Origin of the sequence: Streptomyces venezuelae, assembly GCF_008642315.1 — a bacterium.
In the GTDB taxonomy this organism is placed as follows: Bacteria; Actinomycetota; Actinomycetes; order Streptomycetales; family Streptomycetaceae; genus Streptomyces; species Streptomyces venezuelae_D.
This window is the reverse complement of sequence record NZ_CP029192.1, coordinates 2678552-2734557: the sequence shown is the minus strand read 5'-3', so window position 1 is coordinate 2734557 and position 56006 is coordinate 2678552. Positions and strand designations below refer to the sequence as shown.

The following is a 56006-nucleotide window of genomic DNA, read 5'->3' as shown; positions in this document are numbered from 1 at the left end:
CGCGACCGCGGCGACCCGCTTGCGCGTCGCCGAGTCCGCCAACGGCTCTTCCGCCGTACGCCGACGCAGCGCCGCCACCGCGTCGCGGGCCTCGGCCGGGGTGGCCGACGCGGGCAGCGGCGCGCCGACGGCGACACGGACCAGGGCGGGGCGGAGCCTGCCGTGCTTGGGCAGCAGGCGGTCGGTGCCGGCGATGGCCACGGGCACGACCGGTACGCCCGCGTGCTCGGCGAGGACGAGGGCACCGCGGTGGAACGCCCCCAGCTCGCCGTCCCGGCCACGCGTGCCCTCGGGGAAGAGGACCACGGCGCGGCCCGCGCGCAGTCCGTCGGCCTCGGCCAGGAGGTCGTCCATGCCGCCGCCCGTGCGGCGCACCGGGAAGCCCGCGGCGAGGCGGCTGCAGATCCGGCGCCGCCACGGCGAGGCGAACCAGTAGTCGGCGGCCGCGCCGATCGCGGGGGAGTGGCGGGCGTCCAGCGCGGCGAGGAGGGCGGCGGTGTCCGCGTGCGAGGAGTGGTTGGCGACGACCACGCAACCGCCGCGCGGCAGGCGCCCGCGGCGCTCGACGCCTCCCGTGAGGGTGAGCAGGGTCCACCACAGGGCGCGGCGGAGGAGTGCGGGGAGGGTCAGTTGGCGCGGGGTAACTGCCACTGACACCGGGCGAGTTCGAGAAGGTGTGCTCACAGCGTCACCACCATCGTCAGCGACAGCGCCACCAGCAGCGAGTCGATCCGGTCGAGCAGCCCGCCGAAGCCGGGCAGCCAGCTGCCCGCGTCCTTCACGCCCGCCTCGCGCTTGACCATCGACTCCATGAGGTCGCCGAGGACGCAGCCGACGAGGACGGCGGCCCAGAGGACGGGGGTGAACGCCCCGACCGCGGCCAGCGCGGCGGCGGTCGCCGCGGCGGCTCCCGCGACGCCGGCCCAGGTCTTGTGGGGGGAGAGCGGGGACAGCGCGCGGGCGAGCGGGCCGGTGCGGCCGAGCGCGGTGCCGCCGCACCACGCGCCCACGTCGCCGAAGGCCACGGCGACGCCGACGGCCACCGCGGTGTCGCCGAGCAGGACGAGACCGCTCAGCGGGAGCGGGATCCACAGGAGCCCGAACAGCGTGCGGCACGCGCGAGTGAAGCCCGCGTCCGCGTCCCCGGAGAACAGCGCCACCACGGCGGCGGCGATCAGGACCGCACAGACCGCCCGCAGGTCGAGGGCGTCCGGCGCGGCCCACGCGGCGCCGGGCACGGCCACCGCGGCCGCCCCGAGCACCGCCCGCTCACCGCGGGGCAGCGCGGCCATCCGCGCGTACTCGCCGACCGCGACCACCCCGAGCCCGGCCGCGAGCACGAACGCCCCCGCCCGCCCCACGAAGAACGCCCCGAGGAACAGCGGCGCGGCGAGCGCCCAGGTCCGCCACCGCTTGCGCAGCTCGGCCCGCATCCGCACCCGCGAGGGCAACGCGGCGACGGCGACCCCACCGGCCCCGAGCACCCCGGCCACCACAGGCACGGCCCGCCCCACCGCTTCGCCCGCGACTCCTCCCACGACGAGCGCCGCACTCATCGCGCACCGTCCAGCTCGCGCCACAGGCGGGCCAGGCGCAGGGCCGCCGTCAGCGCCGAGCCCGCCGCGACCACCGCGAGGACCGGCACCGTCCATCCGGACGCCGCCGCCACCACGACCAGCGCGCAGCGCTCCGTCTTGCCGACCGGGCCGCCGTTGAGGCGGTCCGCACCCGCCGCCGCACCCGCGAGGGACACCCAGGACGGGAGCGTCGCCGCGAGGGCCGCCGTCGCCACCAGCCACAGCGGGGCCAGCGGCAGGAAACCCGCCAGGACGACCAAGTCGGCCGCGCGGTCGCCCAGTTCGTTGAGGAGCGCGCCCCTGCGCGTCGTACGGCCCGTGTCACGGGCCAGCGCGCCGTCCAGGTTCGCGAAGGCCAGGCGCGCGGCGAGCAGCAGGGCCACCGGCGGTGCCGCGTACCCGAAGGGCAGGGCGACGAGCGCGACGGCGGCGCCCGCCGCGCACGCCACGCCCGCCAGCGTGAGGGTGTCCGGCGACACCTCGCGGCGGACGAGCGCCGCACGCACGCCGGACAACTTGTCCGCGTACCAGGGCTTGAGAGCGTAGAGGCCGTTCATGGCACCGACTCTGCCGCTGCCCGGGCGCGGGCAAATCGGGGTGCGTACTCAGATCCGGCCTGAGTACCGTAGGGGCGTGAACACCCTGCGCAGAGCCCACACCAGTGATCTGACGGCGGCCGAACTCCGGGACGCGCGCGCCCTGATGGACATCGCCTTCGACGGGGACTTCAGCGACCACGACTGGGAGCACGGACTCGGCGGCGTCCACGCACTCGTCCACGACGAGACGGGCGCGCTGCTCGCCCACGGTGCCGTGGTGCAGCGGCGGATCCTGCACGACGGGCGTTCCCTGCGGATCGGGTATGTAGAGGCGGTCGCCGTCCGGCCGGACCGGCAGCGGCAAGGTCTCGGCGGGCAGATCATGGGCGCCCTGGAACAGGTCATCGACGCGGCGTACGAACTCGGCGCGCTGTCCGCCTCCGACGACGGCGCGCGGCTCTACCTGTCGCGCGGCTGGCAGGAGTGGAAGGGCGCCGTCGGCACGCTCGGGCCGACGGGCGTCGTCCACATGCCCGAGGAGGAGCCCCCGCTGCTCTGGGGTGCGGACCTCGATCCGGCGCACGAGTTCCTCATCGACTGGCGTGACGGGGACGTGTACTAGGGCCTGTGCTCCTTTACTGGGGCCTGTGTTCCGTCGCGGTCGCCGCGCGGACGATCATCTTGCCGCGGTTCTCGCCGCGCAGCATGCCCAGGAACGCGGTCACGATCGCGTCGAACCCCTCCACCACCGTCTCGTCCAGGCCCACCCGTCCGCTCTGCAGATGCGGCACCACGAACTCGTACAGCTCCTCCTGCAGTTCGTAGTAGTCGCGCACGAGGAAGCCCTCCATGCGGAGGCTCTTCTCGACGATGTCGGGGAGGTTGCGCAGCGCGTAGGGCGCGCCCGTCGCGTTGTACTGGGCGATCGTGCCGACCCGGACGATCCGGCCGCGGTCGCGCAGCGAGGAGATGGCGGCCTCCAGGTGCTCGCCGCCCACGTTGTCGACGTACAGGTCGATGCCGTCGGGTGCCGCCTTCGCGAGGAGGTCGGCGGCCGGGCCCGCGTGGTAGTCGAAGACCTCGTCGTAGCCGACGTGCTCGGTGAGGTACGCCGCCTTCGCCGCCGTGCCCGCGCTGCCCACCATCCGTCCCGCGCCCATGAGCCGGGCCAGACGTCCGGTGGCGGTGCCGACCCCGCCCGCCGCCGCGGAGACGAACAGGTCCTGGCCCTCGCGGAGTTCGGCGATGCGGGTGAGGCCGACGTAGGCGGTGAGGCCCGTGCCGCCGAGGATGCCCAGGTGTGCGGAGAGGGGCACGCCGTCGAAGCGGGGGAGTCGGCGCACCTCGTCCGGGGTGACCACGGCGTGCGTGCGCCAGCCCTGGCGGTGGGCGACGAGGTCGCCCTCGGCGAGGGCGGGGTCGCGGGACTCGACGACGCGGCCGATGGTGCGGCCCTCCAGCGGGGCGTGGAGGGCGAAGTCACCGTCCATCATTTCGCGGTGGTACGGGTCGACGGACCAGTAGAGGCCTTCGACCAGGGCGGTGCCGGGGGTGGGGCGGGGGAGCGGGGACTCCACGAAGGCGAAGTGGTCCGGGGTGGGGAAGCCGTGGGGGCGGGACGTCTGGTGCACGGTGAGCGCGGTGTCGGTCATGTCCGTGACCGTAGGCAGGAATGCGCCCGCCGGGGAGCGGGTTGCGCTCATGGAACGGCCCGGACCATGAAGGGCCCTCATAGAAGCAGGTGAACCCCGGTGTCCCGGACGACCACGCCCGCCGATCTCGCGCCGCACGAGCTCCGCATCCTGGTCGCGGTCGACCGGGAGCGCGGGTTCTCGGCCGCCGCGCAGGCGCTCGGCCTGACCCAGTCCGCGGTCTCGCACTCCATCCGCGGCACGGAACGCAAGGTCGGTGCCGTGCTCTTCGAGCGCGGCAGGAAGGGAGCGACACCCACTCCGGCCGGGGCCGCCGCGGCCGCGCACGCCCGGCGTGTGCTGCGGCTCCTCGACACGCTGGTCGCGGAGGCGCGCGGGGCCGCGCGGGGTGACGGCGGTGCCGGGGGAGGTGCGACGGCGAGTGCGGTGGAGGGGACGCTGCGCATCGCGGCGTTCCGCAGTGCCGCGCTGCATCTGCTGCCGGCGGCCCTGGAGCGGCTCGCCGCGAGCCATCCCGGGATCAGGCCGGAGGTGCGGGTGGTGCGCGAGCTGGGCGCGGGTACGGCGGGCGAGGTCGCCGAGGGGCGCGCCGACGTGGGGATCGCGACGCTCGGAGGCACCTCGCCGGTGCCGGCCGGGCTCATCGGCGACGTACTCCTCGAAGAGCCCTACGCGCTGGTGCATCCGGCAGGTCACCCCGATCCGCGCTCGCTGCCGCTGGTGGACTGGCACGAGAACTGCGGCTCGTACACGCGGGAGTGGTGGCGCCGGCAGGACTGGATTCCCTCGGCGACCGTCCTGACCGAGGACGACGGAGCGGTGCTCTCGATGGTGAGCAGCGGTCACGGCATGGCGATCATGCCCGCGCTCTCCCTCACCGGAGCGCCGGACACCGTCGAGATCACCGATCTCGGAACAGCGCGCCCGACCCGATCCGTGGGCTACGTCACCACACCTGAGCTGGCCTTTTCGGTAGCCGTCCGCGCCCTGATCCGCGAGCTCAGAGCGGCACGCGCGTGAAGCCCGTCTCAGATAGTAGGAAGTCCGAGTAATCGTGGAGACAGACGCTCCGTCCTCCCTTAGCTTGGAAGAAGCCGAACGTCTCGCTCGATCAAGCGAATGGCGGTCGTGAGCCGGAGCCGCACGCAGGCGAACCCTGCCGCTCCGCCGCTCCCCGCCCCGGCGTCTCGAATGAACACACCCTTCCCTCAAGGAGTGGATCCCCCATGGCCGAGACGACCGCCCGCCGAGTCCGTCACACCTCCCGCACCAGCGACGCCGAGCGCAGGAACGCCGCCGCCGCCCTCCAGCGAGCCCTCGACCGCCGGGACAACGGCGGCGAGACGGGGCACTAGTCAGCGGTCCGCAGGGCGTGGGTCACCGAGACCCGCGTACGACCTCGAAGTGGTCGACGCGTTCGCCGTTCTCGGCGAGCGCGGAGACCGAGAGACCGGGACGCGCCCCGGCCGTGACCTCGACCGCGAGGAACGAGAAGCCGGTGTAGCGCACCCGGGACCACCCCACGGTCTCCGGATCGGGGCGGCGTGACTTCGTCCAGCGGAAGGTCGCGATGCTCTCGTGATCGTGGACGTTGCCCTCGTAGCTGTCCTTCACTCCGGGACCGAAGCCGTACAGGTCCTTGCCCGCGCCGCCCGCGGTGACATACACGATGCCGTCGCGCGTCGGATCGGTCGACGCGCCGACCGGCACGGGCTTGCCGACCTCGCCGCCCTTGATGGCGTCCGTGCGTTCGTAGACGTGGTTGTGGCCGTTGACGACCAGGTCCACCTGGTGCTCCACGAACAGTTCCAGCCACGCGTCGCGCACCCCGCCGTCGGAGGCGTGCGTCGACGTCGAGTACATGCAGTGGTGGAAGAAGACGACGATGAAGTCGACGGTGTCGTCCGCGCGCAGTGCGCGCAGGCGCCGGTCGAGCCAGGCGGTCTGCTTTCCGTCCGTGTAGCCCTTGTTGGCGGGGATCTCGTACGAGACGTCGTTGGCGTCCAGGGCGACGACGCCGACGTTCCCGTACCGGAAGGAGTAGACGCCCGGCGCCTCCTCGGGGTCGAAGCCGTTCTCGGGGAGCGACCAGCGGGCGCGCTGCCCGCCGTACCCGTTCGGGGAGTACCACGCCTCCATGTCGTGGTTGCCGGTGGTCACCATCCACGGCACCGACTTCGCGACGGACTCCGTCTGGGCGAGGAAGGTGTCCCACACGCGCGCGTCGTAGGTGTCCGACTCCTTGCCGTGCCCGGTCGTGTCCGCGTAGCAGATGTCGCCCGCGTGCAGATGGAACGACGGGTTCTGGCCCAGGATCACCTGGTCGTTGGCGAGCGCGTGATAGCTGACGCCCTGGTCGCCGAAGGCCGTGAAGACGAACTTCTCCGGGTGCGCGGGGGCGGTCCTGAACGAGCCGATCGTCGCCAGCCGCTCGGGCGAAGCGGGGTCGAAGCCGTCGTGGCCGACGCCGTAGTAGTACGTCGTGCCGGGGCGCAGGCCGTCGAGCGCCGCGTGCAGGTAGTACTGCTCGACCGGGGGCAGCTTCTTCGACAGTGCCGGGGTGTGCAGGTCGCGCACCTCCGCCTCGATCTTCCGGTCGAGCTCCCAGGGCTTCGTTCCCACGCGTACGTAAGGGGACTTGACGGCGAGCGGCACCTGCCAGGAGATCCGCATCTGCGTCTTCGGGTCGGCGCCGAAGGCGAGGTGCCGGCCGAAGGGGGCCACGTACTTGCCGTCGACGCGTACCGGTGCATTGCCGCTGGTGCCGATGACGGCGGCACCCGAGCCGTTCGTGCCGCCGGAACCGCCCGCGGTACCGGAACCGCCCGCGCAGCCGGCCAGCAGGCCCGCCCCGCCCACCGCCCCCGCCGTCGCGAACGAACTGGCGAGCACCTTGCGGCGGGAGAACCTCGCGCGCAGGTACGCGTGCTGCTCGGGCATGCTCAGCCGGGCCGCGAGCCGTTCCGGAATGCCGACATCGGGTGTGTGCATGGCAGGGAACTTCCCAGCGGGGCCCAACTCCCGCCCCACATCCGGGTGAACAGAAACCGTCCATGATGCGGCTGTCCGCATGCCGGACACGTCATGTCATCCCGTGGGACGAAGAGTACGGTGCTTGCATGTCGGCCAGTTCTCGCAGCATCAATCTCGCAGTCATCCCCGGAGACGGCATCGGCCAAGAGGTCGTGGCCCAGGGGCTCAAGGTCCTCAACGCCGTGCTTCCGCAGGATGTGAAGCTCGAGACGAGGGAATTCGACTTCGGTGCCAAGCGGTACCACGCGACCGGTGAGACCCTCACCGACGCCGACGTCGAAGAGCTCAAGCAGCACGACGCGATCCTGCTCGGCGCGATCGGCGACCCCTCGGTCCCGTCCGGCGTCCTGGAGCGCGGCTTCCTGCTGAAGCTCCGCTTCCTCTTCGACCACCACGTCAACCTGCGGCCCTCGAAGCTGCTCCCGGGCGTCTCGACCCCCCTCAAGGGTCAGCCCGAGATCGACTTCATCGTCGTGCGCGAGGGCACCGAAGGCCCGTACACGGGCAACGGCGGCTCGATCCGCACCGGCACGCCGCACGAGGTGGCAACCGAGGTCTCCGTCAACACCGCCTTCGGTGTGGAGCGCGTGGTCCGTGACGCCTTCGCCCGTGCGCAGGCCCGCCCGCGCAAGAAGCTGACGCTGGTCCACAAGAACAACGTCCTCGCGTACGCCGGTCACCTCTGGACCAACGTCTTCAACCAGGTGGCCAAGGAGTTCCCCGAGGTCACCACCGACTACATCCACGTCGACGCCGCGACGATCTACCTCGTCACCGACCCCGGCCGCTTCGACGTGATCGTCACCGACAACCTCTTCGGCGACATCATCACCGACCTCGCCGCGGCCGTCTCCGGCGGCATCGGCGTCGCCGCCTCCGGCAACATCAACCCGAGCCGCGAGTTCCCGTCCATGTTCGAGCCGGTGCACGGCTCGGCCCCGGACATCGCGGGCCAGGGCAAGGCGGACCCGTCCGCCACGGTCCTCTCCGTCGGCCTCCTCCTCCGCCACCTCGGGTACGAGGCCGAGGCCGCGCGCATCGAGGAGGCGGTCTCCGTCGACCTCGCCGAGCGCGGCGAGACGGTCCGTACCACCGAGCAGATCGGCGACGCGCTCGCGGTACGGGTGGCGCGCTGACCCGGTAGCGCAGAGATCACGCAGAAGCCGCCGGGCCACGCAGGACACCCCGGCGGCTTCTCGTATGCGGCCCCCGGGTGTCACCATCGACCCCCGGGCCGCAATCATGCCGTTTCTCCCTCGGGACCCCACGGGCGATAATCGAACGAGGGGCCGTGAAAGCAGCAGGGAAACTCGGACGTCCTAGTACTGGGCGTACGGATGTGAGCGCGGTCCGTCACCATCACACGTGAAGGACGAAGTACTCATGACGACGACGCCGAGCATCGAGCTCAAGCCCTCATCGACGCCGCTGGCCACCGCCGAGCGCGAGGCGATCCTGGCGAACCCCGGGTTCGGCCGCCACTTCACCGATCACATGGTGACGATCAAGTGGACGGAGGGCCGCGGCTGGCACGACGGTCAGCTCGTGCCGTACGGCCCGCTCTCCCTGGACCCGGCGACGAACGTCCTGCACTACGCCCAGGAGATCTTCGAGGGTCTGAAGGCCTACCGGCAGCCCGACGGCACGGTGGCCACGTTCCGTCCGGACGCCAACGCCCGGCGCTTCCAGTCCTCCGCGCGGCGCCTCGGCATGCCCGAGCTGCCCGTCGAGACGTTCATCGAGGCGTGCGACCTGCTGGTGAAGCAGGACATCGACTGGGTTCCGGGGCACGGCGGCGAGGAGTCCCTCTACCTGCGCCCCTTCATGATCGCGACGGAGGTCGGCCTGGGCGTGAAGCCCGCCAACGAGTACCTCTTCGTCGTCATCGCCTCGCCCGCCGGAGCGTACTTCCCCGGCGGCGTGAAGCCCGTCTCCATCTGGCTCTCAGAGGACCGCGTGCGGGCCGTGCCCGGCGGCATGGGCGACGCCAAGACCGGCGGCAACTACGCCGCGTCGCTGCTCGCGCAGGCGGAGGCGGCGGCGAAGGGCTGCGACCAGGTCGCCTACCTCGACGCCGTCGAGCACAAGTGGGTCGAGGAACTGGGCGGCATGAACCTGTACTTCGTGTACGGCAACAAGATCGTCACTCCCACCCTGACGGGCTCGCTGCTCGCGGGCGTCACCCGCGACTCCCTCCTGTCCGTCGCCCGTGACCTCGGCTACGAGTCGGAGGAGGCGCGCGTCTCCATCGACCAGTGGAAGACCGACTCCGAGAACGGCACCCTCACCGAGGTCTTCGCCTGCGGCACGGCGGCGGTCATCACGCCCGTCGGCACGGTCAAGTGCAACGCGGGGGAGTGGCAGCAGAGCGGGGGCGAGCCGGGGGCGGTCACGCTGAAGCTGCGTGAGGCGCTGCTGGACATTCAGCGGGGTACGGCGGCGGACCAGCACGGCTGGATGCACGGACTCGGCGCGTAACCGTCTTCGGCGGTCCCCCCCACCTGCCGCGCCCGCTTCCGCCTGCGGGCCCGTGGGGGGTTGCTCGCGCAGTTCCCCGCGCCCCTGGGTCGTCCCCCGCCCGGGTCACCTGAGTTGCGAGGCCGCTTCAGGGGCGCGGGGAACTGCGCGATCAGCCCCCGCCGGGCCGCAGGTAAAGGGGGTCAGGTCGCGGGGTCGGTCGCCGTCGTGGGGGTTCGGGCGGTGCGGGGCGTCAGGGCCAGGTAGCTCACGGCGCCCACCGCTCCCGAGAGCAGGAAGCTGCAGTCGACTCCCCCGGTCAGGGGGAGCAGTGGGCCCTCGTACGAGGGGAGGGCGACCGCCAGGACGCCGGTCGTCGCGCCGAGCGCCCACGCCACCGTCGCCCGCGCGTTCCAGCCGGAGCGGAACCAGTAGACGCCGCCCCGGGCGCGCCGGTTGAAGACCTGGAGGGCGTCCGCGTCGTACTGCCCGCGGCAGCGCGCGAAGCCGATGAGGGTGATCACGGCCCACGGCGTGCCGATCGCCGTGAGGAGCAGCACGAAGGACGTCATCGCGTCCTGCGCCTCCCACGCGTAGTGGCCCACGAAGACGCAGGCCGTGGCGACACCGGCGACCGTGTACGTGGCGCGGGCACGGGACGCGCGGGGCAGGATCGCGTCCAGGTCGAGGCCCATGGAGTAGAGCATCAGACCCGCGTTGCCCACCGATCCCGCGGACGCGGCGAGGAGGAGCGGGACCAGGTACCAGCCGGGGGACGCGTCGACGAGCCCGCCCGCGTAGTCGAGGGCCGCGCGCGCCGCGTATGCCGTGAACGTGCCGAAGAGCTGAGGGATCAGCAGCCCCGCGAGCAGGCCCGCCCAGGCCGCGCCCAGGACCGCGCGGGAGCTGTGCCGGGCCGGCGAGATGTAGCGGGTGTAGTCGCCGAGGAGGGTGATGAAGGCGATCGGGCCGGAGAGCCCCGCGGCGACCAGGGCGAGCAGCCATGTGGGCCAGAACGAGCCGAGCGCGTAGCCCCCGGCGCCGGGCAGCGCGGCGGTCGTGAAGTCGGGGGCGTAGGCGATGACGCCGAGGGCGAGCAGCGCCGTCATGCCGACGGCGAGGACGCGGGAGAGGCGCAGCAGGACGCGGTAGCCGTAGACCGCGCCGGTCACGGTGGCCGCCGCGAGCAGGGCGTAGACCAGGGAGTACGAGAGTCCGCCGGCCGGCAGGCCGAGCAGTCGGTGCAGCGTGCCGACCATCACGTCGCCGCCGATCCAGATGGTCAGCGCGGTGTAGCCGAGGGACAGGAGCAGGCCGACGACCGAGCCGACCAGGCGTCCGCGCACCCCGAACTGGGCGCCGGACGACGTGGAGAGGTTCGTGCCGGTGCGCAGCGAGACCAGGGCGAGCGGCGCGGTCAGCGCCGTGCCGAGCACCGTGCCGGCCACGACCGCGCTCACCGACTCCCACCAGCCGAGGCCGAACGACACCGGCAGCCAGCCGAAGACGATCACCCCGAGGCAGAGGTTCGAGCCGACGAGGATCGATACGAGATCGCGGGGGCCGCTGGTGCGCTCCCCGTCCGGGATGGTGTCGACTCCGCGCTGTTCTATCGGCATGAGGGTGCCCCTGACTGACGCTCGCTGGTCCCGATTGGCTGCCCACGCTTCCACGTTTGAGCAGCGCTCAATGTGACCCGTCCGACCCCTTGCCGTCAATCCTTCCTGTGTGCGGATTTCGCAGTTAGAGTGATGCTCTAAAGCATTGTCTCCCTCTGGTGAAGGTGTACGCCATGACCGCTGCCGCCGACGGCTTCCGCATGCCCGCCGAGTGGGCCCCGCACGAGCGCACCTGGATGGCGTGGCCGTGCCCCAACCCCACGTTCGACGACCCGGAGGGACTCGACGCGTCACGTCTCGCGTGGGCCAACGTCGCCCGTGCCGTACGCCGCTTCGAGCCCGTCACCGTCGTGTGCGGGCCCGCGCAGTCCACGTACGCGGCGGAGCTCCTCGGCCCGGACATCGAGGTGACCGAGCGCGAGCTCGACGACGCCTGGATGCGGGACATCGGGCCCACGTTCCTCACCGACGGCAAGGGCGGCCTCGCCGCCGTCGACTGGACGTTCAACGGCTGGGGCGCCCAGGAGTGGGCCCGCTGGGACCACGACTCCAAGGTCGGGGCGTACGTCGCCGACCTCGCCGGAGCGCGCACGTACGCCTCGAAGCTGGTCAACGAGGGCGGCGGCCTGCACGTCGACGGCGAGGGCACCGTGCTGCTCACCGAGACCGTGCAGCTCGGCCCCGAGCGCAACCCCGGCTGGACGAAGGAGCAGGTGGAGGCGGAGGTCCACGCCCACCTCGGCACCACCAAGGCGATCTGGCTGCCGCGCGGCCTCACCGCCGACTACCCGGGCCACGGCTTCGGCACCCTCGGCCACGTCGACATCGTCGCCGCCTTCGCCGCGCCCGGCGTCGTCGTCGTGCACTCCCAGCGCGACCCCGCCCACCCCGACTTCGAGGTCAGCAAGGAGGTCGTGGCGGCCCTGACCGGGCAGACGGACGCCCGCGGCCGCACCCTGCGGATCGTCGAGGTGCCCGCGCCGACCGTCCTGAAGGACGACGAGGGCTGGGTCGACTACTCGTACATCAACCACTACCTCTGCAACGGCGGCGTCGTCCTGTGCGCCTTCGGCGACCCGAACGACGAGATCGCGGCGGGCATCTTCCGCGCTCTCTTCCCCGACCGGACCGTGACGCTCGTCGACGCCCGTACGATCTTCGCGGGGGGCGGTGGCATCCACTGCATCACCCAGCAGCAGCCGAAGGTGTGATCAAGGAGTACGGGATGGCCGGTCAGGCCCGCGCGCGGAAGAACGCCCCGCCGCGTGAGGACGTGTTGGCGGCCGCCATGGAGATGATCGCCGAGCGCGGCCTGGAGAAGCTGACCATGGCCGCGCTCGGCCGTGCGGTCGGCATGAGCTCAGGCCATCTCCTCTACTACTTCCGCACCAAGGACGAACTGCTCCTGCGCACCCTGGAGTGGAGCGAGGGCCGCCTCGGGGCCGAGCGCGGCCGGCTCCTCGCGCGGCAGGGCACGGCGCGCGACCGCCTCGACGCGTACGTCGACCTGTACGTCCCCGACGCCGTCGGCGATCCGCACTGGACGCTCTGGCTGGAGGTCTGGAACCGCTCCCTCAACGCCGACGAGGAGGGCCGCGACCGGCAGGCCGCGATCGAGGGCGCCTGGCACCGCGACCTGGTGGCGCTGCTCGCCGAGGGGGTGTCGCGCGGCGAGTTCCGTGCGGTCGACCCCGACCGCTTCGCGTCCCGGCTGCGGGCACTGCTCGACGGGTTCTCCATCCATGTGGCGATCGGGCTGCGGGGGACGGGCCGGGACCAAGTGCTCGTACACGTAAGGGAGTTCCTGGACACCGGGCTCGCCCTGGACTCCTAGTCCCCCGTCAAGGTTGTACGTACTCCGGCTGATTGCCCGCCGCCCTTCCCGTGCGCTTCTATCCCGGTGGGTATCGCTCAACGGCGAGCGAAGGAAACACGGGGGACTCGATCATGTACTGCACCCAGCGCAAGCGCATCGTCCTGGCCGCCGCCGCGGGCGTCGTCGCGGCCACCGTCACCGCCCTGCCGGCCGCCTTCGCCGCCGACGCGGCCGTGGCGCCCCGCACCGAAGGCGTGAGCGTCACCGCGGGCGGCCGGGCCGCGAACGACCGGTCCGAAGGGGCCGTGCTCAGCCGCGACGGCAGGTACGCGGCCTTCGACTCCGAGGCGACCGACCTGGTGGCCGGCGACACGAACGGGGCGCGCGACATCTTCGTACGCGATCTGCGCGCGGGGCGGACGGAACGCATCTCCCTCGCCGGGCGCCAGGTCAGCGGCCCGTCCCTGAGCGCCGACGGCCGCTACGTCGCGTTCGTCTCCAGCCCCGCGGGCTCCTACTCGGACCGCGACGTGCGCATCCACGACCGCAGGACGGGGCGGACCGAGCGCCTCGACGTCGAGCTGCCCGACGGCTACCCGGGCGACAGCGCGGGCAGCGTCTCCCTCAGCGCGAACGCGCGCTACGCCGTCTTCGACACGGACGGGCCGCGGTTCGACGGCACGGCCGTCTTCCTGCGCGACCGGAGGACCGGCACCACCGAGAAGGTCAGCCACCCGTACACGGGCGGCGACGGCGAGCGCGACGCCCACTCGCCGACCGTCAGCGACGACGGACGGTACGTCGTCTACGCCAACTCCTTCGTCAACGGCCCGCGCGGCGACGACTGGAGCGACCTGTGGCTGCGCGACCGCGCGACGGGCGGCCTCACCCAGGTCGACCGCTCCCACGACGGCGCCGAGACCGAGAAGGAGTCCCTGACCCCGTCCATCAGCGGCGACGGCCGCACCGTCGTCTTCGAGTCACGGGACACCCACCTCGTGCCCGGCGACGACGACGTCTCCTGGAACGTGTTCGTGCACGACGTGGCCTCCGGCCGCAACCAGCGCGTCCACGGCACGCAGGGCGGCCCCGGCGAGGTGTACACCCGCTCGCCCGCGATCAGCGCCGACGGCCGGTATCTGACGTACATGTCGGAGCTCGACGAGCCGGGCAGCGAGTACGGCAAGGAGTGGCCGACCTACCTCCGGGACCTGAGGAAGGGCACCACCACGCTCGTCTCCCCGGACACCGGCGGCGGCGCCGCGACCGCGGACGTCCTGCCGGGCGGCATCGCGCGGAACGGTGCCCGCGTCACCTTCACGTCGTCGGACGCGACACTCCTTCCGGGTGACACGAACGAGGGGCCCGACGTCTTCGTGCGCCACCTGCGCTGACGGCCCCGCCGTGCGGGTCCGCGATGCGGGCGGTGCGTCCATGCTCCGCCCGCATCGTGAGACAGCAGCCCCGCGGCGCGGCGAAGCGTGGCAAGCTGCCTCCGTGCTCTCGTTCGCCATGATTATTGGCAGCAGGCGCGCCGGTCCGCAGTGACCGCCTCGTATCCATCACGTACGGGCGGACACCGTCGCCTCGACCCGCGCGCAGACCTCTCGCACCCGCGAGGGGTTTTTTCGTTTCCCGGCCCAACTGCAGCCGGACACGGAGCGCGAGGGATCATGGGGGGTGGTGGAGCCGGTCATTCCGGTAGACCGAGATCCGACACAGGAGCCAGATCAGCATGACGGAAACCAGCACACCCGACGATTCCTTCCACGTCTTCGACACGACGCTGCGCGACGGCGCGCAGCGCGAAGGCATCAACCTCACCGTCGCGGACAAGCTGACCATCGCTCGGCACCTGGACGACTTCGGCGTCGGCTTCATCGAGGGCGGCTGGCCGGGCGCCAACCCGCGCGACACCGAGTTCTTCGCGCGGGCCAAGGAAGAGATCACCTTCCGGCACGCCCAGCTCGTCGCCTTCGGCGCCACCCGCCGGGCGGGTGCCAAGGCCGCCGACGACCCGCAGGTCAACGCGCTCCTCGCGTCCGGTGCGCCCGTCATCACGCTCGTCGCCAAGGCCCACGACCGGCACGTCGAGCTCGCCCTGCGCACCACCCTCGACGAGAACGTGGAGATGGTCCGCGACACCGTCTCCTACCTCGTCTCGCAGGGCCGCAGGGTCTTCGTCGACTGCGAGCACTTCTTCGACGGCTACCGCGCCAACCCCGAGTACGCGAAGGCCGTCGTGCGCGCCGCGTCCGAGGCCGGCGCCGACGTCGTCATCCTGTGCGACACCAACGGCGGCATGCTGCCCGCCCAGGTCCAGGCCGTCGTCTCCACCGTCGTCGCGGACACCGGCGCCCGCCTCGGCATCCACGCCCAGGACGACACCGGCTGCGCCGTCGCCAACACCCTCGCCGCCGTCGACGCGGGCGCCACCCACGTCCAGTGCACCGCCAACGGCTACGGCGAGCGCGTCGGCAACGCCAACCTCTTCCCCGTCGTCGCCGCCCTGGAGCTCAAGTACGGCAAGCAGGTCCTGCCCGAGGGCTCGCTGCGCGAGATGACCCGCGTCTCGCACGCCATCGCCGAGGTCGTGAACCTGACCCCGTCGACCCACCAGCCCTACGTCGGCGTCTCCGCGTTCGCGCACAAGGCCGGACTGCACGCCTCCGCGATCAAGGTCGACCCGGACCTCTACCAGCACATCGACCCGGACCTCGTCGGCAACCGCATCCGCATGCTGGTATCCGACATGGCGGGCCGCGCCTCCATCGAGCTCAAGGGCAAGGAGCTCGGCGTCGACCTCGGCGACGACCGCGAGCTCATCGGCCGCGTCGTGGACCGCGTCAAGGAGCGCGAACTCCAGGGCTACACGTACGAGGCCGCCGACGCCTCTTTCGAACTGCTGCTCCGCGAGGAGGCCGAGGGCCGCGCCCGCCGCTACTTCCGCGTCGAGTCCTGGCGGGCCATCGTCGAGGACCGCCCCGACGGCACGCACGCCAACGAAGCCACCGTGAAGCTGTGGGCCAAGGGTGAGCGCATCGTCGCCACCGCGGAGGGCAACGGCCCGGTCAACGCCCTCGACCGGGCGCTGCGGGTCGGCCTCGAACGCATCTACCCGCAGCTCGCCAAGCTGGAGCTCGTCGACTACAAGGTCCGCATCCTGGAGGGCAAGCACGGCACGTCCTCCACCACGCGCGTCCTGATCTCCACCACGGACGGCGTCGGCGAGTGGTCGACCGTCGGCGTCGCCGAGAACGTCATCGCCGCGTCGTGGGGCGCGCTGGAGGACGCCTACACCTACGGACTGCTGCGTGCCGGGGTCGAGCCGGTGGAGTAGTCGCCGCTGGAGTGGTCCCCCACACCCGCTCCGGGGCTCGTCTGGGTTACGTTCGAAGTATGAGGAATCGGACGAAGCGGATCTCGGTGGGACTCTCCGGACTGCTGCTCGTCCTGGGTGCCGTGTCGGTCACGGCGGCGCCCGGGGCCCTGGCGGCATCCGGTACGCAGGACGCCTCCAGCGTGTCGGTGGTGGCGGACGCCTGGAAGAAGAGCCCGGTCTACGTCGATCCCGCGGCGTCGGACCAGCTCTCCGGCGAGCAGGCCGACGCCCTCGCCCAGAAGATCAAGAAGGCCGACAAACCGGTCTTCGTGGCCGTGCTGCCGGACGACTTCCCGCAGCAGGCCCTCTTCCGGCAGCTGCGCACGGAGACCGGCGTGACCGGCCTGTACGCGGTCCGGCTCGGCGAGGGCTTCGACGCGAAGGCCGACCGTTCGGTGCTGACCGGCAACGCCGTCGGCAACCTCGTCTCGCTGGTCCAGGGCGACAGTGCCCCCGAGCAGCTCGACCGCTTCGTCGGCCAGGCCCTCGTGCAGGCCAACGGCAAGGCCCCGGAGTCCTGGGGCGGCGGCACGGACAACGGTGTCTCGCCGGGCGCCCTCATCGGGGTCGGCGTGGTCGTCGTGGCGGGCGCCGGGGGCGCGTACGCGATCGTCCGGCGCAAGAAGCGCCGTCACGAGGAGATGCAGCGGGAGTCGCTGCGCAAACTGTCCGTCGTCGTCGACGAGGACATCACCGCGTTCGGCGAGGAGCTGGACCGGCTCGACTTCCACCCCGCGGAGGCCGGCGCGGACGACGCGATGCGCGCGGACTACGAGCGCGCGCTGGACTCGTACGAGAAGGCGAAGTCGTACATGGCGGCCGCGACGCGTCCCGAGGACGTGAAGGGCGTCACCCAGGCCCTGGAGGACGGCCGCTTCTCGCTGGCCCTGCTCGCCGCGCGACGCGAGGGGCGCGAGCTGCCCGAGCGGCGGGCTCCCTGTTTCTTCGACCCGCGGCACGGCCCCTCGGTCGAGGACGCGACGTGGGCGCCCGCGAACGGCGCGGAGCGTTCGGTGCCGGTGTGCGCGGCGGACGCGGCCCGCCTCGCTGACGGCGAGGACCCGATGGTGCGGACCGTGGCCACGGAGTCCGGGGAGCGGCGCCCCTACTGGGAGGCGGGACCCGCGTACGGGCCGTGGGCGGGCGGGTACTTCGGCGGCGGCATCCTGCCGGGGCTCCTCGTCGGCACGATGCTCGGCGGCATGATGTCGAGCCCCGCGTACGCGGCGGACCACGGCTCCGGATACGGGGACTTCGGCGGCGGCTACGAGGGCGGCGACTACTCGGGAGCGGACTTCGACGCCTCGGACTTCGGGGGCGGGGACTTCGGTGGCGGCGGGGGCGGGGACTTTGGTGGCGGTGGGGACTTCGGTGGCGGGGGCGGGTTCTGAGGCATGAGGTCCTGAGGTACGACGGTTGACGACCCGCTCTGCGAGACGATACGGTTCGTCTTGTTGTTGGTCGTGCATTGTTCGTCGTTCGAACGCGGGGAGGCCGTCATGAGTCAGGTCCATGAGCAGTACGTCGAGGTCGCGCCGGGGGTCCGGGTGTGGACCGAGCGGCGCGGCGCGCCCGACGCCCCCGCGCTGCTGCTGGTCATGGGCGCCCAGGCCTCCGCGCTCGGCTGGCCCGAGCCGCTCGTCGAGGCCCTGGCGGCGCACCATCACGTCATCCGCTACGACCACCGAGACACGGGCCGCTCCGACCGACCCTTCGACGAGAACCCGTATCCCGTCACCGACTTGGCGCGCGACGCGATCGCGGTCCTCGACGGCCTCGGCGTCGAGCGGGCCCACATCGTGGGGCTGTCGCTGGGCGGCATGCTCTGCCAGCTGGTGCTCGCCGACCACCCCGAGCGGGTGCTGAGCGCGACCCTGCTGGGAACGTGCGCGCTGAGCGAGACCCCGTACATGCGGCCGGACGGTGTCCGCGTCCCCGTCGCCGAGCTGCCCGGCATCGCGCCGGAGATCCTGGAGATGTGGTCGCGGCCCGTGGAGGACCACGGTCCGGAGGCCGAGCTGGACCGGCGGGTGGAGCACTGGCGTCTGCTGAGCGGTGACCAGCTGCCCTTCGACGCCGCCTACTTCAGGGAGCTGGAACGGGGCGTCATCGACCACGCGGGCGGATATCTGGAGTCGTCGGCGCACGCTCGCGCCGACAGTTCAGGCATGGTCCGCACCGCCGAACTCGCGGCGAACCGGGTGCCGGTGCTCGTCGTCTCCGCCACGGCGGAACCCGTTTTCCCGGTCCCGCACCCGCAGCACATCGCGCAGGTCGTCGCGGGGGCGCGGCTGGTGGAGATCCCGGGCATGGGCCACGCGCTGCCGCCCGCGGTGCACGGGCCGTTGGAGAAGGCGATCGTCGAGCACACGGTCGGGGCCATCCCCGAGACGGGCGCCCGATGACTCATCGCGTGTGCGGGCCGGCCGGGGGAGCGGTCACCGACCACTGCCCCGGATGGCCGGGCGGCAGCGCCAAGTCCCTTCGAACCGCCGCGTAGTAGGCCCCGCGTGCGGTCCGTTGCCGTTCGAGGAGCGTGGCCCACGCCTCGGGGTCGTGTGTGTCCTCCCGCAGGAACCGCTCCATCCGGATCACCAGGAGCACCCAGTCCCGGGCCGCGTCCACGACCTCCGGCGAGCCGAGCATCAGCAGCGACTCCCCGGCGGGATCCCGCGCCTCGGCGGCATGGGTGAAGTGGGGCACGGCCTCTTCGGGCGAAAGGGGGTGCGGGTGCGGGTCGTTGCCGAGGTGGGCGGCGACCCGGTAGGTGAGGCTGACGGTCAGCTTCAGGACCCTGGCGTACTCGGTGTAGACGGCGAGCCGCCGTTCCTCCCAGCGCGCGGCCTGCTCCCGCCGGAACCGGATCCGGTCCCCCCGCGTGATCGCGACGTAGGACCCGAGCGCGCCGATGATCACGCCGAGCAGTGCGGGCAGTTGCTGTATGAACTCGGGCACAGGCGGAACGGTAGCGCGCGCGGGTCGGCCGGGGGGCGGTCGGGGAGGCGGTGCGGGACCGCTTCGGGGACCGGTTCAGGAACCGGCCTTGATCGCCGAGATGTCGAAGCTCAGCTTGATCTTGTCGGAGACGAGCATGCCGCCGGTCTCCAGCGCGGCGTTCCAGGTGAGGCCCCACTCCGAACGCAGGATCTCCGCCTTGCCCTCGAAGCCGACGCGTTCGTTGCCGAACGGGTCCTTGGCCGAACCGTTGAACTCCAGGTCGATCGTGACCGGCTTCGTGGTGCCCAGGATCGTCAGGTCACCGGTGACGCGGTAGTCGTCGCCGCCCAGCGCCTCCGTCTTGGTGGAACGGAAGGTCATCTCGGGGAACTCGTCGGTCTTGAAGAAGTCCGCGCTCTTCAGGTGGCCGTCGCGGTCGGCGTTGCCCGTGTCGATGCTCTCCATCTTGATGTCGAGGGAGGCCGTCGAACGGGACGGTTCCGAGCCGTCCAGGTGCAGGGAGCCCGTGAAGTCGAGGAAGGAGCCCTTGACGTTCGTGACCATGGCGTGGCGGGCGACGAAACCGATCGTCGTGTGCGACGGGTCGATCGTGTACTCGCCGGTCAGCGCGGCGAGATCGGGGCTGACCGCGGCGGGGGCGGCGGCAGCGGGGGTGGTGACGGTGTCGGTGTCGTTCTTGCGGCCGAAGAGACCCATGACGTGCTCCTTGAGGACGAGCTCCGGTGGGGAGCTGCTGCTTGCTTGCGTAAGCTGCTGTTGAATGTTCAACGAGATCGAAGGTAGCGCGATTCTGTTCAACTTTCAACCTCTAGAACGGGCCGTTCTCGGTGTGGCGGGATGGTGGGGGTGTGGCTCTACGGGGGTGCGGTCTGGCGCCAAGGTGGCGCAGGGATGGCGTCACGCGCATGTGTGTCAGGGTTGACCTGCGCAAATGTGCTTTCGAGGGCATGGTCGGCGCGGCGGCAGCGCCAAAGGTGCTTGCAATGGCGCCACCATGGTGCCATGATGGCGTCATGAACCTCACGCAGTACGTCGATCAGCTCCGGCAGGAACTCGCCGTGGCCGCCGAAGCGGGCGGGGACGAGGCGCGGGCCCTGGCCGAGCGCCTCACCGCCCCGCTGGAGTCGGCCGCCCGGCTCACCCTGCTGAACGCGCTCTCCGCCGCCGCGGACGAGATCACCGTCGACCTCGCGCCCGGCTCGGTGGACGTACGACTGCGTGGCGTCGACCCGGAGTTCGTGGTGACGCCGCCGCCCGCGGGCGAGCCGTTCGACGCCCAGGCCGAGTACGCGGCGCTGATGGCGGCCCAGCCGGCGCCGGCCCCGCCGCCGGCGGCGTCCGACGCGGTGGACGACGGGGGCACCGCCCGGGTGAACCTCCGCCTTCCCGCCCACGTCAAGTCGCGTGTGGAGGAGGCGGCGAGCCGGGACGGCCTCTCGGTCAACGCGTGGCTCGTCCGCGCGGTGTCCGGCGCGTTGGACCAGCCCGACGGCCGGGGTGGCCGGGCGGGTGCGGGGGGCGGCCGCCGCGAATCGTGGAACTCCGGGACGGGGTTCACGGGCTGGGTGCGGTAGCGCGGACGCGCGTTCAGTACGCGCCGCCCGACCCGCCGATCCCCACGCCCCTCCGGGCACTGCCCATCCGTACTCGCTCCCGTACTCGTACTGGAACTCGCGCCAGTACTCGTACCAGAACTCCCCAACAGCCTTCGCCGACCGAGCCCTTGAGGCTCGGCGAGCCCTTAGGACGGGACAGCCATGCCTTCTTTCGACAGCCCGAAGCCCATCAGCGCCACCGTCACCCTCCGGGTCGGGACGCTCCGGATCACCGCAGGGGACCGTGAGGACACGGTCGTCGACGTACGGCCCAGCAGCGCGACGCAGGAAGCGGACGTCAAGGCGGCCGAGCGCACCCGCGTCGAGTTCGCCAACGGCAAGCTGCTGGTCAAGGGTCCCAAGGACCGCCCCATGTTCGGCAAGGGCCCGTCCGTCGACGTGGACATCGTGCTGCCGACGGGTTCCGGGGTGCACGCCACGACCGTCATGGCGCACGTCTCCGCCCAGGGCGGGCTCGGCGACTGCGAGGTCAAGGTCTCGGCGGGCGACATCCAGCTGGAGCGGACCGCGTCCGCGAAGCTGACCACGGGGTACGGCGACGTCTCCCTGGGCCGCGCGGACGGGCAGGTCGACGTCTCCACCTCCTCGGGTGAGGTCCGCGTCGGTGAGGTCAGGGGGACGGTCGACATCAAGAACTCCAACGGCATCACGGTGTTGGGCGACGTCGAGGGCAACATCAAGGTGAAGGCGTCCAACGGCTCCGTCACCGTCGACCGCGCGGCCGCCGACGTCAGCGTCAAGACGGCCAACGGGGCGGTGCGGTTGGGCGAGGTGGCCCGCGGCGAGACCGTCGTCGAGGCGGCCGCGGGCAAGATCGAGATCGGTATCCGCGAGGGCACGGCGGCGTGGCTCGACGTACGGACCAAGGCGGGAACGGTCAGCCAGGCGCTGGAGGAGTCGGGACCGTCGGCGCCCGACGAGCCGGCCGACACGGTAAAGGTCCACGCCCGCACGGGAATCGGCGACATCAAGATCCACCGAGCGTGACGCGCGCGGCAAGCCAAGGGGCCTGATCCGCCCTGCGGGCCCACGGGTGCGGCCAGGCCCTTCCGGCTGCTGCTGTGGCCCATGTGGCCCACCCGCCCCCTGCGCTGAACCCAGGCCTACTGCGCCCGACTCCGGCCCACCGGGACTGACCTCGGCCTGCCGATACTGACTTACTTGTCAGGGCGACTCCTGCTTACTGGGTCCTGCCCCGGCCCATCTGGTCCTGCCCCGCCCCCGGAGTGGACGTCCGCTCGCGACGCCCTCCGGTGCGAACCTCTCCGGCCCCTCGAGCCGCCTCTCCCCGCCTCGCCTCACGGCCCCGCGGATGCCCCGCGGCCCAGGCCGCGCCCCCGTCCCCGGACGAACCTCACCGGAAGCCTTCCGGGGCGCCGCCCTGCCTGAAAGACCCGTCGCCCCCCCCGCCATACCCAAAACCCGTGCGTCCCGGTGCCATCGGCCCGTGCCCGAGCGCACCCCACATCCGCCCATCGCATCCCCGCCCTCGCCCGAAAAGGACCGGACATGCCAACGCCCCGCGACACCCATCACCCCCATCACCCCCGTCACAACCACACCGGCACCGACACCCACACCTCCCGCCCCTCCGCCATCACCGCCACCAACCTCCACAAGGCCTACGGCCAGAAAACCGTGCTGGACGGCATCGACCTCGACATTCCGCAAGGCACGATCTTCTCCCTGCTCGGGCCCAACGGTGCGGGCAAGACGACCGCCGTGCAGATCCTCTCCACGCTCATCTCCGCCGACTCCGGCGAAGCCCGCGTCGCAGGGCACGACCTGGCGCGGGAACCCGACGCCGTGCGTGCCGCGATCGGTGTCACCGGACAGTTCTCCGCCGTCGACAACCTCCTCACCGGCGAGGAGAACCTGACGCTCATGGCGGACCTGTACGGCTTCGGCCGGCGGCAGGGACGGCACCTGGCCGCCGAACTCGTCGAGCGGTTCGACCTCGTCGAGGCCGCGCGGCGGCCCGCCGCGACGTACTCCGGCGGCATGCGGCGCCGGCTCGACATCGCGATGACCCTCGTCGGCAGCCCACGCGTGATCTTCCTGGACGAGCCGACCACCGGTCTCGACCCGCGCAGCCGCCACGGCATGTGGGAGATCGTCCGTCAGCTCGTGGCCGACGGCGTGACCATCTTCCTCACCACGCAGTACCTGGAGGAGGCCGACCAACTCGCCGACCGCATCGCCGTGTTGAGCGGCGGCAAGCTCGTCGCCGAGGGCACCCCCGGCGAGCTGAAGCGCCTCGTCCCCGGCGGGCACGTCCAGCTCCGCTTCGCCGATCCCGGCGGTCTCGACGACGCCGTGCGGCTGCTCGGTCTCGGCAGCCGGGGCGAGGACGACCTGACCCTGCACATTCCCAGCGACGGCAGCCTGAAGTCCGTCAAGGCGGTGCTCGACCGCGTCGACGCCACCGGCATCGAGGTCGAGGGGCTCACGATCGACACCCCCGACCTGGACGACGTCTTCTTCGCCGTGACCGGCCGCCCCGACCACGAGAAAGCGACGACCCGATGAGCACCGTCACCACCCCCGCCCCCAGGACCGCCTCGGCGGTCACGCGGACCCACGTCCCCGCCCCCACCTCCGCGCTGCAGAACTCCCTCACCATGCTGCGCCGCAACCTCCGGCACGCCCGCCGCTACCCGGCGATGACGATCAGCCTGGTCAGCATGCCCATCGCCATGCTGCTGCTGTTCAACTACGTCTTCGGCGGCACGATGTCCGCCGGCATGGGCGCCGAAGGCTCCGGTGACTACATCGACTACCTCGTCCCCGGCATCCTGCTCATGGCCGTCGGCTCCGGTGTCCTGCCCACCACGGTCGGCGTCTGCACCGACATGACCGAGGGCATCGTGGCCCGGTTCAGGACCATGCCGATCAACGGCTCGTCGATCCTCACGGGACGGGCCGTCGGCGCCGTCATCCAGACGATGATCACCATCGTCTTCGTCACCGGGGTCGCCCTCCTCATCGGCTTCCGCTCCGGCGCCGAGCCCGTCGAGTGGCTGGCGGCCGCCGCTCTGCTCACCCTCATGAGCACCGCCCTCACCTGGCTCGCCGTCGCACTCGGCCAGCTCGTCAAGGCACCGGAGGCAGCCAGCAGTGTCGCTCTGCCGTTCTCCTTCCTGCTGCCGTTCCTCAGCAGCGTGTTCGTGCCGCTCGACTCGATGCCGGGCTGGCTGCGCCACTTCGCCGAATGGCAGCCCTACACCGCCTTCACCGAGACCCTGCGCGGGCTGCTGACCGGTACCGAGATCGGCAAGTTCGGTCCGCTCGCGGTGGGTTGGGGCATCGCCATCGCCCTGCTCGGCTTCTTCTGGGCGCGCTCGCTGTTCAAGCGGGACGCGAAGCGATGAGCTGACCGACCCCACACCTCACACCCCACACCCCATAGACCCCGCGGAGCCACGGGGGTGTCTCGCGGGACGGGCCGCGCGACGGAGACGTCGCGCGGCCTTCCGCGGTGTGCGGCCATCTCTGCCAGAGGTATAGACAGCGCTTTCTGTACGCTGATACACCCCTGTCGCATGACGCCCACCCGCCGAACCTTCCTCGCCGCAACCGCTTTCAGTGCCGCAGCGGCAGCCACCTCAACGGCGACGACACCGTCCGCCGCCGCGACCTCCAGCGCCGCGATCTCCGCCGCCGATGACGAGTTCGCCGCCCTCCGCGCCCGCTGGCTGGAGATCTCCCTAGGCACCGGCTACGACCCCGCCACCGAGCCGTACGCCTCCCGCCTGAAGGAGACCGGCGACCTGGCCCGCACCTTCCGCGCCGCCATGGCCCCGGCCGCCAAGTCCCTCTGGCCCGACGCCCCGTTCGACCCACCCGCAGGCATCACCCTCAGCCACAGCAGGCTCTGGACGATGACCCAGGCGTACGTCTGTGAAGGCACGGGATCCACCGGCGACGCCGGGCTCCTCACCGACATCCTGCGTGGCCTCGACCACGTCGCCGCCACCGTCTACAACGCCTCCACCACCCGCTACGGCAACTGGTGGGAGTGGCAGATAGGCAGCCCCCGGCTGCTCATGGACATCGTGGCCGCGCTCCACGACGAACTCGGCGCCGCCCGCAGGGACAAGGCCTTCGCCGCCGTCGACCACTTCGTTCCCGACTCCGCGCTCGCCGACTACACCGGCACCTCCACCGGCGCCAACCGCGTCGACCTGTGCCGCTCCGTCGCCCTGCGCGGCATCCTCGGCGGGAACCCGGCCAAGGTCGCCCTCGCCCGCGACGCGCTCTCACCGGTCTTCCCCTACGTCACCAAGGGCGACGGCCTCTACGAGGACGGCTCGTTCGTGCAGCACACCTGGGTCGCCTACTCGGGTACGTACGGGCAGGTCATGCTCGACGGTCTCGGCCGGCTCTTCGCGCTGCTCGCCGGGTCGACCTGGGCCGTCACCGACCCCAAGAAGCAGATCATCCTGGACAGCGTCGAGCGGGCGTACGCACCCTTGATCTACGACGGGCTCATGATGGACAGCGTCAACGGGCGTGCCGTCAGCCGGGGTTACCTGAAGGGCGACGACCGGAAGATCATGCGGAGCGACCACTTCCATGGGCAGGGTCTGATCGCCGCCATGGCGATGCTCGCGGGCGGCGCGAGCGCCGCCGAGCGGGAGCGGTGGCACGCGCGGATCAAGGGGTGGATCGAGCGGGACACCGTCACCCCGCTGCTCACCGCCCGGCAACTGGGCGTCGCCGACCTCGCGCGGCTGCACGCCGTGGCGGACTCCGGTGTGCGGGCGGCGCCCGAACCGGTCGGGCACCGGCTGTTCCCGGCCATGGACCGTGCCGTGCACCGGCGCCCCGGGTTCGCGGTGAACCTCTCGATGGCGTCGGACCGGATCGCGTACTACGAATGCGGCAACGGCGAGCATCCGCGCGGCTGGCACACGGGCGCAGGGATGGTCTATTGGTGGGGCGCCGGGGCGCACGGCGACCAGTACACCGACTGGTTCTGGCCGACCGTCGACCCGTACCGGCTGCCCGGCACGACCGTGTCCGCCAAGCGCCTCCCCGACAGGGCCGGGGGCGAGTGGGGCGCCGCCAGGCCCGCGGTGAAGTGGGTGGGTGGCGCGACCGACGGTGAGTTCGCCGCCGTCGGCCAGCACCTGAAGGGGCTCGGCTCCACGCTCGACGCCCGCAAGTCGTGGTTCTGCGCCGCGGACGCCGTGATCTGCCTGGGCGCCGGGATCACCGCCACCGACGGCACCCCCGTCGAGACGGTCGTCGACAACCGCAACCTGGGCGAGTCCGGCACCGCCGCCCTCACCGTCGACGACCGTCCGCGCCCGCACTGGGCCCACCTCGACGGGCACGGCGGATGGCTCTTCCCCGACGGCACGTCCCGGCTCAGGACGCTCCGCGAGGACCGCACCGGAGCCTGGTCCGACATCAACACCGGCAGCTCCACCGAGCGGCGGACCAGGCGCTGGCAGACGCTCTGGCTGGACCACGGAACCGACCCCGCGGACGCTACGTACGCCTATGTCCTCATGCCCGGCGCCTCCCGCCGCACCCTGCGGGCCCGCGCGGCCGACCGCCGCTGGTTGTCGGTCCTCGCCAACTCGGCGAAGGCGCAGGCCGTGGCCGTGGACGCACTCGGTCTGACGGCCGCCAACTTCTGGCAGGCGGGCGAGGCGGGGCGGCTTGCCGTGACCGCACCGGCCAGTGTGCTGGTACGGCAGCGGGGGAGAGGCGCTACGGTGCATCTGAGCGAGCCGCCGCGCACCGGAGAATCCCTTGAATTCACCTGGAACCGGCCCGTGTCCCGGGTGGTCTCCAAGGACCCGTCGGTCGAGGTGCTCGCCACGGGCCGCTCGCTGCGGCTGCGGATCACGCCGGGCAAGGCCTGCGCGAGTCACCGATGTGAGGTGACTCTCAGCTGACGGAGGGCGTCGCCGAGCCGCGATCCGTGTGCTGCGTTGTGGAAACCCCACAACTCCAGAGGGTCTGAGCCGTCACTTCTTCATGGGCGCGGCCCGCTTCTGTCCGGGGGTGCCAGGAAAACGGCCCGGAGACTGTTCATAGTCGACGGTCCGTTTACCCGGGGGCCCTCCGTAAGGTCGCTACATGACCGTTTTGGACGAGACCGCTTCCTCTGGGGGCGAGCCCACCGACTCGCGCGGCCGCGTGGCCGAGCTGCACGAGATCCGTGCGGAGGCACTGCGCGGGCCCAGCGAGAAGGCGACCGAGGCCCAGCACGCCAAGGGCAAGCTGACCGCCCGCGAGCGGATCGAGCTGCTCCTCGACCCGGACTCGTTCAACGAGGTCGAGCAGCTGCGCCGGCACCGGGCCACGGGCTTCGGTCTGGAGGCCAAGAAGCCGTACACGGACGGTGTCATCACCGGCTGGGGCACGGTGGAGGGCCGCACGGTCTTCGTCTACGCCCACGACTTCCGCATCTTCGGCGGCGCGCTCGGCGAGGCGCACGCCACGAAGATCCACAAGATCATGGACATGGCCATCGCGGCCGGTGCCCCGCTGGTCTCGCTGAACGACGGCGCGGGCGCCCGTATCCAGGAGGGCGTCTCGGCGCTCGCCGGCTACGGCGGCATCTTCCAGCGCAACACCAAGGCCTCCGGCGTCATCCCGCAGATCAGCGTGATGCTCGGCCCGTGCGCCGGTGGCGCGGCGTACTCGCCCGCCCTCACCGACTTCGTCTTCATGGTCCGTGAGACCTCGCAGATGTTCATCACCGGGCCGGACGTCGTCCGCGCGGTGACCGGCGAGGAGATCACGCAGAACGGCCTCGGCGGCGCGGACGTGCACGCCGAGACCTCCGGCGTCTGCCACTTCGCGTACGACGACGAAGAGACCTGCCTGGCCGAGGTCCGCTACCTGATCTCGATGCTCCCCTCCAACAACCGGGAGAACCCGCCGGTCCACGAGTCGGAGGACCCGGTCGAGCGCCGCTCGGACGTCCTCCTCGACCTGGTCCCCGCGGACGGCAACCGGCCGTACGACATGGCGAAGGTCATCGAGGAGCTCGTCGACGACGGCGACTACCTGGAGGTCCACGAGCGCTGGGCGCGCAACATCATCTGTGCCCTGGCCCGCCTCGACGGCCAGGTCGTCGGCATCGTCGCCAACCAGCCGCAGGCCCTGGCCGGTGTCCTCGACATCGAGGCCTCGGAGAAGGCCGCGCGCTTCGTGCAGATGTGCGACGCCTTCAACATCCCGATCCTCACCCTGCTCGACGTCCCCGGCTTCCTGCCCGGCGTCGACCAGGAGCACGGCGGCATCATCCGCCACGGCGCCAAGCTCCTGTACGCGTACTGCAACGCCACCGTCCCGCGGATCTCGCTGATCCTGCGCAAGGCGTACGGCGGCGCGTACATCGTCATGGACAGCCAGTCGATCGGCGCCGACCTCACCTACGCCTGGCCGACCAACGAGATCGCGGTCATGGGCGCCGAGGGCGCCGCGAACGTGATCTTCCGGCGTCAGATCGCGGCCGCCGAGGACCCCGAGGCGATGCGCGCGCGCATGGTCAAGGAGTACAAGGCCGAGCTGATGCACCCCTACTACGCCGCGGAGCGCGGTCTGGTCGACGACGTCATCGACCCGGCCGAGACCCGCGAGGTCCTCATCAAGTCCCTCGCCATGCTCCGGAACAAGCACGCCGACCTGCCCTCGCGCAAGCACGGCAACCCCCCGCAGTAGCCCACAAGGAGAACGCTGCAGATGACTACCCCCGACATTCGCGTCGAGAAGGGCCACGCCGAGCCCGAGGAGGTCGCGGCCATCACCGCGATCCTGCTGGCCCGCGCCGCCGCCCAGCCCGCCGCTCCCGCCCGCCGCGGCCGCGACAAGGCCGGCTGGCGCCGCCTGGAGCGCACCCCGGGCTTCCGCGCCCCGCACAGCTGGCAGGGCTGACGCACACGGTTCGGTCGAGGCCCCTGCTCTCCCTCGGGAGGGCGGGGGCCTCGCCGCGTCGCAGGAGTGCCCCGTCAGGGGCGCGGGGAACCGCGCGACCAGCCCCCTACGGCCCGCAGGCGGATCACCAGACAGCTCACCGCCCCGCAGGGGCGCCCTCCGCCAGGAGCCCAACGGCGGACTCCGCCAACGCACGCACGGCGGGGTGCCAGGCCCGCCCCCGAGGCCCGCTCAGAACCAGCCGCCGCGCAGCCCGCGGCACCACCGGAACCAGCACCAGGTCCGGCGGGAGCAGCGGCCGTGACACCTCCGACAGGACCGTCACCCCGATGCCCGCCTGCACCATGCTGATGAGGGTCGCCAGGTCGCGGACCCGCTGCGCCGGGGCGAACCGCAACCCCGCCAGGTCGTGGAGCGCCCGCACGCGCTCCTCGCAGCCGCCCGGCGAGATGAGGAAGTCGTCGTCCTCCAGGTCGCGCACGTCGACGACCGGCTCGGCCGCGAGCGGGTGGTCGCGGGGGAGCAGGGCGCGGTAGCCGTCGACGGCGAGCCGGACGCCGGGGCCCGGCGGCGGGTCGACCAGGACGGCGGCGTCCGCCGTGCCGTTCTCCAGCCACCCCGCGATCTCGGCGCTGTCCCCCTCGAAGACCCGTACCGTGACGCGCGGACAGCTCTCCCGCCAGTGTGCCGTCAGGTCCGGCAGCAGGCCCTGGCAGACCGTGGGCGTCGCGGCGAGCCGCACCGTGCCGGTCAGGGTGCCCGCCGCGTCCGCCGCCACCTCCTCGACGCCCCGCACGGCCGACAGCGCACTACGGGCGTACGGCAGGACACGCTCCCCGAGCGCCGTCGTGCGGACCTGACCGGCGCGGACGAGCAGCGGCCCGGACAACTCCCGCTCCAGGGACGCCACCGCGTGCGAGACCGCCGACTGGCTCAGACCCAGCTCGTCGGCGGCCGCGCCGAAGCCGCCCGCGTCGACCACGGCGACGAAGGCCCTGAGCTGCGGGAAGTTCACGGTCATGAGGCGGCCTCATAGGGCGGTGAGCGGGCTGCGTTGGCCCCATCGTGCCAGGCAGGGCGAGGGTGGCCCGGTGCCGTCCCACCCGGCGGAACAGGCAGCGAACCCGAGGAGAGCCATGCCCCACATCAGAGCCACCGTCACCGGCCCCGACCTGCCCGCCGACGTCGCCCGCGGCCTCGCGGAAGGGCTGACGGGACTCGCCGTCACCGCGCTCGGCAAGTCCGCCGGACGCACCATCGTCCACCTCGACCCCGTCCCCGCCGACCGCTACTACGTGGCCGGAAAACCCCTGGCCGACGGCGCCCGCGACGTGCATCTGGAGGTCAGCATCACCGCGGGCACCAACAGCGCGGCGGAGAAGGCGGCCTTCGTCTCCGGAGCCGCCGCGTTCCTGTCGGAACTCCTCGGCCCGCTCGCCCGCGGCGGCGTCGCCCTCCACGAGCTCCACCCCGAGAGCTACGGCTACCAAGGGGTCACCCAGTTCGAGCACTACCGCCAGAACTGACAGGGGCCCGCACGCCGAAGCGTGCGGGCCCTCATCCGCGTACGGGAAAAGGTGGGACGGAGCGCTATCGGAGCCGCGCCATCAGCGCGTGCTCGACCAGCGTGATCAGCGCGCTCTTCGCGTCCGCGCGGTGTCGCGCGTCGGTCGTGATGATCGGGGTGTCCGGTCCGATCTGGAGTGCTTCGCGGACTTCGTCGGGGGTGTAGGGCTGGTGGCCGTCGAAGCCGTTGAGGGCGATGACGAAGGGGAGCCCGGAGTTCTCGAAGTAGTCGACCGCGGGGAAGCAGTCGGCGAGGCGGCGGGTGTCGACCAGGACGACCGCTCCGATCGCGCCACGGACGAGGTCGTCCCACATGAACCAGAAGCGGTCCTGTCCGGGCGTGCCGAAGAGGTACAGGATCAGGTCCTGGTCCAGGGTGATGCGGCCGAAGTCCATGGCCACCGTCGTGGTGGTCTTGTCTCCGGTGTGGGTCAGGTCGTCGATGCCCGCGGACGCGGACGTCATGACGGCCTCGGTGCGCAGCGGGTTGATCTCAGAGACCGCCCCGACGAACGTGGTCTTGCCCACGCCGAAGCCGCCCGCCACCACGATTTTCGCGCTGGTGGTGGAGCGGGCTGTTGCTCCGCCGCTAGAGCTTGCGAAGTCCACTGAGCACCCTTTCGAGCAGTGTCACGTCTGGCTGGCCGCCGGCGGTCTCGTCGCCGCCGGGCTGATGGATGGCGACGAGCCCGGCCTCCGCCAGGTCGGCTACGAGGATCCGGGCGACGCCGAGGGGGATGGAGAGCAGCGCCGAGATCTCGGCGACCGACTTGATCTCCCGGCACAGGTTGCAGATGCGCTGATGCTCGGGCAACTGGCCCTGCAACTGATGCGGTTGTGCCGTGGTGTGCACCAGTGCCTCGATGGCGAGCTGGTAACGGGGCCTGGTGCGGCCGCCCGTCATGGCGTACGGGCGCACCAGGGGGTTGTTCGCCGACCCCGCGGGCGCCGGTTCGGGGGCGCGCCGCTGGGGTTGTACGGGCTGGATACGGGGCGCACGCGCCGGGGTGCCCTGGTCGTACGGACGCGGCCCGGGCTGCTGGGGCTGCGCGTACGGCTGGCGGCGGTGGCTCGGAGCGGAGGGGAAGTTGTACCTGTTCGGGCCGCCGTCGTGCTGGCCGCCCTGGCCGTGGCCAGGGGACCAGTTCGCCGATGACGAACCGTCTGGGGGTGTTGCCACGTTGCTTCCTCCTCCAACTGTGCCGGGCACCATCACTGTGGAGCCGCGTCCCGAACCTTACGGCCACGAGGCGCGAAAACGCACCGTCTGTCTGTTAGTTGAGAAGGCTCCCCTGGAGCTCCGCGCGGAGGTCCGGAGTGAGTACCGTGCCCGCACGATCGACAAGAAGTGCCATTTCGTACCCAACGAGACCGATGTCCGCATCCGGGTGGGCGAGAACGGCGAGCGAGGAGCCGTCGGAGATGGACATGATGAAGAGAAATCCTCGCTCCATCTCCACAACGGTCTGGGTCACGGAGCCGCCCTCGAAGATCCGGGACGCCCCCGCGGTCAGCGAGGTCAGACCCGAGGCGACGGCCGCGAGCTGGTCCGCGCGGTCGCGGGGGAAGCCCTCGGACATCGCGAGGAGGAGTCCGTCGGCGGAGACCACCACCGTGTGGGACACCCCGGGGGTGTTGTCCACGAAGTTGGTGATCAACCAGTTGAGGTTCTGCGCCGCCTGGCTCATCGGGCTCACACTAACGCTCCTGGTTGTAGGTGCTATCAGGGCTGAAGCCCTGGCCATTCGTGTCACTTCCTGCGCTGCGGCCCCGCTGGACGCCGCGGCGTAGGTTGCTCAGCCTGCCCCGCACGTCCTCGGGGTCGCGGGAGACCTGGGGGCCGCCCTGTGGGGTCTGTTCCGCGGTGCCCTCGACCAGATTGGCCTTGGGCACCCGCCGCGGGAGCCCCGACGAGGTGACCCCGCCCGCCTTCGGCTCCTTGAGGCGCTCGGCTCGCTGCCAGCGCTCGTCGTTGGACGAGCGCCAGTCGTCCTGGCCCTCGCTCGCGGCGGGCGAACCGCCGTGGCCGCTTCCGTTGCCGTTCGCGCCGGAGGAACCCCTGCGGGGGAGGCCCGCGTCGGTCATGTCGTGGACGACGGACGGCGCCGGACCCGGCCGGTCGAAGCCTACGCGCTCGGCGTCGGCCGTGTGGTCCGCCTGCGCAGATTCCGCTTCCTGGCCGTACTCCGGCTGATAGCCGTCGGCGGAGGGCCAGTCGTCCTGACCGGAGCGCTCCGGATAGGCGATCTGCTGGTCCTGGTAGTACTGCTGATCCGCCGGGTACTGCTCGGTCCTGTACTGCTCCTCGCGGTAACCGTCCTCGGCGTACTGCGGGGCCGGGTACTGACCGGTGGCGTACTGCTCGTTGTCGTACCGCACGCCCTGGTCGTACGCGACCTGCTGCTGGTCGTCGTAGGCCGGGGCCTGCTGCTCGTAGCCGCTCTGCTGCGGCTCGACCTCGTCGCGGAAGAGCGGACGGTGAGCGCCGGGCTGCTGGGCCTGCGCCTCCAGGGCCGCGCGGCGCTCCTCACGCATGAGCGAGCGGCCGACCGGGTCCAGCTCGTGCTGCCCCTCGGAGCCGTCACCGTGGTAGCGGCTGTCGTCGAAGCCCAGCTCGGCGGCGGTGCGCATCGGCTCGGGCGCCAGCGCCTGCTGCTCCGGGATGATCGAGGAGACCGTGAACTCGGGGTCCTGCGAGGCGTGCTCGCCACCGCCACCGTGCGTGATCGCGTCCGGCAGCATGACCAGCGACGTCGTGCCCGCCTGCTCGCCCGAGGGGCGCAGCTGCACGCGGATGCCGTGCCGGTCGGAGAGGCGGCCGACCACGAACAGGCCCATGCGCTGCGAGATCGCGGCGTCCACGGTCGGCGGGTTGGCCAGCTTGTGGTTGATGTCCGCGAAGTCCTCGGCGGTGAGGCCGATGCCCTTGTCGTGGATCTCGACCATGACGCGGCCGTCGGGCAGCCGGGTCGCGGTGACCCGCACCTTGGTCTGCGGCGAGGAGAACGTCGTCGCGTTCTCCAGGAGCTCGGCGAGCAGGTGCACGAGGTCGGTCACGGCGAGGCCGTGGATCTCGGCCTCCGGCACGCCCTCCAGCTCGATGCGCTCGTACTGCTCCACCTCGGAGGAGGCGGCGCGCAACACGTCGACCAGCGGGACCGGCTGGTCCCAGCGGCGGCCCGGCTCCTCGCCGGAGAGGACGAGGAGGTTCTCGCCGTTGCGGCGCATACGGGTCGCCAGGTGGTCCAGGCGGAAGAGGTTCTCCAGCTGGTCCGGGTCGGCCTCGTTGTTCTCCAGGTCGGTGATGAGGGTCAGCTGGCCCTCGATCAGCGACTGGTTGCGGCGCGACAGGTTGGTGAAGATCGCGTTGATGTTGCCGCGGAGCAGCGCCTGCTCGGCGGCGAGCCGCACGGCCTCGCGGTGCACCTGGTCGAAGGCGCGGGCGACCTCGCCGATCTCGTCCGTGGAGTTGATCGGGATGGGCTGCACGCGGGTGTCGACGCGGCCCGGGTCGGTGCGCGACAGCTGGTCGACCAGCATCGGCAGACGCTGCTCGGCGATGCCGAAGGCGGCGGTGCGCAGCCGGCGCATCGACTTCGACATCTGGCGGGCCATGAGCCCGGCCAGGATGAACGCGGCGAGCAGCGCGAGGACGACGATGGCGCCGGTGATGTAGGCGTTGCGCTGGGCGTTGGCGGCGATGTCGGACGCCTCGTCCACGGCCTTGTCGGCGAGGTCCGACTCGATGGTGCGGTACGCGTCGAACTTGGCGGTGGTGGTGGCCCACCAGGCCTCACGCGTGATGCCCTTGCCGGCCAGCTCGACGCGGGCGCTCGGCTGGGTGCTCGGCATGGTGGCGATGGCCGCGACCATCTTGTCCTGCGAGAGGGCCGGGCCGCCCTGCTTCTTGGCGGCGGCCGCCAGCTCCTTCTTGGCCGCCTCCAGCTTGGCGACGTCCTCGGGGGTGCCGCCGCCGGTGTACTCCTCGATGGCGATGCGCTCCAGGTAGGCGTACGAGGAGAACGAGGTGCGCTGGAGCGTGAACGAACCGGTGCCGGGGCCCGGCTCCACCAGGAGGTGCGTGCCGATGGACCGCTGCAGGGAGAGCGCTGCCTTGGAGAGGGAGATCGCGTAGACGGTGCGGCCGTAGCTGGTGATGTTGCCGGTGCCCAGACCGAGCTCGTTGGCGAACTCCATCAGCGGGTGCTGGATGGCGACGTAGCCCTCTTCGGTCTTCACACCGGGAAGCTTGGTGGTGTACGCGGCCTGACGCAGCGGGCCGAGCTTCGGCTCGACCTTGTGGAAGGCGTCGAGACGACGGTTGAGGCCCTCCTTGTCCGGCATGCTCTCCGTCGCGGACTTGAACTCGGCGGCTGCCTTGTCGGTGGCCTTGCGCGCCTTGATGACCGTGGCGTCGTTGCGCTTGCCGCTCAGCAGCGGAGCGGCGGTGATGTCGCGCTCCTCGATGAGACGGTTGCCGTAGTTCAGCGACGCCCGCACGAGGCGGGCGGTGTTCTCGGCGTCCTGGGCCTCGCTCCAGGTGTCGATGGAGCCCTTGACCTGGAAACCGCCCATGACCAGGCCCACGAGCACGGGTATGAGCAGGATCGCGTTCAGGCGGGTCGGCACGCGCCAGTTGCGGGGGGACATCCGTCCGCCGGAAGACGCGGGGGGCTCGTTGCCCGGCCCTGCGGCCACGTCGACGGGGGACGCCGCTGTGCGCGGCGGCGGGGTGAAGTTGCCCCGCGTGTCCCCGGTGGGGGATGCCGCGGGGCTCGGCTTGCTTCGCCTCACTCGACCAACAACCTCTCGGCGGCGGCACTCACGTCGTGCCGCTGTCGTCTCCAAGGCCCGTGCTACTGGGCAGTTCAGCGCATTCCAGCACGTCAGGGGCTGCTCTTCCAAACAGTGGAAAGCGCGGCCCCCGAGTGGTGTAAGCCTCAGATAAAACGGTCATAAAGAGCGAGCCCCGCCAAAAGGCGGGGCTCTTGTGAGCACAGCGACACCAGGTGACCGCGACGCGTGTCTGTCACCGGGCAATTCTCTGTCGAAACGTTATGAACACCGTTACGGGCCGTGTCAAAGGACACAGATCGCTCCAGATGGACTACGGCAACTGCCGTATGGACCTGCCTACTTGAGACGTGCCATAAGTGCGTGCTCGACCAGCGTGATCAAGCCACTCTTTGCGTCCGCACGGTGTCGCGCGTCCGTCGTGATGATCGGCGTACCGGGTCCGATCTGGAGTGCTTCGCGGACTTCGTCGGGGGTGTAGGGCTGGTGGCCGTCGAAGCCGTTGAGGGCGATGACGAAGGGGAGCCCGGAGTTCTCGAAGTAGTCGACCGCGGGGAAGCAGTCGGCGAGGCGGCGCGTGTCCACGAGGACGACCGCTCCGATCGCGCCACGGACGAGGTCGTCCCACATGAACCAGAAGCGGTCCTGTCCGGGCGTGCCGAAGAGGTACAGGATCAGGTCCTGGTCCAGGGTGATGCGGCCGAAGTCCATGGCCACCGTCGTGGTGGTCTTGTCTCCGGTGTGGGTCAGGTCGTCGATGCCCGCGGACGCGGACGTCATGACGGCCTCGGTGCGCAGCGGGTTGATCTCGGAGACCGCCCCGACGAACGTGGTCTTGCCCACGCCGAAGCCGCCCGCCACCACGATCTTCGCGGAGGTGGTGGAACGGGCCGCGTCCGTGCCCGAACCGCTAGAGCTTGCGAAGTCCACTGAGCACCCTTTCGAGCAGTGTCACGTCAGGCTGGCCACCGGCGTTCTCGTCGCCGCCGGGCTGATGGATGGCGACGAGCCCGGCCTCGGCCAGGTCCGCCACGAGGATCCGGGCCACGCCGAGCGGCATCGCGAGCAGGGCCGAGACCTCGGCCACCGACTTGACCTCACGGCACAGGTGGCAGATCCGCTGGTGCTCGGGGAGCAGACCCATCAGCTGGGCCGGGTCGGCCGTGGTGCTCACCAGCGCCTCGATCGCGAGCTGGTAGCGGGGCCGTGTCCGGCCGCCGGTCATCGCGTAAGGACGCACCAGCGGCTGGTCGCCCTCCATTCCGTACGAGGCATCGCCGTACGGGTTGTGAGAGGCGGTGGGCGGGGTCATGGATCCTCCGGGCGGGACAGCAGGTCATCTGCGTGTGCCGTCTGACAGAGCCGGTGGGGGCAGTGTGGCGGCCGGACGGTTGGTCAGTACGTTCGGTCGGTGGGGCGGCCGAAGGGTGAGGCTTCGGAGCGTGCTCCGGGCTAGTGGAGCAGGCTGCCCTGCAGTTCGGCGCGGAGGTCCGGGGTGAGGACGGCACCCGCGCGGTCGACGAGGAGGGCCATCTCGTACCCGACGAGGCCGATGTCGCACTCGGGGTGCGCCAGCACGGCCAGGGACGAACCGTCCGAGACGGACATGATGAAGAGGAACCCCCGCTCCATCTCCACCACCGTCTGCGTGACGGTGCCGCCCTCGAAGATCCGGGAGGCGCCCGCGGTCAGCGAGGTCAGCCCCGAGGCGACCGCGGCGAGCTGGTCGGCGCGGTCACGCGGGAACCCCTCGGACATGGCCAGAAGGAGGCCGTCGGCGGAGACCACGACCGTGTGGGACACCCCGGGGGTGTTGTCCACGAAGTTGGTGATCAACCAGTTCAGATTCTGTGCCGCCTGGCTCATCGGACTCAACTAACGCTCCTGCTGGTGAGTGGGGCGAGGGAAACTACCGGTCTGGCCGGTGCCGGCCTGGCGACCCTGCTGGATGCCCCGACGGAGATTCGTCAGCCGGCCGCGTACTTCTTCGGGTGCACGCGAAACCTGCGGACCTGTGCTGTCCTGCTGCTGCTGTGCCGTGCCCGCGACCAGGTTGGCCCGCGGGACGCGACGCGGCAGTCCGGATGTGGTGACGCCGCCCGCGGAGGGCTGCCGGACGCGCTCGGCCTGCCGGCCCAGCTCGTCGTTGGGGGAGGAGCGCCAGCCGCTCGGCATGCCCGCGCCGTTGGTGCCGCCCGGCTCCGCGGGAGCGGCGGCCGGTTCCTGGCGCTGGGGGCGCGAGGGGAGCGGACGCTGCGGCGGCTCGGGGGCGTGGCGCGGACCGGCCTCGGGGGCCGGGGCACCCTGCTGCTGGTCCTGCCGCGCGGGCTGCCGGTTCTGCGGCTCCTGGCGCTCCTGCTGTGCGGGCTGCTGCTGCGCCGCGTGCTGGTTCTGCTGGTTCTGCTGGTTCTGCTGCTGGAACCAGTTGGTCTCCAGTGTGTCGAACAGCGGGGTACGACCGTCGTCGGGGCCGCCCGGCGGCAGCGGCAGCTGCGCGTTCAGCGGGTCCTGCTGCTGGTTCAGCGCGTCGTGCTGCTGGTTCAGCGGGTCCTGCTGCGGGTTCGGCTGGTGCTGCCGGTCCTGCTGCGGCGCCTGACCCATGCCCTGGCCCTGCTGCTGCGGGAAGCCCTGGTTGGGGTCGTGCTGGCCGCGGCGGGGGGCCGGCGGACGCGGCACGGTGTAGTCGGGGTTCTCCCGACCGCCCTGCTGCGCGAAGCCGTTGCCCGGGTTCTGCTGCTGGTTCTGCTGTTGCTGCTGGTTCTGGTTCTGGTTCTGCGGCGCGGCCGGACGGCCTGGCTGCTGGCCGCGCCGGGGCGCGCCCGTTCCGCCGAAGACGTCCGAGCGGACGAACTGGCCGGTCGAGCCCGCGTCCTGCGGCGCGGCGGTGCCGGGCGGCGGACCGTCGAAGTCCGGGCGGGCGAACTCCGCGGTGGAGCCGGGGCCCTGCCGGTCGTACGGCGCGGCCGTGGGCTGCGGGAACTGACCGCTGGTCTCGTGCTCCTCGTGTCCCCGGGGGGTGTCGAAGGGCTCGCGCGACACCTGCGGCTGCGCGTTCTCGTCGCTCCAGCTGGGCACGCGCGGCTGCGGGTTGCCCCCGGGCAGCTCGGCGCGCGGCCCGCCGCGGGGCGGCAGCTGGGGCCTGCGGCCCTGGTCACCGGCGTCCGACGGCGGGTTCATGGCGTTCGTACGCTGCTGGGGCACCGGAGGCTGCGGCGCGTTGCCGCCACGGCCGCCCTGGGGCTGACCGGGCTGACCGCCCTGCGACTGGTTGCCCTGTCCGCCCTGCCCGCGCACCGGCTGGTTGCCCTGCGGAGCCACCGGCTGACCGCTCTGCGGGCCACCGGCCTGGGGACCACCGGCCTGCGGACCACCGGGCTGACGCTGCTGACCGGTGTCACGAGAGGGCAGCGCGGCGCGCGGACCCGAGCCCGCGACCTGCTGGCGCGGCGCACCGGCACCGAGCAGTCCGGGACCGCCCTGGCCACCGCCGGGCCCGCCGCCGAGCGCGGGACCACCGCGGCCGGGGCCACCGCCCTGGCCGGGACCACCGTTGCCGCCGGGACCGACACCGCGTCGCGCGGCCGCGGCACCCGCGGCGGCCTGAGCCGCGGCGGGACCGCCGGTCGCACCGGGCGCACCGGGCTTGCCCGGCATCTTCTTGCCCTGGGCGACGTCGACGGGAAGCATGACCAGCGCGGTCGTGCCGCCGGAGTCGGACGGGCGGAGCTGGATGCGGATGCCGTGGCGCTGCGACAGACGGCCGACCACGAACAGACCCATGCGGCGCGAGACCGAGACGTCCACAGTGGGCGGCGACGCGAGCCGCTCGTTGATCGCCGCGAGGTCCTCGGGCGAGAGGCCGATGCCGGTGTCGTGGATCTCGATCAGCACGCGGCCGTCGGGCAGCGCGTGACCGGTGACCTTGACCTTGGTCTGCGGCGAGGAGAACGAGGTCGCGTTCTCGAGCAGCTCGGCGAGGAGGTGCACGAGGTCGTTGACGACGCGTCCGGCGACCTCGGTCGCGGGGACCGAGGAGAGTTCGATGCGCTCGTACTGCTCCACCTCGGACGCGGCGGCACGCAGCACGTCCACGAGCGGAACGGGTCGGGTCCACCGGCGGCCGGGCTCTTCACCGGCCAGAACCAGCAGGTTCTCACCGTTACGGCGCATGCGGGTCGCGAGGTGGTCGAGCTTGAAGAGCGAGGACAGCTGGTCCGGGTCGGCCTCGCGCGACTCCAGCTCGGAGATGAGCGAGAGCTGGCGCTGGATGAGGCCCTGCGAACGGCGCGAGAGGTTGGTGAACATCGCGTTGACGTTGCCCCGCAGGAGGGCCTGCTCGGCGGCGAGGCGGACGGCCTCGCGGTGCACGTCGTCGAAGGCCGCGGCCACCTGGCCGATCTCGTCGCGCGAGTGCACACCCACGGACTCCACCGACGTGTCCACGTCCTGCGGGTCCGACTCCGAGAGCTGCTTGACCAGCTCGGGCAGGCGGTCCTGGGCGACCTTGGTCGCGGTGTCCTGGAGGCGGCGCAGCGAGCGGATCATGGACCGGGCCACGACGAACGCGCCGATGAGCGAGACGCCGAGCACGAGCAGGATCAGCGCACCGTTGAGGATGGCCGACTGCTCCGACTCGTTGCGCAGCTCGCGAGCCTTCTGCTCCATCTCGCCGAGGAGCGTCAGCTCGATCTTCGCCATCGCGTCGATCTTGGTCGTGTCGTTGTCGATCCAGTCCTTGTAGGACCGCTTGTCCTGGAGCTTGATGCCGCCCTCCTGCTCGAGGACGCGCTTGGCGTACTCGTTGGCGGCCTTGACCGCGGGGTTGCCGCCGTCGATGGGCTTGGTCAGCTCACCGGCGTTGCCCGCGTAGATCTTGCTGAACGTCTGGAGCTCCGAGCGCTCCTTTTCGTTGGCGCTGAGGCCGAAGGTGCGGTCGGTCTCGGAGATCTTGCCGTAGTCGCTGTCGTTGGCCGGCAGGGCCGCGGCGATGATCGCGCGCTGGACGGACGCGTACTCCTTGGCGGAGGAGAACGCGGCCAGCGAACGCGTGCGCTGGATCATGTCCGGGTTGCTCGTCGCCTGCGCCATGTCCTGAGAGAGCTTCAGGAGCTGCTCGACGAGCTGGCTGTAGGCCTCGACGGTCTGCGAGGTGGACTTCTCGTCCTGGAAGGCCTTCTTGCGGACGTCGTTGATGCCCTGGAGCTGCTGGGTGATCTGGACCGCGCTGTGCCGGACGCCGAGGAGGCCCTTCTCGCCGTCGGTGTCGTTGAGGTCCTGGGTGCCCTGGAGGAAGTTGCGGTAGACGCGGTCGGTCTTGTCCCGCGCGCCCTTGACCGTGTAGTCCGAGGCGGTCGCGCCGTGCGCGAGGGGGCCCGCGGACTTGTCGCGCTCCTCCTGGAGCGCGGCGGCCAGCTCCGTGGCCTGCTTGGTCATCTCGGTGAGCAGCTTCATGTTGTCGAGCTGCTCGATCTCGTCCAGGGACGAGTTGATGCGGAGCGCGCCGAGCGAGGTCGCGGTGATCACGGGGAGCGCGAGCAGCGAGACCAGTCGGGTGGAGATGCGCCAGTTGCGCAGGGCTATTCGCGAGCCGGGGCCGGGGGGTGTCGCGGCTCCGGACGCGCTCTTGCCCTTGCTCTTGCCCTTGGCCGGGGCGGCCGTCGAGCCGCTGCCGACGGCACCTTGGCGCGCGGCGCCGGGGCCGCTGTCGCCGGGCGAGCCCGGGCCGGGGTTCTGGGCGTGCTGGGGCGAGGAGCCACGCTCCGGCTCCGCCGGAGCATCCCCTCGGCCGCGGTCGGCCTGGGGAGACCCCTTGCCATCCCTCTTGAAACGTCCCTGCACTAGCGTCGCAACCTCTGGACCAGGCGTCCTGCCGGGTAACGGCGGGACGGTGTCGGCGTCGTGGGGCGGCAGCGCCCCATGGGTGGTCGTGAGTGACCGGCGCTTGCTCCCCCTCCCCGCCGCCACTCGGCGCTGCGTTGCGCCCCTGCGCGCCGGTTCGATCCCGCGGCGGTCCCGGGAATTCCAGCACAGTGCAGGATCTCCAACAAGGCCCGTGTGTCGCGCCGCGAGCTACGTGACGCGTTGTGAGTGCGGAGTCACGAGACGTAGAAAGTGATCTAGTAAAAAACGGACTCATCCCCACAAAGCTTCTACGGGTGGGGGGTGTCCCAGTCTTCATGATCAGGAGCGGAATGGTGCCTTCAGTGGCGCAATGTCCGTTTCCAACTGGTCGACTCTGGGCCTGAATTGACCCTTTTGTCCGCTCCCTCGTGAGCAAACTCACACGAAGATCATGGCGTCTTCCGGACTTTGGCCGGGAATTGGATGTTTAGCCTGACGCTTTACAGGGATGGCGAATCCGACAAGCCGCGTCCGTTCGCGCGACGCACAACCGACAAGGTCCGAACAGCAGATGAAGACTGTGAAGTCGACGATGTTCCGCAACATAGCCAACCCGCGCCGCACCACTCTCGCGCACCTCACGGACGCGGACGAGGTCCAGGCCGCGGCCGAGCGCCCGGAGCACGCCGTCGAACTGCCGACGCAGACCGCCAACCCCAAGCGCACGATCCTGATGGACGCCCCGGAGCAGGCCACCCCCGTGGCGGGCTGAATCACGCGAGGTCGGCACCCCTTGCCGCGTTAGCCTGGAGCGTCAGACTCATCCATTCCAGCAAGGGGCCGAGGCACACGTGCGCATCGCCAGGTTCTCCATCGACGGCAACGTCGCCTTCGGCGCGGTCGAGGGCGAAAGCCCCCCGGGAACGACCGACGGTCTTGTCCTCGACATCATCAAGGGCATCCCGTTCGCGGACTTCGAGCTCTCCGGCACGAAGGTCCCGCTGAGCAAGGTCAGGCTGCTGCCGCCGGTGCTCCCCAACAAGGTCGTGGCCATCGGCCGCAACTACGCGGAGCACGCGGCGGAGCTCGGCAACGAGGTCCCCGACATCCCGGTCGCCTTCTTCAAGCCGTCCACCTCCGTGGCGGGCCCCGGCGACGCCATCGTGTATCCCTCCTTCTCGCAGGAGGTGCACCACGAGGCCGAGCTCGCCGTCGTCATCGGCCGCATGTGCCGCGAGGTCCCGCGCGAGCGCGCCCGTGACGTCATCCTCGGCTACACCTGCGCGAACGACGTCACCGCGCGTGACGTGCAGAAGCGCGAGAACCAGTGGGCCAGGGCCAAGGGCTTCGACACGTCCTGCCCGCTCGGCCCCTGGGTGGAGACCGACCTCGACCCCTCCGACCTCACCATCCAGTGCACGGTCAACGGCGAACAGCGCCAGCTGGGACGTACGACCGAGATGGTCCGCTCCGTCGAGGACCTGATCGTGCACATCTCCGAGGCCATGACGCTGCTCCCCGGCGACGTCATCCTCACGGGCACCCCGGCAGGGGTCGGCCCGCTCAACGTCGGCGACGAGGTCGCCGTCACCATCGAAGGCATCGGCACTCTCACCAACAGGGTGATCAAGCGTGGCTAACGCGACCCCCGTACGCGTACGGTTCTGTCCCTCGCCGACCGGCAACCCCCACGTGGGTCTGGTCCGCACCGCTCTCTTCAACTGGGCCTACGCCCGGCACAACGAGGGCACCCTGGTCTTCCGCATCGAGGACACCGACGCGGCCCGCGACTCCGAGGAGTCGTACGAGCAGCTGCTCGACTCGATGCGCTGGCTGGGCTTCGACTGGGACGAGGGCCCCGAGGTCGGCGGCCCGCACGCGCCGTACCGCCAGTCGCAGCGCATGGAGATCTACAAGGACGTCGCCGCCAAGCTGATCGACGGCGGGTACGCGTACCCCTGCTACTGCACCACCGAGGAGCTGGACGCCCGCCGCGAGGCCGCCCGCGCCGCCGGCAAGCCGTCCGGGTACGACGGCCACTGCCGCGACCTCACCGCCGAGCAGATCCAGGCGTACGAGGCCGAGGGCCGCAAGCACATCATCCGCTTCCGGATGCCCGACGAGGCCACCACCTTCACCGACCTGGTCCGCGGCGAGATCACCGTCCAGGCCGAGAACGTGACGGACTACGGCATCGTCCGGGCGAACGGCGCCCCGCTGTACACGCTGGTCAACCCGGTCGACGACGCGCTGATGGAGATCACCCACGTCCTGCGCGGCGAGGACCTCCTCTCCTCCACCCCCCGCCAGATCGCCCTCTACAAGGCGCTGATCGAGCTCGGCATCGCCAAGGCGATCCCCGAGTTCGGCCACCTCCCGTACGTCATGGGCGAGGGCAACAAGAAGCTGAGCAAGCGCGACCCCCAGGCGTCGCTCAACCTCTACCGCGAGCGCGGCTTCCTCCCCGAGGGCCTCCTGAACTACCTGTCCCTCCTGGGCTGGTCGTTCTCGGCGGACCAGGACGTCTTCTCGATCCCCGACATGGTCGCGAAGTTCGACCTCGCGGACGTGAACGCGAACCCGGCCCGCTTCGACCTGAAGAAGGCCGAGGCGATCAACGCCGACCACATCCGCATGCTGGACGTGAAGACCTTCGCCGAGGCGTGCGAGCCCTGGCTGAAGGCCCCGCACGCCAACTGGGCGCCCGAGGAGTTCGACGAGGCGGCCTGGCAGGCCATCGCGCCCCACGCGCAGACCCGCCTCAAGGTCCTCTCCGAGATCACGGACAACGTCGACTTCCTGTTCCGCGCGGAGCCGGTCTTCGACGAGCCGTCCTGGACGAAGGCGATGAAGGAGGGCTCCGACGCGCTCCTGCGTACGGCCCGCGCCAAGCTGGACGCGGCCGACTGGACCTCCCCCGAGTCCCTCAAGGAGGCCGTCCTGGCCGCCGGCGAGGAGCACGGCCTCAAGCTCGGCAAGGCGCAGGCCCCGGTCCGCGTCGCCGTCACCGGCCGCACCATCGGCCTGCCCCTCTTCGAGTCCCTGGAGATCCTGGGCAAGGAGAAGGCGCTCACCCGCATCGACGCGGCCCTGGCGAAGCTGACCGCGTAAGCGCGTAACCGCGCGAGCAGGGCGTACGTAAACGAAGGACCCGGAAGCCTCCACGGCTCCCGGGTCCTTCGTTTACGGTCAAGACATGCCGATCAAAGCCGTGGTCTGGGACATCGACACTGCATTCATCGGGGGATAACCCCCGAACCCCCAGCCGGGAGCCGTGCCTGCGGTTACCGTCGGAGACATGCCGATCAAAGCCGTGGTCTGGGACATCGATGACACGATCTTCGACTACGCGCGTGCCGACAGCACCGGTATGCACGCGCACCTCACGGCGGAGGGGCTCCTGGAGCGGTACGAGTCGGCGGAGCGTGCGCTCGACCGGTGGCGGGAGCTCACCGAGCGCCACTGGGCCCGCTTCGGCGCCGGGGGAGTGACCTTCCAGGAGCAGCGCCGCGACCGCGTGCGCGACTTCATGGACGCCCCGGCCCTCTCCGACGACGACGCCGACGCCTGGTTCGAGCGTTACGTCGGTCACTACGAATCAGCCTGGTCCCTCTTCCCCGACACCCTCCCCACCCTGGACGAGCTCGCCGGTGAGTACCGCCACGCGGTGCTCTCCAACTCCGCGCTGGTCGTCCAGGACCGCAAGCTGACCGTCCTCGGCGTGCGCGACCGCTTCGAGGCCGTGCTGTGCGCCGCCGACCTGGGCGTCTCCAAGCCCGCCGCCGAGGCGTTCCTCGCCGTCTGCGCCCACCTCGGCCTCGCGCCCGCCGAGATCGCCTACGTCGGCGACCAGCCGGAGATCGACGCGAGGGGCGCCAGGGACGCCGGCCTGCTCGGGATCTGGCTCGACCGCAACGGCTCGACGGGGGACGGCCCGACGGGCGTGCACCGCATCAGGGCGCTCTCCGAGCTCCCCGCGCTGCTGCGGGCGGATACCCGTTTTGGAGCGCCGTCCACCTTCGGGTAATGTTCTTCCTGCGCCGCCCGAGAGGGCCGAAAGGTCCGGCCGGGAAGCGCAAGTCAAACAAAACCCCGTCAAGGGGTGGCGCTTTGATGGCCTATGGTGTAATTGGCAGCACGACGGTTTCTGGTTCCGTTAGTCTAGGTTCGAGTCCTGGTAGGCCAGCTCGCAGAGCTCATCTGCACCTGCGGATCTCATCCGCAACCTGTGGAGCACATCCACAATGCCCCCGTTGTGTAGCGGCCTAGCACGCCGCCCTCTCAAGGCGGTAGCGCCGGTTCGAATCCGGTCGGGGGTACAGATCCTTCCCGCGGGGACAGATCGGGTCGCACCCACTGTCACTGATGCAGGATCGCTAGGGCCCCCGTTGTGTAGCGGCCTAGCACGCCGCCCTCTCAAGGCGGTAGCGCCGGTTCGAATCCGGTCGGGGGTACTGTAGGTCCTAGACTTGGTCTAGACCACATTGGGCTATGGTGTAATTGGCAGCACGACGGTTTCTGGTTCCGTTAGTTTAGGTTCGAGTCCTGGTAGCCCAGCTGGATAGTGTGGCAACACAAGATCCTTGCCCCCGTTGTGTAGCGGCCTAGCACGCCGCCCTCTCAAGGCGGTAGCGCCGGTTCGAATCCGGTCGGGGGTACAAGTACGGCAGAGGGCCTTCCCGTCAGGGAGGGCCCTCTCGTCATTCCCGCGGTTCCTTCTGCCCGTAGCGCCGGTTGGACTCCTCGGCCTGGGCCATGCGGCGCAGGCTCAGCAGGACCGGCTCGTAGAGCACCGTGAGTGCGACCGCCGCCTCCAACTGCTCGTCCGGCGACTCGTACCGCTCGATCAAGTCGAGGTCCGCGTCGGCCAGTTGCCGCCCCGCGCGCGCGTACGGCGCCAAGTCCGCCACGTCGCACGGGTATCCGAGCCGGGCCAGGGTGCCCACGGCGGTCACCAGCATCCGGTAGGCCGGCGACTTGGCCCCGTATCCCTGGGCGTTCCGCCAGCCGAGGCGCTCCAGCAGCGCGTCCACCGTGTGGCGCGCCGCGTCCTCGGCCGGGTCGGCCGCGGCGGACTCCGGACCGTGCGGCAGGGCCCATACCGCCGTTCCCAGGCGGGAGTTGTGGTCCAGCGAGTCGTCCTCAAGGGCCGTGAGCACCTCGCGCGCCGACGCGATCGGCACCCGGCCCACCTGGACCAGTGCCCGCACGAGCCGGAGCCGCTGCAAGTGGGCGTCGTCGTACTCGGCCTGCGTCGCCGTTACGCGGTGGCCCGGCGGGAGCAGCCCCTCGCGCAGGTAGTACTTGATCGTGGCCGTGGGGACCCCGCTGCGCCGGCTCAGTTCCGCCAGTCTCATCGGTTCGTGCCTCCTCTTGCGCTCCTCTTTGGAGAGTGCCACTATCCAAACATGGATAGCGGAACTATCCAACGTTCGGCCCGAGCTCCGTCAAGGGGGAACCGTCATGAGCAGCAAGCCGATCGAAGGGCGCATGACCGCCGAGGCGGAAGGCGACGTGGTCGTCTTCCACATCGGGATGCGCATCAATGCCTTCCGCGCCGTCCGCAGCTGGTGGCCCGTCTTCAGGGCGATGCCGCGCATGCTGAAGGAGCTGTCGCGGGACCGGGAGAGCGGAATGCTGGGCTACCGGCTCCTGTTCGGTGGGACGCGCGTGGTGTACGTGGTCCAGTACTGGGAGTCGCAGGAGAAGCTCCTGGCGTATTCGACCGCACAGGACAAGGCGCATCGGCCCGCGTGGGCGGCCTTCAACCGGCGCATCAGGGAGGGCCGGGGCAAGGTCGGCTTCTGGCACGAGACGTTCGTGGTGCCGGCCGGTGCCCATGAGCAGGTGTACGTGAACATGCCGCCGTTCGGCCTGGGCGCGGCCACCGGTGTCATCCCGGTCGGCCGTCGCGGGGAGCGGGCCGCCGACCGTCTGACGGCGGTCTGACTCCACCGGCCGAGGTCGGCCGGGGCACAGAAAAGCGCCGGAAGAGGCTGCCGCGGCGTTGAGGCGGCTTCTTCCGGCGCTGTGTACGAGTGGGCGCTCCCGGCGCGCCAGGGTGTCAGCCGCCGGAGCGGCGCAGGGCCTCCGAGAGGCGTCCGGCGGCGTCGATGACCGCCTGGGCGTGCATGCGGCCGGGGTGGCGGGTCAGGCGCTCGATCGGCCCGGAGACCGAGACGGCGGCGACCACGCGGTTCGAAGGGCCCCGCACCGGCGCGGAGACGGACGCGACGCCCGGCTCGCGCTCGCCGATCGACTGGGCCCAGCCCCGGCGGCGTACACCCGAAAGGGCCGTGGCGGTGAAGCGGGCGCCCTGGAGGCCGCGGTGCAGACGCTCCGGCTCCTCCCACGCCATCAGGATCTGGGCCGACGAGCCCGCCTTCATCGTGAGCGTCGAGCCGACCGGGACGGTGTCCCTGAGGCCCGAGAGGCGCTCGGCCGCGGCCACGCAGATGCGCATGTCGCCCTGGCGGCGGTAGAGCTGCGCGCTCTCGCCCGTGACGTCGCGCAGGTGGGTCAGGACCGGGCCCGCCGTGGCGAGCAGACGGTCCTCGCCCGCCGCCGCCGCGAGCTCCGAGAGGCGGGGGCCGAGAATGAAACGGCCCTGCATGTCCCGAGCCACCATCCGGTGGTGTTCCAGTGCCACGGCCAGCCGGTGGGCCGTGGGTCGTGCGAGCCCGGTGGCCGCGACCAAGCCCGCGAGGGTGGCCGGACCGGACTCCAGAGCGCTCAAGACAAGGGCCGCCTTGTCGAGGACGCCTACGCCGCTAGAGTTGTCCATGCGTCGATACTCCCGTCTCACTCTGTGAAACGCAAGTTCAATTTTCTGCGAGACGCGCCACTCTGTACGAGCGATCCGCGGACCAACGGATCGGCGGCCGAGGCGCGGCACGAGGGGTACGCGCGTCGGCGAACGGATTCTCTAGTTGGGCCGGCGAAGCGGCCGGTCGGAGGGAAAGCGATGGGTAGGACACTCGCGGAGAAGGTCTGGGACGACCACGTCGTCCGGCGCGCCGAGGGCGAGCCCGACCTCCTCTTCATCGATCTGCACCTGCTGCACGAGGTGACCAGCCCCCAGGCCTTCGACGGCCTCCGTCAGGCCGGCCGGCCGGTGCGGCGGCTCGACCTCACCATCGCCACCGAGGATCACAACACCCCGACCCTCGACATCGACAAGCCGATCGCCGACCCGGTCTCGCGGGCCCAGCTGGAGACGCTGCGCAAGAACTGCGCCGAATTCGGCGTACGCCTGCACCCGCTGGGCGACGTCGAGCAGGGCGTCGTCCACGTGGTGGGACCGCAGCTGGGACTGACGCAGCCCGGCACCACGGTGGTCTGCGGCGACTCGCACACCTCCACCCACGGCGCCTTCGGCGCGCTGGCGTTCGGCATCGGCACCTCCCAGGTCGAGCACGTCCTGGCCACCCAGACGCTGCCGATGGCCCGCCCCAAGACCATGGCCATCACCGTCGACGGCGAACTGCCCGACGGCGTCACGGCCAAGGACCTGATCCTCGCCATCATCGCGAAGATCGGCACCGGCGGCGGCCAGGGGTACGTCCTGGAGTACCGCGGCTCCGCCGTCGAGAAGCTCTCGATGGAGGCGCGGATGACCATCTGCAACATGTCCATCGAGGCCGGCGCCCGCGCCGGGATGATCGCCCCCGACCAGACGACCTTCGACTACATCGAGGGCCGTGCCCACGCCCCGCGGGGCGAGGACTGGGACGCCGCGGTGGCGTACTGGAAGACCCTGAAGACCGACGACGACGCCGTTTTCGACGCCGAGGTCTACATCGACGCCGCCTCGCTGGCGCCGTTCGTCACCTGGGGCACCAACCCCGGCCAGGGAGCGCCGCTTTCGGCGAGCGTCCCCGACCCGGCTTCGTACGAAGACGCTTCGGAGCGGTACGCCGCCGAAAAGGCCCTGGAGTACATGGGGTTGACCGCCGGGCAGCCGCTGCGCGACATCAAGGTCGACACCGTCTTCGTAGGCTCGTGCACCAATGGCCGTATCGAGGACCTGCGCGCGGCCGCCTCCATCGTCGAGGGCCGCAAAGTCGCCGACGGCGTACGGATGCTGGTCGTCCCCGGCTCGGTCCGGGTCGCCCTGCAGGCCGTGGAGGAGGGCCTGGACAAGGTCTTCACCGGCGCCGGCGCCGAATGGCGGCACGCGGGCTGCTCGATGTGCCTGGGCATGAACCCCGACCAACTGGCTCCCGGCGAGCGCTCGGCGTCCACATCGAACCGCAACTTCGAGGGCAGGCAGGGCAAGGGCGGGCGCACCCACCTGGTCTCCCCGCAGGTCGCCGCGGCCACCGCGGTCACCGGCCACCTCGCCTCGCCCGCCGACCTGTCCGACGCCCCCGTGACCGCCGGAGTCTGAGAACCATGGAAGCATTCACCAAGCACACCGGCCGGGCCGTTCCGCTGCGCCGCAGCAACGTCGACACCGACCAGATCATCCCTGCTCACTGGCTCAAGAAGGTCACCAGGGACGGGTTCGAGGACGGGCTCTTCGAGGCCTGGCGCAAGGACTCCGAGTTCGTCCTCAACCGTCCGGAGCGACAGGGCTCCACCGTCCTGGTCGCGGGACCCGACTTCGGCACCGGCTCCTCCCGTGAGCACGCCGTCTGGGCGCTGCAGAACTTCGGCTTCAAGGCCGTCATCAGCTCCCGCTTCGCCGACATCTTCCGGGGCAACTCGCTGAAGAACGGCCTGCTCACCGTGGTGCTCGACCAGAAGGTCGTGGACGCGCTCTGGGAGCTGACGGAGCGGGACCCGCAGGCCGAGATCACGGTCGACCTGGAGGACCGCCAGGTCCGCGCGGAGGGCATCACCGCCGACTTCGAGCTCGACGAGAACGCCCGCTGGCGCCTGCTGAACGGCCTGGACGACATCAGCATCACCCTGCAGAACGAGCCGGACATCGCCGCGTACGAGTCCGGACGGCCCTCTTACAAGCCGCGGACCGTGCAGGTCTGACACCTCGCAACACCCCGACGTACCCCCAATCGTGAACGGTTGGGGGTACGTCTGTGTGCGGCCCTGCCGGGTACCGGCTGACCTGAACGGGTGGTCTCAACTCCCGTACCCGGGAAGGAAGAAGAGGCTGGAAATCCCCTTGTACTCGGCGCGACGGGGTACCCTCAGGAAGGCGGCGGACGGCGGCAGTTACCCCCTGCGGAGGCGACAACTCGCCCCAGATGGCACAATCGGTGCATGGGACGTGACAGCCAACTCGAGCTCTACGGGCTCGTCGCGGACCAACTGAAGGAAGCGCACTCACGAGTGCGCGCACTGCAAGTCCCGGAGGGCGTACGGATGGCGCTGACCCGGAAGCTGCTGGTCATTACGGCCGCGGCCAAACACGATCTCGCCGATGCGGCAAGGCGTCTGGAGCGATTGATGGCGTCCCTCGACGAAGCAGACGAGGGCCGATTCCCCCAAGACGGCTGAGTCGCAGCCTCAACGGACCTTCGAGGAACTCCGAGATGGGCCACTTCGTTGCGGCACAAGGGTGATTAGCCCGTTTCGTGTTTGATTTGCGGTATATATCTGCCTAACGTGCGAAAAAGCCGGAGTATTTCGCTCCCGGCAATGTCTCCGAAGGGGAAGACGTGAACAAGGCGCAGCTCGTAGAAGCGATTGCCGACAAGGTGGGCGGCCGCCAGCAGGCCGCCGACGCCGTCGACGCGGTCCTGGACGCCGTCGTCCGTGCCGTGGTCAGCGGTGACCGGGTTTCGGTCACCGGTTTCGGCTCGTTCGAGAAGGTCGACCGCCCGGCCCGTTACGCCCGCAACCCGCAGACCGGGGAGCGCGTCCGGGTCAAGAAGACCTCCGTTCCGCGCTTCCGTGCCGGACAGGGCTTCAAGGACCTGGTGAGCGGCTCGAAGAAGCTCCCCAAGAACGACGTCGCGGTCAAGAAGGCGCCCAAGGGCAGCCTGTCCGGCGGCGCTTCGGCGACGGTCAAGAAGGCAGCGGCGAAGAAGGCCACCGCCAAGAAGACCGCCACGAAGGCCACGGCGAAGAAGACCACGGCCAAGAAGACCACCGCCACCGCCAAGAAGACCACGGCGACGGCGAAGAAGGCAGCGGCGAAGAAGGCCACCGCCAAGAAGACCGCCACCAAGGCCACGGCCAAGAAGGCGACCCCGGCGGCGAAGAAGACCACCGCCAAGAAGGCCACCCCGGCGGCGAAGAAGGCCACGGCCAAGAAGACCGCCCCGGCGAAGAAGGCCACCGCCAAGAAGGCGCCCGCCAAGAAGTCCACGGCGCGCAAGACGACCGCCAAGAAGACCACGGCCCGCAAGAAGTAGGGGCACGAGGGCACTCACGCGCCGGGCCGGACTCCCACGGGGGAGCCCGGCCCGCGTCGTGTGCCCGGCCCGCTGTCCCCGGACGTCTCAGAACGTCTGCAGGGTCACCAGGGTGATGCGGCGCGCCTCGCCCTCGCCCTCGGCCTCGATACGCACCCGCTGCCCCGGCCGCAGCAGCCGCAGCCCGCCCGCGTCGAACGCGGGGGCCTCGAAGGGCACCGGAGTCCCGTCGTCGAGCAGCACACTGCCGCTGCGGGTCTCGGAGTCATACGTGTACGCGGTCGCCTGCATGGAAGGCAGCGTACTCAGTTCGGCGTACTCAGTCGGCAATGAGCAGGCCCGCCGCGGTCTCGGCGGTGCGGGGCCCCACACCGAGCACGAGAGCGGCGCGCAGGTCCTCTCCGGTGTCCACGTCCCGGCGTACGGAATCCACGCCGTCGAGCGAGAGTTCCAGGGCGCCCGACGCCGCGTGCCGGGCCCGCGAGTCCGTTCCGAATGCGGGACGCAATTCCGCACCCGGCCCCGCGCACAGCAACGTCGTGCCGATTCCTTCGGCATCAGGAAGGAATGCGCGGGGAAATGGGACGGCACCGTCAAGGGCCCGCGCCAATTCCACCGGGCGCAGCGCCGGCAGATCGGCGTTCAGGGCCGCCACGGGCGCTTTCGGCCACGCGGCACGCACGAACGCCGCTCCGTGCGCCAGAGCGGCGTTCAGGCCCTCTCCCGGCTCGTCCGGCACGATCCGGGCGCCCAGCGCGGCGAGCTCACGACCCGCCAGGGCGTCGTCCGTGACGACCACCACATCCCGTACCGCCCGGCAGGCCGCCGCGGCGGCCACGGTGTCCTGCGCGAACGCCAGGGCCAGGCCGGGCCGGAGACCGTCCCCGGAGGCGGCGGCGAGCCTGCTCTTGGCGCGCGCCAGCGGCTTCAGGGGTATCACCAGGGTCCACTGCACGCGCGCTCCGTCCTTCGCCTCGCGCCCATTGTGACCTGCTGGAGGGCCGGTGCACGGGGTGGCCGGGAAGGGGTGGGCGTACGGTGTTCTCGACAGACAGGCAGCCTGGGGCGACACTTGTGCGGCCGACCAGGTTCATGGAGGAAGGTGTCCGAGTGTCCCGCCGCAGAATCGGCTTCTGGTACCGCCTGGCGGCGGTCATCGCTAAACCGCCGCTCGTGGTTCTGTTCAAGCGGGACTGGCGTGGAATGGAACACATTCCGGCCGACGGAGGATTCATCACGGCGGTGAATCACAACTCGCATATCGACCCGTTCTCCTACGCGCACTACCAGTACAACACCGGACGGGTGCCGCGTTTCCTGGCGAAGGACGGTCTTTTCAAGGGCGGCTTCGTCGCCAAGGTCATGAAGGGCACGGGCCAGATCCCGGTCTACCGCGAGACGACGAACGCCCTCGACGCCTTCCGTGCCGCCGTCGACGCCATCGAGCGCGGCGAGTGCGTCGCCTTCTACCCCGAGGGCACCCTCACCAGGGACCCCGACATGTGGCCGATGACGGCCAAGTCCGGTGCCGCGCGGGTCGCCCTCAAGACCAAGTGCCCGGTGATCCCCGTCGCCCAGTGGGGCGCCAACCTCGCCCTGCCGCCGTACAGCAAGAAGCCCGCCTTCTTCCCGCGCAAGACCCTCCAGGTGAAGGCGGGAGCACCGGTCGACCTGTCGCGCTTCTACGACAAGGAGCCGACGCCCGACGTGCTGCGCGAGGTGACCGAGACCATCATGGCCGCGATCACCGAACTCCTGGAGGAGGTCAGGGGCGAGAAGGCCCCCGATACGCCGTACGACCCGCGCAGGGCACGGCTGGAACAACGACGCAAGGCAGACCGCGGAACCGCTCGTGGCTCCGCGGAGAGCACCTCGGAGGACAGCAAGTGACGAACCCCGTGAACTCGGCGCGCCCCGTGAAGGCCGCCGTCTTCGGAACGGGCTCCTGGGGTACGGCCTTCGGCATGGTGCTCGCCGACGCGGGCTGCGACGTCACCCTGTGGGGCCGCCGCACCGAACTCGCCGACGCCGTCAACTCCACGCGGACCAACCCGGACTACCTCCCCGGCGTGCGGCTCCCCGAGAACCTCCGGGCGACCTCCGACCCCGCGGAGGCCGCGGCCGACGCCGACTTCACGGTCCTCGCCGTGCCCTCGCAGACGCTGCGCGGCAACCTCGCCGAGTGGGCGCCGCTGCTGGCCCCCGAGACCGTCCTCGTCTCCCTCATGAAGGGCGTCGAACTGGGCTCCGCCATGCGGATGAGCGAGGTGATCGAGGACGTCACGAAGGTCCCCTCGGACCGCGTCGCCGTCGTCACCGGACCCAACCTGGCCCGTGAGATCGCCGCGCGGCAGCCCGCCGCCGCCGTGGTCGCCTGCCGGGACGAAGCCGTCGCGCAGCGTCTCCAGACGGCCTGCCACACGCCGTACTTCCGCCCGTACACGAACACCGACGTCGTCGGCTGCGAACTCGGCGGCGCCGTCAAGAACGTCATCGGCCTCGCCGTGGGCATCGCGGACGGCATGGGCCTCGGGGACAACGCCAAGGGATCGCTCATCACGCGCGGCCTCGCCGAGACCACCCGGCTCGGCCTCGCCATGGGCGCCGACCCGCTGACGTTCTCCGGACTCGCGGGCCTGGGCGACCTGGTGGCCACCTGCTCCTCGCCGCTGTCGCGCAACCACACCTTCGGCACCAACCTCGGCAAGGGCATGACCCTGGAGGAGACCATCGCGGTCACCAAGCAGACCGCCGAGGGCGTCAAGTCCTGCGAGTCCGTGCTCGATCTGGCCCGCAGGCACGGCGTCGACATGCCGATCACGGAGACCGTCGTGGGCATCGTGCACGAGGGCACACCCCCGATGGTCGCCCTCAAGGACCTCATGTCGCGCAGTGCCAAGCCCGAGCGCCGCTGAGGCACGCCTGACTACTTCGGGACCAACGGGTACTCTCAACGCGATATGAGCAGCGAGAACCTCCCCCAGAGCCCTGAGCAGCCGCTCCGCAAGCCGCGCGTGGCCGTCGTGTTCGGCGGCCGCAGCTCGGAGCACGGCATCTCCGTCGTCACGGCCGGTGCCGTGCTGCGCGCCATCGACCGCACCAAGTACGACGTCCTGCCGATCGGCATCACCACGGACGGCCGGTGGGCGCTCACCGCCGACGAGCCCGAGCGGATGGCCATCGCCGACCGCACGATGCCGAACGTCTCCGACCTCGCCGACTCCGTGGAGGGCGGCGTGGTGCTGCCCCTGGACCCCGGCAACCGCGAGGTCGTCTACAGCGAGCCCGGCTCCGTGCCCAAGGCGCTCGGCGAGGTCGACGTCGTCTTCCCGATGCTGCACGGTCCCTACGGAGAGGACGGCACCCTCCAGGGCCTGCTCGAACTCTCCGGAGTGCCCTACGTCGGCTCCGGAGTCCTCGCCTCGGCCGTCGGCCAGGACAAGGACTACATGAAGCGGGTGTTCTCCTCCTTCGGGCTGAACGTCGGCCCGTACCTGGTGATCCGCCCGCGCGAGTGGCAGCAGGACGAAGAGGGCGCCCGCCGGCGCATCGCGGACTTCGCGGGCGAGCACGGCTTCCCGCTGTTCATCAAGCCCGCGCGCGCGGGCTCCTCGATCGGCATCACGAAGGTCGACTCCTTCGAAGGCCTCGACGAGGCCATCGCCGAGGCCCAGCACCACGACCCGAAGATCCTCGTCGAGGCGCTGCTGCGCGGCCGCGAGATCGAGTGCGGCGTCCTGGAGTTCGAGGACGGCCCGCGCGCGAGCGTCCCCGCCGAGATCCCGCCCGTACAGGCGCACGACTACTACGACTTCGAGGCGAAGTACATCGACTCGGCGCCCGGGATCGTGCCCGCCCCGCTGACGCCCGACGAGACCGCGGAGATCCAGCGGCTCGCCGTCGAGGCGTTCGAGGCGGCGTCCTGCGAGGGCCTGGTGCGCGCGGACTTCTTCCTCACCGAGGACGGCCGGTTCGTGATCAACGAGATCAACACGATGCCGGGCTTCACGCCCATCTCGATGTACCCGCAGATGTGGGAGAAGAGCGGCGTCAGCTACCCCGAGCTGGTGGACCGGCTCATCCAGGCGGCCCTGAACCGCTCCACGGGCCTGCGCTAGCGCTCAGAGCCTGTCTTCGAGGCTCAGGCGATCCCCTTGGGGACGGTCTTCTTGATGGGGGCGGCGAAGTCCGTGAGCGGACCCAGGCCGCCCCCAGTACGCTCCTTCGGCAGTGTCACCTCCACGTAGGCGAGGCGCGCACCGGTCGTGAAGGTGTACGAACCGTCGTCACGCTTCTCCAGGAGCCAGGCTACGCCGTTCACCTTCACGCCGTTCTTCGGTGCGTAGGAGAGGTCGATCATCTTGGGGGGCCGCGGCACGCCGCAGCGCAGTATGATCGCCGGGTCTCCCCACCCCGCGGTCAGGTCGGACTTCGGCCCGGGGTCGGTGCGCCCCAGCCCGTCGACCTTTTCCGGCAGCTGTTCGTGCAGGTCCCGGCAGAGACTCGCGGCCTTCGCGTCCGGGGACGGAACCACCACTGACGCCTCGTCGTCCGTACCTGAACAGGCAGCTGTCGTGATCGACAGGGCGAGGGCGGACATTCCTGTGAGGCAGCGGCGCCGGAGGTGGGGGATGTTCACCGGGCCAGGGTAGACGGGGGCTACAAGTGCACGACCGGGCAGGTCAGGGTTCTGGTGATGCCATCCACCTGCTGGACCTTGGCGACCACCATGCGACCGAGTTCGTCCACCGTGTCCGCCTGGGCGCGCACGATGACATCGTAGGGACCGGTCACGTCCTCGGCCTGGATCACTCCCGGGATCTTGCCGATCAGCTCGGCGACGGTCGACGCCTTGCCGACCTCTGTTTGGATCAGGATGTACGCCTGTACCACGGAACCTCCAGGGCGGCCACGAGGATCATGTGGGGGGAGAAA

Annotated in this window: 54 protein-coding genes and 5 tRNA genes (1 of these 59 cut by a window edge); 36 read left to right on the top strand and 23 right to left on the bottom strand. The window is 70.9% G+C overall.

Annotated features, from left to right (window positions below):
* The 3 genes in view from DEJ48_RS11395 to DEJ48_RS11385 are tightly spaced (at most 23 nt apart) and all read right to left on the bottom strand, a layout consistent with a single transcriptional unit that may run on beyond the window.
* On the bottom strand, positions 1–657 hold the 5' portion of the coding sequence (locus DEJ48_RS11395; protein WP_223831996.1) for a lysophospholipid acyltransferase family protein. The gene continues 528 nt to the left of window position 1, outside the view; 657 of the gene's 1185 nt are visible here — the first part of the coding sequence; it begins with the start codon at positions 655–657; its stop codon lies beyond the left edge, outside the window.
* Positions 658–680: 23 nt separating this feature from the next.
* On the bottom strand, positions 681–1556 hold the full coding sequence (locus DEJ48_RS40285; RefSeq protein ID WP_223831995.1) for a phosphatidate cytidylyltransferase: 876 nt from the start codon (positions 1554–1556) through the stop codon (positions 681–683).
* Positions 1553–2134 (bottom strand): CDP-alcohol phosphatidyltransferase family protein, encoded by a 582-nt coding sequence (locus DEJ48_RS11385; RefSeq protein ID WP_150216026.1) that lies wholly within the window; start codon positions 2132–2134, stop codon positions 1553–1555. Before DEJ48_RS11385 ends, DEJ48_RS40285 begins: the two co-directional genes overlap by 4 nt.
* A 76-nt stretch (positions 2135–2210) precedes the next feature.
* Here DEJ48_RS11385 and DEJ48_RS11380 point away from each other — a divergent pair, with 76 nt between their 5' ends.
* Positions 2211–2738, top strand: coding sequence for a GNAT family N-acetyltransferase (locus DEJ48_RS11380; RefSeq protein ID WP_223831994.1), 528 nt, complete (start codon positions 2211–2213; stop codon positions 2736–2738).
* 13 nt (positions 2739–2751) lie between these two features.
* On the opposite strand, the gene DEJ48_RS11375 is transcribed toward DEJ48_RS11380, so the two are convergent.
* The gene (locus tag DEJ48_RS11375) at positions 2752–3768 is read right to left on the bottom strand and encodes an NADP-dependent oxidoreductase (RefSeq protein WP_150216024.1); all 1017 of its coding nucleotides are present in this window, start codon (positions 3766–3768) and stop codon (positions 2752–2754) included.
* A gap of 99 nt (positions 3769–3867) precedes the next feature.
* Between DEJ48_RS11375 and DEJ48_RS11370 the strand changes: the two genes are divergently transcribed.
* Complete coding sequence (locus tag DEJ48_RS11370; protein WP_150216023.1) at positions 3868–4788, top strand: LysR family transcriptional regulator; 921 nt, start codon at positions 3868–3870, stop codon at positions 4786–4788.
* A gap of 206 nt (positions 4789–4994) precedes the next feature.
* Positions 4995–5123: a hypothetical protein gene (locus DEJ48_RS40755; RefSeq protein ID WP_263398816.1), complete on the top strand. Its 129-nt coding sequence runs from the start codon at positions 4995–4997 to the stop codon at positions 5121–5123.
* Positions 5124–5145: 22 nt separating this feature from the next.
* On the opposite strand, the gene DEJ48_RS11365 is transcribed toward DEJ48_RS40755, so the two are convergent.
* Positions 5146–6759: a purple acid phosphatase family protein gene (locus DEJ48_RS11365; protein WP_150216022.1), complete on the bottom strand. Its 1614-nt coding sequence runs from the start codon at positions 6757–6759 to the stop codon at positions 5146–5148.
* Between the two features lie 128 nt (positions 6760–6887).
* On the opposite strand from DEJ48_RS11365, the gene DEJ48_RS11360 reads away from it, so the two are divergent.
* Entirely contained in the window at positions 6888–7937 is a 1050-nt protein-coding gene (locus tag DEJ48_RS11360) for a 3-isopropylmalate dehydrogenase (RefSeq protein WP_150216021.1), read from the top strand.
* A 247-nt stretch (positions 7938–8184) separates the two neighbouring features.
* The gene (locus DEJ48_RS11355) at positions 8185–9279 is read left to right on the top strand and encodes a branched-chain amino acid aminotransferase (protein ID WP_150216020.1); all 1095 of its coding nucleotides are present in this window, start codon (positions 8185–8187) and stop codon (positions 9277–9279) included.
* A 182-nt stretch (positions 9280–9461) separates the two neighbouring features.
* Here DEJ48_RS11355 and DEJ48_RS11350 read toward each other — a convergent pair whose 3' ends face one another.
* Positions 9462–10877, bottom strand: coding sequence for a cytosine permease (locus tag DEJ48_RS11350; protein ID WP_150216019.1), 1416 nt, complete (start codon positions 10875–10877; stop codon positions 9462–9464).
* A gap of 173 nt (positions 10878–11050) precedes the next feature.
* Between DEJ48_RS11350 and DEJ48_RS11345 the strand changes: the two genes are divergently transcribed.
* The 6 genes from DEJ48_RS11345 to DEJ48_RS11320 all read left to right on the top strand — a co-directional run bounded on the left by DEJ48_RS11345 (position 11051) and on the right by DEJ48_RS11320 (position 18480).
* The gene (locus tag DEJ48_RS11345; RefSeq protein ID WP_150216018.1) at positions 11051–12088 is read left to right on the top strand and encodes an agmatine/peptidylarginine deiminase; all 1038 of its coding nucleotides are present in this window, start codon (positions 11051–11053) and stop codon (positions 12086–12088) included.
* Between the two features lie 14 nt (positions 12089–12102).
* Positions 12103–12711: a TetR/AcrR family transcriptional regulator gene (locus DEJ48_RS11340; protein ID WP_150216017.1), complete on the top strand. Its 609-nt coding sequence runs from the start codon at positions 12103–12105 to the stop codon at positions 12709–12711.
* Positions 12712–12824: 113 nt separating this feature from the next.
* Positions 12825–14087, top strand: a complete 1263-nt coding sequence (locus DEJ48_RS11335; protein ID WP_150216016.1) for a TolB family protein — start codon at positions 12825–12827, stop codon at positions 14085–14087.
* A 341-nt stretch (positions 14088–14428) separates the two neighbouring features.
* A complete protein-coding gene (gene cimA / locus DEJ48_RS11330; RefSeq protein ID WP_150216015.1) occupies positions 14429–16033 on the top strand; it encodes a citramalate synthase in 1605 nt (534 codons plus the stop codon).
* A gap of 59 nt (positions 16034–16092) precedes the next feature.
* Positions 16093–17466, top strand: a complete 1374-nt coding sequence (locus DEJ48_RS39675; RefSeq protein ID WP_190537338.1) for a hypothetical protein — start codon at positions 16093–16095, stop codon at positions 17464–17466.
* A 108-nt stretch (positions 17467–17574) separates the two neighbouring features.
* On the top strand, positions 17575–18480 hold the full coding sequence (locus tag DEJ48_RS11320) for an alpha/beta fold hydrolase (protein WP_150216014.1): 906 nt from the start codon (positions 17575–17577) through the stop codon (positions 18478–18480).
* A gap of 1 nt (position 18481) precedes the next feature.
* Here DEJ48_RS11320 and DEJ48_RS11315 read toward each other — a convergent pair whose 3' ends face one another.
* The gene (locus DEJ48_RS11315) at positions 18482–19030 is read right to left on the bottom strand and encodes a hypothetical protein (RefSeq protein ID WP_150216013.1); all 549 of its coding nucleotides are present in this window, start codon (positions 19028–19030) and stop codon (positions 18482–18484) included.
* Positions 19031–19105: 75 nt separating this feature from the next.
* Positions 19106–19729 carry a YceI family protein gene (locus tag DEJ48_RS11310; protein ID WP_150216012.1) on the bottom strand — a complete coding sequence of 208 codons (624 nt, stop codon included), beginning with the start codon at positions 19727–19729 and terminating at the stop codon, positions 19106–19108.
* A 317-nt stretch (positions 19730–20046) separates the two neighbouring features.
* Between DEJ48_RS11310 and DEJ48_RS11305 the strand changes: the two genes are divergently transcribed.
* The 7 genes from DEJ48_RS11305 (at position 20047) to DEJ48_RS11275 (ending at position 28548) form a co-directional block, all read left to right on the top strand.
* Complete coding sequence (locus DEJ48_RS11305) at positions 20047–20607, top strand: hypothetical protein (RefSeq protein ID WP_150216011.1); 561 nt, start codon at positions 20047–20049, stop codon at positions 20605–20607.
* Positions 20608–20790: 183 nt separating this feature from the next.
* A complete protein-coding gene (locus DEJ48_RS11300) occupies positions 20791–21636 on the top strand; it encodes a DUF4097 family beta strand repeat-containing protein (protein WP_150216010.1) in 846 nt (281 codons plus the stop codon).
* Positions 21637–22158: 522 nt separating this feature from the next.
* Positions 22159–23178: an ATP-binding cassette domain-containing protein gene (locus DEJ48_RS11295; RefSeq protein WP_150216009.1), complete on the top strand. Its 1020-nt coding sequence runs from the start codon at positions 22159–22161 to the stop codon at positions 23176–23178.
* Positions 23175–24020: an ABC transporter permease gene (locus DEJ48_RS11290; protein ID WP_150216008.1), complete on the top strand. Its 846-nt coding sequence runs from the start codon at positions 23175–23177 to the stop codon at positions 24018–24020. Before DEJ48_RS11295 ends, DEJ48_RS11290 begins: the two co-directional genes overlap by 4 nt.
* Positions 24021–24191: 171 nt before the next feature.
* The gene (locus DEJ48_RS11285) at positions 24192–26558 is read left to right on the top strand and encodes a polysaccharide lyase 8 family protein (protein ID WP_150216007.1); all 2367 of its coding nucleotides are present in this window, start codon (positions 24192–24194) and stop codon (positions 26556–26558) included.
* A 184-nt stretch (positions 26559–26742) separates the two neighbouring features.
* Entirely contained in the window at positions 26743–28335 is a 1593-nt protein-coding gene (locus DEJ48_RS11280) for an acyl-CoA carboxylase subunit beta (protein ID WP_150216006.1), read from the top strand.
* Between the two features lie 21 nt (positions 28336–28356).
* Positions 28357–28548: an acyl-CoA carboxylase subunit epsilon gene (locus DEJ48_RS11275; protein WP_055564440.1), complete on the top strand. Its 192-nt coding sequence runs from the start codon at positions 28357–28359 to the stop codon at positions 28546–28548.
* A gap of 136 nt (positions 28549–28684) precedes the next feature.
* On the opposite strand, the gene DEJ48_RS11270 is transcribed toward DEJ48_RS11275, so the two are convergent.
* Complete coding sequence (locus DEJ48_RS11270) at positions 28685–29569, bottom strand: LysR family transcriptional regulator (RefSeq protein WP_150216005.1); 885 nt, start codon at positions 29567–29569, stop codon at positions 28685–28687.
* A gap of 115 nt (positions 29570–29684) precedes the next feature.
* Between DEJ48_RS11270 and DEJ48_RS11265 the strand changes: the two genes are divergently transcribed.
* A complete protein-coding gene (locus DEJ48_RS11265) occupies positions 29685–30074 on the top strand; it encodes a tautomerase family protein (protein WP_150216004.1) in 390 nt (129 codons plus the stop codon).
* Between the two features lie 64 nt (positions 30075–30138).
* On the opposite strand, the gene DEJ48_RS11260 is transcribed toward DEJ48_RS11265, so the two are convergent.
* The 8 genes from DEJ48_RS11260 to DEJ48_RS11225 form a co-directional block, all read right to left on the bottom strand.
* The gene (locus DEJ48_RS11260; protein ID WP_030361923.1) at positions 30139–30723 is read right to left on the bottom strand and encodes a GTP-binding protein; all 585 of its coding nucleotides are present in this window, start codon (positions 30721–30723) and stop codon (positions 30139–30141) included.
* Positions 30704–31294, bottom strand: coding sequence for a DUF742 domain-containing protein (locus DEJ48_RS11255; protein ID WP_150216003.1), 591 nt, complete (start codon positions 31292–31294; stop codon positions 30704–30706). The genes DEJ48_RS11260 and DEJ48_RS11255 overlap by 20 nt, the downstream gene beginning before the upstream one ends.
* Positions 31295–31388: 94 nt before the next feature.
* Positions 31389–31802, bottom strand: coding sequence for a roadblock/LC7 domain-containing protein (locus DEJ48_RS11250; protein ID WP_055564496.1), 414 nt, complete (start codon positions 31800–31802; stop codon positions 31389–31391).
* Positions 31803–31812: 10 nt separating this feature from the next.
* Positions 31813–34908 (bottom strand): nitrate- and nitrite sensing domain-containing protein, encoded by a 3096-nt coding sequence (locus DEJ48_RS11245; protein ID WP_150216002.1) that lies wholly within the window; start codon positions 34906–34908, stop codon positions 31813–31815.
* A gap of 339 nt (positions 34909–35247) precedes the next feature.
* Positions 35248–35838, bottom strand: coding sequence for a GTP-binding protein (locus DEJ48_RS11240; protein ID WP_150172618.1), 591 nt, complete (start codon positions 35836–35838; stop codon positions 35248–35250).
* Entirely contained in the window at positions 35819–36220 is a 402-nt protein-coding gene (locus DEJ48_RS11235) for a DUF742 domain-containing protein (protein WP_150172620.1), read from the bottom strand. Before DEJ48_RS11235 ends, DEJ48_RS11240 begins: the two co-directional genes overlap by 20 nt.
* 140 nt (positions 36221–36360) lie before the next feature.
* A complete protein-coding gene (locus DEJ48_RS11230; protein WP_030787430.1) occupies positions 36361–36774 on the bottom strand; it encodes a roadblock/LC7 domain-containing protein in 414 nt (137 codons plus the stop codon).
* A gap of 9 nt (positions 36775–36783) precedes the next feature.
* Positions 36784–40746: a nitrate- and nitrite sensing domain-containing protein gene (locus tag DEJ48_RS11225; RefSeq protein ID WP_223831993.1), complete on the bottom strand. Its 3963-nt coding sequence runs from the start codon at positions 40744–40746 to the stop codon at positions 36784–36786.
* A 574-nt stretch (positions 40747–41320) separates the two neighbouring features.
* On the opposite strand from DEJ48_RS11225, the gene DEJ48_RS11220 reads away from it, so the two are divergent.
* From DEJ48_RS11220 to DEJ48_RS11180, 9 genes are all read left to right on the top strand, one after another.
* The gene (locus tag DEJ48_RS11220; protein WP_150216001.1) at positions 41321–41521 is read left to right on the top strand and encodes a hypothetical protein; all 201 of its coding nucleotides are present in this window, start codon (positions 41321–41323) and stop codon (positions 41519–41521) included.
* Between the two features lie 79 nt (positions 41522–41600).
* Complete coding sequence (locus DEJ48_RS11215) at positions 41601–42389, top strand: fumarylacetoacetate hydrolase family protein (RefSeq protein WP_150216000.1); 789 nt, start codon at positions 41601–41603, stop codon at positions 42387–42389.
* On the top strand, positions 42382–43860 hold the full coding sequence (gene gltX, locus DEJ48_RS11210) for a glutamate--tRNA ligase (RefSeq protein WP_150215999.1): 1479 nt from the start codon (positions 42382–42384) through the stop codon (positions 43858–43860). The genes DEJ48_RS11215 and gltX overlap by 8 nt, the downstream gene beginning before the upstream one ends.
* Before the next feature lie 187 nt (positions 43861–44047).
* Complete coding sequence (locus tag DEJ48_RS11205; RefSeq protein WP_150215998.1) at positions 44048–44776, top strand: HAD family hydrolase; 729 nt, start codon at positions 44048–44050, stop codon at positions 44774–44776.
* An 87-nt stretch (positions 44777–44863) separates the two neighbouring features.
* Positions 44864–44935, top strand: a tRNA-Gln gene (locus tag DEJ48_RS11200).
* A gap of 60 nt (positions 44936–44995) precedes the next feature.
* Positions 44996–45068 (top strand) — tRNA-Glu (locus DEJ48_RS11195).
* Positions 45069–45130: 62 nt separating this feature from the next.
* Positions 45131–45203 (top strand) — tRNA-Glu (locus DEJ48_RS11190).
* A 31-nt stretch (positions 45204–45234) separates the two neighbouring features.
* Positions 45235–45306, top strand: a tRNA-Gln gene (locus DEJ48_RS11185).
* 28 nt (positions 45307–45334) lie between these two features.
* Positions 45335–45407 (top strand) — tRNA-Glu (locus DEJ48_RS11180).
* A 42-nt stretch (positions 45408–45449) separates the two neighbouring features.
* On the opposite strand, the gene DEJ48_RS11175 is transcribed toward DEJ48_RS11180, so the two are convergent.
* Positions 45450–46106: a MerR family transcriptional regulator gene (locus DEJ48_RS11175; protein WP_190537336.1), complete on the bottom strand. Its 657-nt coding sequence runs from the start codon at positions 46104–46106 to the stop codon at positions 45450–45452.
* Positions 46107–46212: 106 nt separating this feature from the next.
* Between DEJ48_RS11175 and DEJ48_RS11170 the strand changes: the two genes are divergently transcribed.
* On the top strand, positions 46213–46698 hold the full coding sequence (locus tag DEJ48_RS11170; RefSeq protein WP_190537334.1) for a DUF4188 domain-containing protein: 486 nt from the start codon (positions 46213–46215) through the stop codon (positions 46696–46698).
* A 115-nt stretch (positions 46699–46813) separates the two neighbouring features.
* Here DEJ48_RS11170 and ndgR read toward each other — a convergent pair whose 3' ends face one another.
* A complete protein-coding gene (gene ndgR, locus DEJ48_RS11165) occupies positions 46814–47533 on the bottom strand; it encodes an IclR family transcriptional regulator NdgR (RefSeq protein ID WP_055564460.1) in 720 nt (239 codons plus the stop codon).
* Between the two features lie 180 nt (positions 47534–47713).
* Here ndgR and leuC point away from each other — a divergent pair, with 180 nt between their 5' ends.
* From leuC to DEJ48_RS11145, 4 genes are all read left to right on the top strand, one after another.
* The gene (gene leuC, locus DEJ48_RS11160; protein ID WP_150215996.1) at positions 47714–49138 is read left to right on the top strand and encodes a 3-isopropylmalate dehydratase large subunit; all 1425 of its coding nucleotides are present in this window, start codon (positions 47714–47716) and stop codon (positions 49136–49138) included.
* A gap of 5 nt (positions 49139–49143) precedes the next feature.
* The gene (gene leuD, locus DEJ48_RS11155) at positions 49144–49737 is read left to right on the top strand and encodes a 3-isopropylmalate dehydratase small subunit (protein WP_150215995.1); all 594 of its coding nucleotides are present in this window, start codon (positions 49144–49146) and stop codon (positions 49735–49737) included.
* Between the two features lie 237 nt (positions 49738–49974).
* The gene (locus tag DEJ48_RS11150) at positions 49975–50211 is read left to right on the top strand and encodes a hypothetical protein (protein WP_055564463.1); all 237 of its coding nucleotides are present in this window, start codon (positions 49975–49977) and stop codon (positions 50209–50211) included.
* 161 nt (positions 50212–50372) lie between these two features.
* A complete protein-coding gene (locus DEJ48_RS11145) occupies positions 50373–51071 on the top strand; it encodes an HU family DNA-binding protein (protein WP_150215994.1) in 699 nt (232 codons plus the stop codon).
* Positions 51072–51158: 87 nt separating this feature from the next.
* Here the strand turns inward: DEJ48_RS11145 and DEJ48_RS39670 are convergent, their stop codons facing one another.
* Both DEJ48_RS39670 and cofC read right to left on the bottom strand, forming a co-directional pair.
* A complete protein-coding gene (locus DEJ48_RS39670; RefSeq protein ID WP_190537332.1) occupies positions 51159–51362 on the bottom strand; it encodes a hypothetical protein in 204 nt (67 codons plus the stop codon).
* A 28-nt stretch (positions 51363–51390) separates the two neighbouring features.
* Positions 51391–52026 (bottom strand): 2-phospho-L-lactate guanylyltransferase, encoded by a 636-nt coding sequence (gene cofC, locus DEJ48_RS11140; protein ID WP_190537328.1) that lies wholly within the window; start codon positions 52024–52026, stop codon positions 51391–51393.
* A gap of 155 nt (positions 52027–52181) precedes the next feature.
* Here cofC and DEJ48_RS11135 point away from each other — a divergent pair, with 155 nt between their 5' ends.
* The 3 genes from DEJ48_RS11135 (at position 52182) to DEJ48_RS11125 (ending at position 55189) form a co-directional block, all read left to right on the top strand.
* On the top strand, positions 52182–52961 hold the full coding sequence (locus DEJ48_RS11135; protein ID WP_150215993.1) for a lysophospholipid acyltransferase family protein: 780 nt from the start codon (positions 52182–52184) through the stop codon (positions 52959–52961).
* Positions 52962–53035: 74 nt separating this feature from the next.
* Positions 53036–53986 carry an NAD(P)H-dependent glycerol-3-phosphate dehydrogenase gene (locus DEJ48_RS11130; protein WP_411757529.1) on the top strand — a complete coding sequence of 317 codons (951 nt, stop codon included), beginning with the start codon at positions 53036–53038 and terminating at the stop codon, positions 53984–53986.
* 45 nt (positions 53987–54031) lie between these two features.
* A complete protein-coding gene (locus tag DEJ48_RS11125; protein WP_150215992.1) occupies positions 54032–55189 on the top strand; it encodes a D-alanine--D-alanine ligase family protein in 1158 nt (385 codons plus the stop codon).
* A gap of 23 nt (positions 55190–55212) precedes the next feature.
* On the opposite strand, the gene DEJ48_RS11120 is transcribed toward DEJ48_RS11125, so the two are convergent.
* Positions 55213–55710, bottom strand: coding sequence for a DUF3515 domain-containing protein (locus DEJ48_RS11120; protein ID WP_411757444.1), 498 nt, complete (start codon positions 55708–55710; stop codon positions 55213–55215).
* A 20-nt stretch (positions 55711–55730) separates the two neighbouring features.
* Positions 55731–55964 (bottom strand): Lrp/AsnC family transcriptional regulator, encoded by a 234-nt coding sequence (locus tag DEJ48_RS11115; protein ID WP_016642988.1) that lies wholly within the window; start codon positions 55962–55964, stop codon positions 55731–55733.
* Positions 55965–56006 lie beyond the last annotated feature (42 nt).

Coding starts and splice junctions, on each gene's coding strand:
- cimA (WP_150216015.1), top strand. CDS start 14,429: ATGACGGAAACCAGCACACCCGACGATTCCTTCCACGTCTTCGACACG.
- DEJ48_RS11310 (WP_150216012.1), bottom strand. CDS start 19,729: ATGGGTCTCTTCGGCCGCAAGAACGACACCGACACCGTCACCACCCCC.
- DEJ48_RS11205 (WP_150215998.1), top strand. CDS start 44,048: ATGCCGATCAAAGCCGTGGTCTGGGACATCGATGACACGATCTTCGAC.
- DEJ48_RS11360 (WP_150216021.1), top strand. CDS start 6,888: ATGTCGGCCAGTTCTCGCAGCATCAATCTCGCAGTCATCCCCGGAGAC.
- ndgR (WP_055564460.1), bottom strand. CDS start 47,533: ATGGACAACTCTAGCGGCGTAGGCGTCCTCGACAAGGCGGCCCTTGTC.
- DEJ48_RS11320 (WP_150216014.1), top strand. CDS start 17,575: ATGAGTCAGGTCCATGAGCAGTACGTCGAGGTCGCGCCGGGGGTCCGG.
- DEJ48_RS11230 (WP_030787430.1), bottom strand. CDS start 36,774: ATGAGCCAGGCGGCACAGAATCTGAACTGGTTGATCACCAACTTCGTG.
- DEJ48_RS11290 (WP_150216008.1), top strand. CDS start 23,175: ATGAGCACCGTCACCACCCCCGCCCCCAGGACCGCCTCGGCGGTCACG.
- DEJ48_RS40285 (WP_223831995.1), bottom strand. CDS start 1,556: ATGAGTGCGGCGCTCGTCGTGGGAGGAGTCGCGGGCGAAGCGGTGGGG.
- DEJ48_RS11175 (WP_190537336.1), bottom strand. CDS start 46,106: ATGAGACTGGCGGAACTGAGCCGGCGCAGCGGGGTCCCCACGGCCACG.
- DEJ48_RS11130 (WP_411757529.1), top strand. CDS start 53,036: ATGGTGCTCGCCGACGCGGGCTGCGACGTCACCCTGTGGGGCCGCCGC.
- DEJ48_RS39670 (WP_190537332.1), bottom strand. CDS start 51,362: ATGCAGGCGACCGCGTACACGTATGACTCCGAGACCCGCAGCGGCAGT.
- leuD (WP_150215995.1), top strand. CDS start 49,144: ATGGAAGCATTCACCAAGCACACCGGCCGGGCCGTTCCGCTGCGCCGC.
- DEJ48_RS11340 (WP_150216017.1), top strand. CDS start 12,103: ATGGCCGGTCAGGCCCGCGCGCGGAAGAACGCCCCGCCGCGTGAGGAC.
- DEJ48_RS11350 (WP_150216019.1), bottom strand. CDS start 10,877: ATGCCGATAGAACAGCGCGGAGTCGACACCATCCCGGACGGGGAGCGC.
- DEJ48_RS11150 (WP_055564463.1), top strand. CDS start 49,975: ATGGGACGTGACAGCCAACTCGAGCTCTACGGGCTCGTCGCGGACCAA.
- DEJ48_RS11285 (WP_150216007.1), top strand. CDS start 24,192: ATGACGCCCACCCGCCGAACCTTCCTCGCCGCAACCGCTTTCAGTGCC.
- DEJ48_RS11305 (WP_150216011.1), top strand. CDS start 20,047: ATGAACCTCACGCAGTACGTCGATCAGCTCCGGCAGGAACTCGCCGTG.
- DEJ48_RS11385 (WP_150216026.1), bottom strand. CDS start 2,134: ATGAACGGCCTCTACGCTCTCAAGCCCTGGTACGCGGACAAGTTGTCC.
- DEJ48_RS11235 (WP_150172620.1), bottom strand. CDS start 36,220: ATGACCCCGCCCACCGCCTCTCACAACCCGTACGGCGATGCCTCGTAC.
- DEJ48_RS11275 (WP_055564440.1), top strand. CDS start 28,357: ATGACTACCCCCGACATTCGCGTCGAGAAGGGCCACGCCGAGCCCGAG.
- DEJ48_RS11250 (WP_055564496.1), bottom strand. CDS start 31,802: ATGAGCCAGGCGGCGCAGAACCTCAACTGGTTGATCACCAACTTCGTG.
- DEJ48_RS11220 (WP_150216001.1), top strand. CDS start 41,321: ATGAAGACTGTGAAGTCGACGATGTTCCGCAACATAGCCAACCCGCGC.
- DEJ48_RS11280 (WP_150216006.1), top strand. CDS start 26,743: ATGACCGTTTTGGACGAGACCGCTTCCTCTGGGGGCGAGCCCACCGAC.
- DEJ48_RS11295 (WP_150216009.1), top strand. CDS start 22,159: ATGCCAACGCCCCGCGACACCCATCACCCCCATCACCCCCGTCACAAC.
- DEJ48_RS11300 (WP_150216010.1), top strand. CDS start 20,791: ATGCCTTCTTTCGACAGCCCGAAGCCCATCAGCGCCACCGTCACCCTC.
- DEJ48_RS39675 (WP_190537338.1), top strand. CDS start 16,093: ATGAGGAATCGGACGAAGCGGATCTCGGTGGGACTCTCCGGACTGCTG.
- DEJ48_RS11365 (WP_150216022.1), bottom strand. CDS start 6,759: ATGCACACACCCGATGTCGGCATTCCGGAACGGCTCGCGGCCCGGCTG.
- DEJ48_RS11170 (WP_190537334.1), top strand. CDS start 46,213: ATGAGCAGCAAGCCGATCGAAGGGCGCATGACCGCCGAGGCGGAAGGC.
- leuC (WP_150215996.1), top strand. CDS start 47,714: ATGGGTAGGACACTCGCGGAGAAGGTCTGGGACGACCACGTCGTCCGG.
- DEJ48_RS40755 (WP_263398816.1), top strand. CDS start 4,995: ATGGCCGAGACGACCGCCCGCCGAGTCCGTCACACCTCCCGCACCAGC.
- DEJ48_RS11335 (WP_150216016.1), top strand. CDS start 12,825: ATGTACTGCACCCAGCGCAAGCGCATCGTCCTGGCCGCCGCCGCGGGC.
- DEJ48_RS11125 (WP_150215992.1), top strand. CDS start 54,032: ATGAGCAGCGAGAACCTCCCCCAGAGCCCTGAGCAGCCGCTCCGCAAG.
- DEJ48_RS11270 (WP_150216005.1), bottom strand. CDS start 29,569: ATGACCGTGAACTTCCCGCAGCTCAGGGCCTTCGTCGCCGTGGTCGAC.
- DEJ48_RS11265 (WP_150216004.1), top strand. CDS start 29,685: ATGCCCCACATCAGAGCCACCGTCACCGGCCCCGACCTGCCCGCCGAC.
- DEJ48_RS11355 (WP_150216020.1), top strand. CDS start 8,185: ATGACGACGACGCCGAGCATCGAGCTCAAGCCCTCATCGACGCCGCTG.
- DEJ48_RS11345 (WP_150216018.1), top strand. CDS start 11,051: ATGACCGCTGCCGCCGACGGCTTCCGCATGCCCGCCGAGTGGGCCCCG.
- DEJ48_RS11375 (WP_150216024.1), bottom strand. CDS start 3,768: ATGACCGACACCGCGCTCACCGTGCACCAGACGTCCCGCCCCCACGGC.